The following is a 57,671-nucleotide window of genomic DNA, read 5'->3' as shown; positions in this document are numbered from 1 at the left end:
ATTGCTGCCTGGCTTTTTTAACGGCTTTATACGCGCACTATTACAATTAAAGCGCACGGTGACTTGCTCGTTTGGCAGTGGGGCACGTAGGCCTTTACCTTGTTGCTTTATTAATACGCGCCCATCATTAAGCGCAAGCTCATTGCTCGTTAGCGCTTCATCGGCTAATAGCGCGTGTGGTGTAACAAAATACAAATACTCTTGATGGCGTCGTATTTGTCCCTCGCTTAAATCAACTTGCATTTGCGCATCAGCCTGCGCATTTATGGCTTGGTTAATTATTTGCAAAAGTTGCTTTTGTGAGGGCATTACTTGGGTAAATAAGCTAAGCCACGCACGAACCACATTGGTTATGCGCACGTCGCTGTAGGTGGTTAGTTGGCTAACGCTCAGTGCTTGATGGGCGTTTATGCTTTGTTTTAAATCAAGTTCAGTGTACTCATCAAGTAGCGTTTGTTGTTGCTGTAGTAACTCAATGCTGCGCCCAGCACAGTGCTCAAAACCTTTAAAACGTTTTGCCAGTAAAGGCACTACACGTGCACGTAAAAAGTTACGATCAAAACGCTCATCGGTATTTGAGTCATCAGTTATGTGCGTAATATTAAATTCTGTGGCAAAGTGCTCTATATCACTGCGCGTTATGTTTAAAAGCGGCCTGTAGCATATTCGCCCGCTTTGTAGTTCACGCATTTTTTGCATTGCGCCTAACCCTTTTAAGCCAGAGCCGCGCTTTAACCGCAGTAAAAACGTTTCTATTTGATCGTTTAAATGCTGACCCAACAAAATAACACTGCCCGCGGGGCTTAACTCATCAAGTGCTTTGTAACGCGCCTCACGTGCCTGCGCTTCAAGGCTTGTTCGTGTTTTTGAGTTTATTGTTACCTGCGCGGCATTAAACGATATATTTAGCTCAGCGCACAAGTTTTGGCAAAAGCGCTGCCAGTCATTCGCGTATTGGCTTAAACCATGATTAACATAAATCGCGTTTACGTTTAGCTTTGGTTGCGCTTGTTTTAATAAGTGCATTATATGAAGCAATACCACCGAATCCACGCCACCCGAAAGCGCCACCGTAAAGTTATACTGCTGGTGCTTAAAAAAGTGCTCAAGGGTGTGTTTAACGTGCTGATAAATAGGTGATGCTTGCATGGATACGCTATAAATTTAATGTTTGCAGTATTTTAAAACAAAAAAGCCGCATAAGCGGCCTTTTTTAACAATAAATGCGTTGGTTAGCTAATTAGCAGTAACCAAACGACATTAAACGTTTGTAGCGTTGATCAAGCATGTCTTCAAGCGATAGCGCTTGTAAGTCAGCAAGGTCACGTTTTAAACGTGTTTTTAAGTTACGTGCCATTGCATCGTAATTGCGGTGTGCACCGCCTAAAGGCTCTTCAACTAAGTTATTAATTAAATCGAGCTCTTTAACGCGCTCTGCAGTTACACCCATTGCCTCTGCGGCAAGTGGTGCTTTATCGGCGCTTTTCCATAAAATTGAAGCACAGCCTTCTGGCGAAATTACTGAGTACGTGCTGTATTGCAACATGTTAACTCTGTCGCCAACACCAATGGCTAATGCACCACCAGAGCCGCCTTCGCCAATAACCGTACAAATTGTGGGTACTTTAAGTGCCGCCATTACTTTTAGGTTACGTGCAATTGCCTCAGACTGACCGCGCTCTTCAGCGCCCACACCTGGGTATGCCCCTGGGGTGTCGATAAAGGTCATAATTGGCATTTTAAAACGCTCGGCCATTTCCATTAAACGTAGCGCTTTGCGGTAGCCTTCTGGTTTTGGCATACCAAAGTTACGTTTAATTTTTTCAGCTGTATCACGCCCTTTTTGCTGGCCAATCACCATTACTGGTTCGCCATCTAAACGTGCAACACCGCCTAAAATAGCCGGATCGTTAGCAAAAGTACGATCGCCTGCAAACTCGTCAAATTCCGTGAAAATGCGCTCGATATAATCTCGAGTGTAAGGACGCAACGGATGACGCGCTAACTGCGATACTTGCCAAGCGCCTAAATTTGAGAATATTTCCTCTTTTTGCTTAGCGCTTTTTTCTTTTAATTTGCTGACTTCCTCTTCTAACTCAAGGTCTAATTCGCCAGCGCGGCTTATGCTTTGTAATTCTTCAATTTTTGCTTCTAATTCTGCAATCGGAAGCTCAAAATCAAGATAATTGAGGCTCATGCTCTAAACTACCTAATCAGTTAAATTCTAGTTCTACATCTTGTGCCGCCATGAGTGATAACTTATGAATTAAGTCGTCGCTCGGCGTAACACACCATTCGATCCCTAGGGTTAATTGAGCCAACGCATCGGGGCGCTGGTAATAAACCTTGATCGGACACGTTCCCATTTTATAAGGTTCGAGTACTTTTTGTAATTTATCGAAGAAACCTGCCTCGATTTGCACCATGTTCAGCGTCATTTTAATCGCTTTAATGCGTTTTTCACGCGCTTGAGCAATGGTGTTTATTTCTCTGGCGGTCATTGTAATGCCACCGGAGAAGTTATCAAAGCTGACCTGTCCAGATATTACCAAGATATTGTTTACTTGAAGCATTTCTTGGTACATTTCGAACTGTTCAGGAAACAAGCGTACATCAATACGGGCGCTCTTGTCATCTAAAGTTATTAAGCCCCAACGATTTCCTTTTTTATTAATTAATGTCCGCGCTGAAATAACTAAACCCGCCGCCGTAGAGAGTACATCACGATTTGTTGGCTGTAAATCCACCAGCTTGCCGCTGGTGTAATGTCTAAGTTCACGACGATACTGATTTATCGGATGCCCTGTTAAATAAAGGCCTAGCGTGTCTTTTTCGCCATCAAGCCATTGGTTATCGGTAAGCGGTGTGGCTTTAATAAAGGCTTGCTCAACTTCATCAGGCTCAGTGGCCAGTAAGCCAAATAAATCGCTTTGCCCAAGTTGCTCAGCTTTGTTGTGCTGATCGGCAGCGCGCATGGCATCTTTTAAACTTGCCAGTAATGTTGCACGCCCTGCTTGGGTTTTCTCTGGCCCAAGCTTATCAAGTGCACCGGCGTAAATTAATTTTTCGGTTACACGTTTATTTAAGCGTTTTAAATCTACACGGGCACAAAAATCAAATAAATCTTTAAATGGGCCGCCTTTTGCGCGTGCTTCTAAAATGGCCTCTACCGGCGCTTCACCTACGCCTTTAATAGCACCAATACCGTAAACAATTTCACCTTGCAGGTTTACCGTAAATTTAAATTCTCCGGCATTTACATCAGGCGGTAATAAGGTGAGCTTCATGTTTTCACATTCATCCACCAAAATTACTATTTTGTCGGTGTTATCCATATCGGCCGACATTACCGCAGCCATAAATTCTGCCGGATGGTGCGTTTTCATCCACAGCGTTTGGTACGAAACCAGTGCATACGCTGCCGAGTGAGATTTATTAAAACCATAACCTGCGAATTTTTCTACTAGGTCGAAAATTTTAATCGCCAGTTCGCCGTCTATACCATTATTGCGTGCGCCTTCTTCAAAGGTTGAACGCTGTTTGGCCATCTCTTCGGGTTTTTTCTTACCCATTGCACGACGTAGCATGTCGGCGCCACCAAGCGTATAGCCTGCTAGTACCTGGGCAATTTGCATTACTTGTTCTTGATACAAAATAATGCCGTAAGTAGGCTCAAGTATGGGCTTTAAGCTTTCGTGTTGGTATTGGGCATCTGGGTATGAAATTTCTTCTCGGCCAAGCTTACGGTCGATGAAGTTATCTACCATGCCTGATTGCAGTGGGCCTGGGCGGAACAAGGCTACCAATGCAATCATATCTTCAAAGCAATCGGGCTTTAATCGACGTACGAGGTCTTTCATGCCGCGCGATTCTAGCTGGAATACCGCGGTTGTTTCGGCGCGCAGTAATAGCTCTATACTTTTTTTATCATCCAGTGGAATGGTATTTATATCAACGGGCGCTTTGCCTTCGCGCTTCATGCGCTCGTTGGTCATATCCACAGCCCACTGCAAAATGGTCAAGGTACGTAAGCCCAAGAAATCGAACTTAACAAGGCCTGCGGTTTCTACGTCGTTTTTATCAAACTGTGTTACCGGAAACTTACCTTCGTCATCGCAATAAAGTGCAGCAAAGTCGGTAATGGTCGTCGGCGATATTACAACACCACCGGCGTGTTTACCGGCATTACGTGTACACCCTTCTAGGATGCGACACATATCGATTAAATCTTTTACCTCTGAGTCGCCATCGTAGGCTTCTTGTAAACGCGGCTCTACCTCAAACGCTTTGGCAAGCGTCATGCCGGGATCCCCTGGGATCAGCTTAGAAATACGATCAACAAAACCATAAGGGTGGCCAAGTACACGCCCTACATCGCGTATTACCGCTTTTGCAGCCATGGTACCAAAGGTAATAATTTGTGATACCGCGTCCCGCCCATACAATGCCGATACATGGTCAATTACCTCATCACGCCTGTCCATACAAAAATCGACATCGAAATCGGGCATTGATACACGTTCAGGGTTTAGGAATCGCTCAAAGAGTAAATCAAATTCAAGCGGATCAAGGTCGGTAATTTTTAGGGCATACGCCACTAATGAACCCGCACCCGAACCACGCCCTGGCCCCACTGGAATATTGTTATCTTTACTCCACTGAATAAACTCCATTACGATTAAGAAGTAGCCTGGGAAACCCATTTGGTTAATTACACCAAGCTCTACTTTTAAGCGCTCGTCGTATTCGCCTCGTTTTTCTTGTCGCTCTTGTTCATCGGGGAATAAAAACTGCAGGCGCTCTTCAAGGCCATCTTCTGAAACCTTAACTAAAAAGTCTTCAATTTTTAACGAGCCGGTTGGGTAATCAGGCAAAAAGTAAGTGCCTAGTTGCACCGTTACGTTACAGCGTTTGGCTATTTCTACCGTATTTTGCAGCGCTTCAGGAATATCGCTAAATAGCTCGGCCATTTGCTCAGGCGTTTTTAGGTATTGCTCTTGTGAAAATCGTTTAGGGCGGCGTTTATCATCAAGGGTGTAACCGTCAAAAATAGCCACACGAATTTCGTGCGCTTCAAAGTTTTCGGGCTTTAAAAAAACCACTTCGTTTGTGGCAACAACGGGCAGCTGCTCTTTTGCTGCAAGCTCTACTGCCATATGCAGGTAGTCTTCTTCAAGCGGGCGGTCGGTGCGAATAAGCTCTAAATAGTAATGATCGCTAAAATGCTGCTTATAAAAGCTCACTACAGATTCAATAACGCCTGGGTTATTTTTTAATAAGGCTTTACCTAAGTCACCATCTTTTGCGCCTGAGAGAATAATAAGCCCTTCTTTGTGCTTAACTAGCCATTCTCGGTCAATCACTGGGCGATGAAATATATGCCCGCGTTGGTAAGCTTCAGATATTAATAAGGTAATGTTTTTATAACCGTCGTTGTTTTTAGCTAGCAACGTAATACGGCTTGGCTCATCTGGAAACTCTGGGCTGCGCAACCAAAAATCGGCTCCCACTATGGGTTTAATACCGGCACTGTGGGTTGCGCCATAAAAACGCACTAAACCACAAAAGTTCATTTGATCGGTAATTGCCAGCGCGGGCATTTCAAGCTCTTGCGCTTTAGCAACAATAGGCTTGGTTTTAGCTAAGCCATCGACCATTGAAAAGTCTGAGTGAACCCGTAAATGTACAAAATCTGGAGCAGCCATTATTTATGCCTCGCCCTTTGCTTGCATTAGCACACGTTGTACCGGCTTAAAGCTTTTACGGTGCTCATCAATAGCGCCGTATTGCTCAAGCGCTGCAAAATGTGCTTTAGTTGGGTACCCTTTGTGCCCTGCAAACCCGTATTGCGGGTAGCGAGTATCAAGCTCAAGCATTTCGTCATCACGCGCTACTTTGGCTAAAATAGAGGCTGCTGAAATTTCAGCCACTAAACTATCGCCTTTAACAACTGCTTGAGCCGGCATAGCTAATTTAGGTAAGCGGTTACCATCTACAAATACAAACTCTGGTTGCGTACTTAACCCCTCAACTGCACGTGTCATTGCAAGCATAGTTGCATGCAAAATGTTTAACTCGTCAATTTCTGTTGGGCTACAACGACCAATGGCATAACACAGCGCTTTTTGTTTTATTTCTATAGCCAGTGCTTGGCGCTTTTTGTCGGTTAGCTTTTTAGAGTCAGCTAAACCTGCAATAGGATTCGCTGGGTCAAGTATCACCGCAGCGGTAACAACATCGCCGACAAGCGGGCCACGCCCTACTTCATCTACACCGGCAATTAAGGTTACGTTGGGTCGTTCAATTTGCATTTATTAACTCCGCCACAGCATTAGCTGCTTGTTTGCTGGCACTTAATCTAATTTTTTCGTGGATGGCTAAAAAGCGTGCTTTTAGTTCTTTATTATCGGTATTTAGCATAGGCGTAAGTGCACCTGTTAAATTGGCTACGTTACATTCACTTTGTAAAAACTCCGGCACGAGTTCTTCATCGGCTAATAAGTTTGGCAGTGAAAAATATTTAATGTTAAAGGTAAACAAGGTTTTAAAAATCCAATAGCTCATTGGCTTAATTTTATAACCCACCACCATAGGCTTTTTATACAGCATGCCTTCGAGCGTTGCTGTGCCTGATGCCAGTAAAATAGCATCGGCTGCTTGCATGGCTAGTTTTGACTGACCATCGAGTAGGTTTACATTTAAATTTGGTGCAGTGGCATTTAAAATTTCACTAAATTGCGCTTTGCGTTTTTCGTTAACCAGCGGCACCACTATTTTAAGGTCTGGGTTTTGCGCTTGTAACTGTGCAGCTGTTTTTATATAGGTTTCGCTGAGTAAGCCTACTTCTGAGCCACGGCTACCTGGCAGTAAAGCCAGTACTTTGTCGTCGGTATTTAGGCCAAGTTCTTGGCGAGCTTGGCTATCGTCGTGCTCAAGCGCTATATCGTCAGCTAAGGTGTGCCCTACAAATGTGCACGGTACTTGGTGCTTATCGTAAAATTCTTTTTCAAACGGCAGCAAAGCAAGCACTAAATTTGTGGCAGCACTAATGGTATGAATGCGTTTTTCGCGCCATGCCCAAACCGACGGGCTTACGTATTGAATGGTTTTAATACCGGCATCTTTTAAAGGCTTTTCTACCCGTAGGTTAAAATCGGGCGCATCAATACCAATAAATACATCGGGTGGGTTATCTTTAAAGTGCTGTACCAGCTGCTTACGTATTTTAAGTAAACGCGGCAAACGCCCTAATACTTCAACCAGCCCCATTACCGAGAGCTCGTCCATGTCGTAAAGCGTTTTACAGCCTTGCGCCTGCATTTTTGGCCCTGCAATGCCTTCAAAAATAGCATCTGGAAAGTGCGTTTTAAGTGCTTTAATTAAGCCTTCGCCTAAAATATCGCCCGACAGCTCACCTGCCACAATACCAATACGTAGTTGTTTTTTCTCTTTATTCATTCGACTTTATTTATCAGGCGTTCATAGCGGTTAGTTTACCGTGTTTTAATGTTTGGTTAAACGCTTTAAATTAACGATTATTTGTAACTAATTTAGTACCAAACGATTGTTTGTATTTCATACTGATGTAGCATGGTGAATATATATTAACTTTTTCTAATATGTTTATTGACAAAAATTGTGCAAACGTAAATAATATTCCAAACTTTCAGTAATTACTGAAAGTTCATTAATTTTAACTTTGCCAATTATCAATTGCCTTGTTAACCCGTCACCCTCAAGGAGCCAAAAATGATAGATGAAACCTTTGTGGATCTATCGCGATTGCAGTTTGCTGTTACCGCACTCTTCCATTTCTTATTCGTGCCTTTAACCATAGGTATGACCTGGATTTTAGTTATTATGGAATCGGTTTATGTTATGACCGGTCGCGAAATTTATCGTGATATGACTAAGTTTTGGGGAAAATTGTTTGGTATTAACTTTGCTATTGGGGTGGCAACGGGCCTGACCATGGAGTTTGAGTTTGGTACTAACTGGTCTTATTACTCGCATTACGTAGGCGATGTATTTGGCGCCCCGCTCGCTATTGAAGGCTTAATGGCATTCTTTTTAGAGTCGACCTTTGTGGGTATGTTCTTTTTAGGCTGGGATAGGTTAACTAAACGCCAACATTTGGGCGCTACATTTTTAATGGCGCTAGGTACTAATATGTCGGCGCTGTGGATATTAATTGCTAACGGGTGGATGCAAAACCCTGTAGGGGCAGAGTTTAACTATCAAACCATGCGCATGGAAATGACCAGCTTTGCAGAGCTTGTATTTAACCCTGTGGCGCAGGTTAAGTTTATTCATACGGTATCGGCAGGTTACGTAGCCGCTTCTATGTTTGTACTGGGCATTAGTAGTTGGTACATATTAAAAGGTCGCGATTTAGCCTTTGCTAAGCGCTCGTTCTCGGTGGCATCGGGCTTTGGTTTAGCATCCATATTGTGTGTCATTTTATTAGGTGACGAATCAGGCTACGAAGTAGGCGAAGTTCAAAAAGTAAAACTTGCCACCATAGAAGCTGAATGGCACACCGAAGAAGCACCCGCAGCGTTTACCGCGCTTGGTTTTCCTGATTCGGATGAGCAGGTAACTCATGCAGCAGTAAAAATACCTTACGCACTGGGTATTATTGCTACCCGCTCTTTAGATGAGCAAGTTATTGGTATTTCTGATTTAGAGAAAAAACACGAGGTACGCATTCGTAACGGCATGATAGCGTACGAATACCTCCAAAAGCTAAGAAATGGCGATGACAGCGAAGAAAACATAGCTAAATTTGATTCTCTTAAAGCCGATTTAGGTTATGGCTTGCTGCTTAAGCGCTATACCCCCAATGTGGTAGATGCCACAGAAGAGCACATTCAAATGGCAGTTAAAGACTCCTTCCCTAAAGTGGGGCCTATGTTTTGGTCATTTAGGATTATGGTGGCCTGTGGTGTAGCTATGCTGGCCGTGTTTGTATTGGCATTTTATTACAACGCACACCGTATTATTGAGCAAAAACGTTGGCTACTGTGGGCTGCAGTATTAAGTATTCCACTACCATGGATTGCAATAGAATTTGGTTGGATCGTTGCCGAATATGGTCGCCAGCCTTGGGCTATATCAGAAATATTACCGACCTTTTTAGCCACCTCGTCACTGACGGTAAACGATATTTTAATTAGCTTAACTGGGTTTATTATTTTTTACACTGGCCTTGCCATTGTAGAAGGTTGGTTAATGGTGCGCTTTATTAAACAAGGCCCAAGCTCGTTACATACAGGTAAGTATCACTTTGAGTTACCAAACAAAGCAGATAAAGACGCAGGAGAGCAATTATGATTTTTGATTATGAAACATTAAAAATGCTGTGGTGGTTGCTCATAGGCGTACTGCTAATAGGCTTTGCAATTACCGATGGCATGGATATGGGCGTAGCGATGCTGCTTCGCCTAGTTGGTAAAACAGACTCAGAGCGCCGCACGGTAATTAACACCATTGGCGCCCACTGGGACGGTAATCAAGTATGGTTTATTACCGCAGGCGGCGCTTTATTTGCAGCGTGGCCTATGGTGTATGCCGCCGCATTTTCGGGCTTTTACTTTGCCATGATGCTGGTATTGTTTGCGTTATTTTTTAGACCTTTAGGTTTTGATTACCGCTCAAAAATAGACTCTAAACGCTGGCGTAATAACTGGGATTGGGGTTTGTTTGCAGGCAGCGCCATTCCGGCTTTAGTATTTGGTGTGGCATTTGGTAACTTATTTTTAGGTGTACCGTTTAATATTGATAACTTACTGCGTGTAAGTTACCAAGGCTCGTTTTTTGGCTTACTCAACCCATTTGGCCTACTGGCAGGTTTAATTAGTATCACTATGTTAATTGCCCATGCAGGCATGTGGTTACAACTGCGCACAGCAGATGCCGTTGCAGAGCGCTCAGCGCAATATGGCCGCTACGCATTAGTGGTATTTATTGTACTGTTTGCGGCTGCGGGTTTTTGGGTGGCAAACATAAATGGCTACCAAATTGTTTCTATGCCTGATACGCAAAGCCATGCAGATCCGTTGGCAAAAGTTGTAAGCACAGCGCAAGGTGCGTGGCTTAATAATTACAGCGAGCGCCCATGGGCAATGACCTTCCCTATTTTAGGCTTTGTTATGGCACTCAGTGCTTTACTGTTCTCTAAACTAAACAAGCCAGCACTTGGGCTTATTTCAACCAGCATTATGTTAATTGGCGTTATTATGACGGCGGGTGTATCGCTGTTCCCATTTATTATGCCATCTGTTAATAACCCAGATATTAGCTTAACTATTTGGGATGCGGTGTCGAGCCACAGAACGCTTAATATTATGTTTGTTGCTGTTGTTATATTTATTCCGTTAATTTTGGCCTACACCACCTGGTGTTACGTAAAAATGTGGCGCAGAGTAACGGTAGACGAAATTGAAAACAACACGCACGGTAGCTACTAAGGAGACTAAATTATGTGGTATTTCGCTTGGATTTTAGGTGTACTTTTAGCCTGTACCTTAGGTGTTATAAATGTAATGTGGTACGAGTTTCATCAAAATAAAAACAGCATAGCTGATGATGAACAACCGATGCACGATTTACTAAACGAAGCTAACAACACAAAAGATGACGACTAATCCCCGACCAAATCGCGCGCAGCAGCAATCTCTGCGCGCTTTTTTAAAACGGCAAAGTAAGCCTGCGGGTGCATGGTTAAAGTTAAGTATTGCACTGGGCACATTTAACGCTATTTTAATGATTGCAGGCGCCTATTTACTGGCACAAACTATTCATAACGTAATGTTTGAAGGCGCAAGCCTTAACCAAGTAACCCATTTACTTTGGCCACTTGCGGGTATTATTTTACTCAGAGCCCTGTTTTTAGCTATCAGTGAAAGGCTCAGTGCTTATGCGACACTTAAAATAAAGTCGGCTATGCGCCAAACCTTACTAACCAAATTAACGCAACTTGGCCCAAGTTATATTGAACAACACGGCCATGGTGCCACGCTCAACACCGTGCACGATGGCGTTGAAGCACTGCACGACTACTACGCTAAATACTTGCCCGGCGTTGCTTATAGCGCACTTATTCCGCTGGCAATCTTGGTGGTTATTTTTCCAACCGACTATAAAGCAGGCTTAATATTTTTATTAACCGCCCCGCTTATTCCGTTTTTTATGATTTTGGTGGGCTCAAAGGCCGAGGCGTTAAATCAAAAAAGATGGCAGCAACTGGCCGTACTAGGTAATTACTTTTTTGACCGCGTACAAGGTTTAACACAACTTAAATTATTTAACGCAACGCAAAAAGAGCTTAAACAAATAGCCAAAATTTCTGATGACTTTAGGCACGCTACACTCGGTGTTTTAAAAATTGCCTTTTTATCATCATTTGCGCTGGAATTTTTAGCCACAATTAGTGTGGCACTGGTAGCGGTAATCATTGGTTTTAGACTGTTTTTTGGCACGCTTGATTTTGCAACCGGCTTTGTTGTTTTACTACTTGCCCCAGAATTTTACTTACCACTGCGCCAATTAGGCAGCCACTACCATGCCCGTTTGCAAGGTATAAGCGCTGCGGCCGATATGGTCACTATTTTAAATGCCCCACTTCCTGAGCAATCACAGCAACATGAAACAAAGTTTGAGGAGCATATAAGCTCAATAAACATAAACAACTTAAACTTTACCTACCCAAACAGTAACGAAGGCATAAAAAATATAAACCTTACGCTACCCGCTAAAGGGCTAGTGGCAGTAGTGGGTGCTAGTGGCTCTGGTAAAAGTACTTTATTTGATTGTTTATTAGGATTTCATCCGCAGGTGATTGAACAAATAAGCATTAATAATAAACCACTTGATGCTACAAACATGAGTACATTACAAAACGCAATTGCGTGGATCCCACAAACCCCAACGCTTTTTTATCAAAGCATTAGCGATAACATAAAAATAGCCAAACCAGCCGCTACGCAACTAGAGCTTGAGCAAGCCGCACACCAAGCGGGCGCCTTAGATTTTATAAACACGTTAGAGAATGGGTTCGACACCCTGATAGGTGAGCAGGGAGAAGGGCTCTCTGGCGGTCAAAAGCAGCGTATAGCCCTCGCGCGGGCGTTTTTAAAACAAGCGCCTATTTTAGTGCTTGACGAACCGACGGCCCACCTTGATAGCCAAACCGAGCAGCTTATTCAGCAGGCTATAAATAATTACGCTAAAAACCACTTAGTGTTAGTCATTGCCCACCGGCTAAATACAGTGAAAAACGCAAGCAATATCCTTGTTATGCAAAATGGCGAAATAGCACAGCAAGGTACTTACAGCCAACTTGAGCAGCAACAAGGCGCATTTAAATCACTCCTTAATTCACAAGCGCAAGGAGCAAACAATGACTAATTTTATTAGGCTATTAAAGCTTTGCCGACCGCATTATAAAGCCATGCTACTGGGTACTTTTTTAGCGACGTTAACGGTACTTGCAAACGTGGGCTTACTCGCTATATCGGGGTGGTTTTTAGCCTCAATGGCGGCAGCGGGTATTGCAGGCGTACAAATGAATTACTTTACACCTGCAGGAACCATTCGATTTTTAGCGATTGTACGAACTGCATCACGCTATGGTGAGCGCTTAGTAACACATAACGCGACATTTTTATTGCTTAGTGAAATACGTGTTAATATGTTTGCCACGCTAAGTAAGCTAAACAATGTAGATTTAGCAATGAGCCGCAGCGCCGATTTAGTTAACCGCTTACAAAATGATGTGGATGCGCTTGATAAGTTTTACTTAAACATATTACTACCTATGCTGGTAGCGCTGTTGAGTGTGCCCATAATTATGGTGTTTATGGCGGCCTATAACGCCAATGTTGCGCTTATTTGCTTTATAGGCATTTTATTAATTGGTGTTGTTTTACCTGCGCTGTTAAGTGCTAAATTAAATAAAAATAGCCATAAAGAAACACAGCTCAGTGCACAACTTAGAGCAGAGCTTTCTGACACCCTAACCGGCCTTAGAGAGCTGAGTATTTATCAGGCACGTGCTGGGCAAATTTCAAAATGTAATGAACTAAACGAGCAGTATAATCAACAACTTTATAGTCGCCATAAAGCACTCGCAAATAGCGACGGTTTAAGTTTGCTGGTTGTGCAGCTAGCTATGCTTGGCGCCATAGTCACTATTGTGCCTTTGGTTTACAGCGGCGCTATGGTAAATGTTGAGCTTGCTATGTTAAGCCTATTTGTATTAGCAAGCTTTGAAACTGTATTGCTGTTGCCTAATGCATTTATAGAGCTGCCCACTGTACTCAAAGCCGCTGAGCGACTATTTACACTGGAAGATAAAGTCACAGCGCAAGAAGCTAATAGCGCTGAGTTAATTGCGATGCAGTTTGATAAAAACAATACAACTTTGGCGCTTAATAACATTGGCTATAAATACCAGGAGCACAGTGCTTTAACTAATATCAGCTTTACCCTTAAGGCACAGCAAAAAGTGGCGATTGTAGGCAGAAGCGGCAGTGGTAAAAGCACCTTGGTTAATTTACTTACCGGTTTATGGCCAGTGCAGCAAGGCAGTATTAGGCTAAGCGATGAAAATAACGCAGAAGAACTCCACGCACTAAGCAGCAACACCCGCGCAAGCGTTATTAATATACTCGCGCAGCAGCATCATATTTTTGATGGCACATTAAGTGAAAACTTACGCTATGCAAAGCCAAGCGCCACAAAAGAAGAAATGCTTGAAGCCATTCACCTTGCACAGCTAAAACCTTGGTTTAATGAGCTACAAGATGGATTAAAAACCCGTTTAGGCACAGGTGGGAGAAGTGTTTCTCAAGGCCAGTCAAGGCGCATCGCCATTGCGCAAGCTTTATTACAAAACCCTGCCATTTTAGTACTTGATGAGCCTACTGAAGGACTTGATAACCAATCTAAGCAAACGGTAATGAACGCTATTATGCAGGTAATGAGTAAGGCAAGCGTACTTACCATTACCCACGACCCTGCTCTTTTAGCACAAATGGATAACATTATCTGGCTAGAAAATGGCAGCCTTGTAGCGCAAGGCACTCATAAAGAGCTTAGCGAAACATATTCCGATTATGTTGCCTTAACTACTCGATTTTAAATAACTTGAACTCTGGTTAAGATATTTACTAATCAACCGAATATTAATGAAACTTAATTCTGTTTTTCTCTAGCTAGAAGTTTTAAGTGGAAACAAGGTGAATTTACGCGTCAATAGCTAGCCTATTGCAAGAAAATTCAACGCAGTTAGTGCTAAAAATAGCTGCTTGAGATAGATATATTATCCAGAGATCAAGTTAATCATTTAAAACGCTGATGGATACATCTATAACGCCGACTTTAGGGTCGGCAATTTTTTTAAACATACCTAACGATAAATCAATAACCCGCCCTCTAACGTACGGGCCTCTATCGTTTATTCTCACGATCACCGATTTGTTATTTGCCAAGTTTGTAACCTTCACTTTTGTACCAAAGGGTAATTCTAAATGCGCAGCAGTGGATGCGTTTTGGCTAAATGTTTCGCCGTTTGCTGTTGTGCGACCATGGTATTTATTTGCGTAATAAGAGGCTTTACCTAACTGAGTACGCTCGCCATTAGCAGAGGTAACTATAGGTTGGCTGCTACACGCAGCTAAAATTGATAAAAAGCTGAGGGTAAAAATTAACTTAGTAAAAGACATAGATGCGCTTTAATTATAAAAATTCGCGCAAAGGTTAACCTTACGTGGCTGAGTGTGTACTGAATTAAAATATTTTATAGGCAATAAAAAACCACCATCGATTACTCTTAGGTGGTTTTTTTAAAAGCATAAAGCGCTTATCTTACGATACCGCGCTCAGAGCTTTTCACAAAATCAATCATGGTTTGTACTGCAGGATACTTAGCGGCATCTTCACTTAGTGAGGCAATTGCTTCGTCCACACTTAAGCTCTTACGATAAAACGCTTTATAAGCACGGCGTACGGCCATAATTTCGTCGCTTTCAAAGCCACGACGCTTCATACCTTCTTTATTGGTCGCAGCAGGGCCTGCTGGCATACCAATGGTGGTTACAAATGGCGGCACGTCTTTATTAACGCCTGAGTACATGCCAATAAATGCGTGATCACCAATTTTACAAAATTGATGCACACCTGAGTTACCACCTAAAATAACCCAATCGCCTACATGCACGTGGCCTGCAACGCTTGCGTTATTAGCAAATATAACGTTATTACCAATTACGGCATCGTGAGCAACGTGGGTATACGCCATAAATAAGTTATTACTACCAATTTTAGTAACACCTTGGTCTTGAATAGTACCACGGTGAATGGTTGCACACTCACGTATAACGTTGTTATCGCCCATAATAAGAGTGGTTGGTTCGTTGTTATATTTTTTGTCTTGGCAGGCTTCGCCTACTGACGCAAATTGAAAAATATGATTGCCAGAGCCAATAGTAGATGGCCCTTTAATAACAACGTGAGACTCAATAATACAGTCATCACCGATCACAACATCATTGCCAATATAGCTATATGGACCAACTGAGACATTGTTGCCTAGTTTAGCGCCAGGTTCGATTATTGCTGTAGAATGGATCACTATTAAAACTCTCTTCTCGCACACATAATTTCGGCACTACATACAACCTTGCCGTCGACTCTTGCTTCAGCGGCAAATTTCCATATATTGCGACGCTCTTTTAAAAACTCTACATGCAAATGCATTGTATCGCCCGGTATAACTGGCTGTTTAAAACGTGCGTTATCTACTGCAGCAAATAAGTAAAGCTCGTTATCGCTACGGTTTTCTACTGTTTTAAATCCTAATAAACCGGTGGCTTGCGCCATGGCTTCTAATATTAGCACACCAGGGAAAATTGGCTGATTTGGAAAGTGGCCAGTAAAAATAGGCTCGTTAACCGATACATTTTTAATCGCATGCAGTGACTCGCCAGGCGTAAAGTCAATTACACGATCAATTAAAAGCATCGGGTAGCGGTGTGGTAATAAACTTAAAATTTCTTGAATATCAAGGCTATTTAATTCGTTTGCCAAAATAGCATCCTTATTAGTGTTCAACGTTATGACTTAGCCAATGCTTCAAGCGCTTTAAGACGTGATTTCATGTCTGAAAGATTACGCAAGTGGGCAATTGATTTACGCCATTCTTTATTAGTTGTATGGGGCATACCAGATGAGTAAATACCCGGCTCGGTGATCGATTTAGTCACCATACTCATGCCGGTAATTATAACACCATCACATACTGACATGTGACCATTAATTGCGGTCATGCCACCTATTTGGCAGTTTTTACCAATGGTTACACTACCTGCTAGTACAGTACAGCCTGCAATTGCAGTACCCGAGTTAACTTCAACGTTGTGTGCTATTTGACATTGGTTATCGATGATCACATTACTATGAATAATCGTGTTATCGAGTGCGCCACGGTCAATTGTTGTGCTTGCGCCCACTTCAACCTTGTCGCCGATAATCACAGAGCCTAGCTGAGGAATTTTAACCCACTGCCCGCGCTCGTTTGCATAGCCAAATCCGTCACTGCCAACCACACTGTTTGCTTGAAATAAACAATCAGCGCCAATTTCAACATCGTGATAAATAGTCACACTCGGCCAAAGCTTTGTGCCAGAACCTATTTTAACACGTTCACCGATGAAACTGTTCGGACCAATTTGTGCGTTATCACCAATCACAGCACCGGCTTCTATAACTACATTTGCGCCAATAGCAGCACTTGTGCTAACCGTTGCACTTGGGTGAATAGTCGCACTAGCGTGTATACCTTGCTGCGCCGCTTGCGGGGTTGTATCCATAAATTGTGCAAGCTTTGCGTAGCTCACATACGGATTTCCAACAATGATTTTTGCGCCACTAAAATACGGTGCATCGGCTTTGCTAAGAATAACAGCGCTGGCTTGTGTGGTTTCAAGCTGCGTACGATATTTTGAGTTCGCTAAAAATGCAATATGCCCAGAACGGGCATTTGCAAGTGTAGCTATTTTTGTAATTTCTAAAGCGCCATCACCTTGAAGTTCGGCGCCTAGAAGTTCCGCAATGTGCGAAAGCGTATAATTTTGCATAGAGTGATTATTTCTTACTAACTGCTGATACAACTTTGCTTGAAAGATCAGTTACTTCTTTAGGGTTAAAGTAAATAGTAGTGTCTTTAACTTTAACTTCATCGAAGTCGCCATCTTTAGCAATTTCTTCAATTGTTTTAATAATTAAACCCTGAACTTTAGCAAGCTCTTGGTTTTGACGTGCTTTGATTTCTTGCTCTAAAGGACGACCTTTTTCAGCAAGGTTTTGTTGCATGCCTTGGATTTTATCACGTAGTGCATCTTTTTGAGCTTGGCTCATTGTAGTGCTTTCACGCTTAAATTTTTCTGCTTCAAAGCGAATGTCGCCTTGTAGTTTTTCAAGCTCTTGACGACGCTCAGCAAACTCAGTTTGTAAAGACTGCTCAATTTTAGCCATTTGAGGAATTTGCTTGTAGATCTCTTGCATATCAACAATGCCTACTTTGTGGGCAAATGCACTTGCAGAGGTGCCCATCATCAATGTTGCTAACACGGCTACTGCTGTTGATTTAAATAATTTTTTCACAAAAAACTCCTTTAGAAAGTGTTACTAATATTAAAGCTGATGGTCTTTGTATCGTCATCTTCTTCTTTTTGCAATGGATACGCAAAACTAATCAGCATTGGACCCATTGGAGAGATCCATTGTAAAGATAAACCGGTTGATACCCTAAAGCGCATTGGATCAGAGTAATCATCTAACTTAGCACGCTCATCTGGCGCTAAGTTTTGGAAACGGTCAACGTTAAATTCAGTATCCCATACGTTGGCAGCATCTACAAAGAAACTGGTACGTACAGAGCTGGTGTTTTCTTCATCTAAGAACGGCGTAGGTACAATTAGCTCCATACCTGCAACCGCTTTTGCATTACCACCAATACGCCCTTGTGGTACTAAAATATCAAACTCATCAGAGCCACCAATGCTACCTGTTGTAGTACCATCAGCACCTGGCGTACCAGGGATTGATAAAGGAACACGTGATACCGCACGCGGTAATATTGTATTACGGTCAAAGCCACGTAGTTCCATTTCTGTTATACGGAAGTACTCTTGGAATGGCAGTGTTTGCTCATAACCGTTTGTTGAGCCATAACCATTACCGTAACCTAGCGCTGCACGTGTTGAGAACACCCAACGGTGGTCATTCGATATTGGCCAGTAAAAACGCGAATCGTAGTTCAGTTTAAAATACTGAAGATCAGAGTTAGGCGTTGTGGCTGTTAAATTTAATGTTTGGCGCGAACCCGCTGTTGGGAATAAACCACGGTTAACTGTGATACGCGACCAACCAACACTTAGCTCATATTTAGTAAAGTCAAAGCCAGCATCTGGGTTTTCTTCATCTAAGAAGGTTTCGCGTAGTACACGTGTTTGTTCGTACTCGGCAATTTCTGAAAGTTCTTCTTGAATCCAACGTACGCCAAAGTTAACACGGTTTACCGCATCAATTGGGAAACCAATATTAGTGCCAATGCCGTAACTTGTTGATTTATAATCTACTAAGCTAAACTTACTGGCATCGTAGTTGTTGTAAAAAATACTGCTGCCTTGCGATACACCATCTGGCGTAAAGTAAGGGTCGGTGTACGACAAGCTAATGCTTTCAGAACCAGTAGAGGTATTTAAGTTTAAGCCAATTTGATTACCCGTACCTAAAAAGTTAGATTCGGTCACACCAATATTAAACTGAAGCCCTGCGTATGATCCATACGCTAAGCCCGCGTTAAAGCTACCGGCCGATTGCTCTTTTACTGTAAAATCTACGTCTACTTGGTCATCTACACCTGGTACTGGTACTACGTTAAAATCAACAGTTTCCATGTACGGTAAACGTTGAATTTGCAGCTTTGAGCGCTCAAGGTTTTGATTAGATAACCATGCACCTTCAAGTTGTGTCATTTCGCGGCGAAGTACTTCATCAGCTGTATTTTGGTTACCACCAACGATGATACGACGTACGTACACACGCTTGCCCGGATTTACCGACAGCGTAAGTTGCACTTCTTGTTTTTCATCATCAATTTCTGGAATTGTGCGTACTTCGGCATTGGCATAACCAAAGCGCGCTAAGTAGCTTTTGATAAATTCTTCAGATGAGGTCACCACTGAGCCATTGTAAAGCTCGCCGGCGCGAAGTGGGATAACGCTTTTGATTAGCTCTTCTCGGCCAAGTAAATCACCGATAAAGTCAAAACCTTTAACTGTGTACTTAACACCTTCTGTTAAGTTAGCAGTTACATACACAGATTCGCGCTCAGGACTTACTGATACTTGCGTAGAGTCAATATTAAAACGTAAGTAACCGCGGTCTAAGTAAAAGCTGCGAATTTTTTCTAAATCGCCTTCAATGGTTTGTTTTTGGTAACGGTCGCTACCCATAAACTGCCACCACGGTAAATCTTGTTGCGATTCAGCAAGCTTTAAAAGCTCTTCGTTAGAGAATAATTCGTTACCCACTAAGTTGATTTGACGAATAGAGGCGGCTTCGCCTTCGTCAAATTCTAGCTTAAGCTTTACACGGTTACGTGGCAGCTTAGTTACGCTAATATCAACGGTGGCATTGTATTTACCAATACTGTGGAAAAACTCAACCAACCCTTTTTCGATATTATCGATAACGGTTTTATCAAGCGGTTCACCTTGGCGAATATCTTGCTGATCGAGTGATTCGTTAAGCTGCTCGTCTTTTATATCTTTATTGCCTTCAAACTCAATAAAGCTAATAGTAGGACGCTCAGTCACTTTAAAAATAACGTTATTACCATCGCGTAACGCTTTGATGTTGTCAAAGTGACCTGAACGATAAAGTGACTTTATTGTTTTTGAAATCGTATAGTCATCAACGTTATCGCCCACATTGATAGGAACATGCGTTAGTGCTGCACCAAGTGCTACACGTTGCAAACCTTCAATTTTTAAATCTTCAACAATAAAGGAGTTTTGGCCCAGGGCTGCAAAACTTGCACCCAATAAACTTGAAACTGCCAAATGTTTTTTTATAGCCATTTTATTATCTTTATCCTTTACAACTGTATTACCGCTTAACATCAAAACTAATAATTAGTGATGCTTACAATCGTGTTCTAATTAGTAATTGTCACGCTGTAACTACAAACGCGATACATCATTGAACAAAGCGAAACATGTTAAAAATATGAGCAGCAAGGCGCCCACTTTAAAACCAAATTCTTGTGTCTTTTCAGAGACCGGCTTTTTACGGAAAAGTTCAATTATGTAATACATTAAGTGTCCACCATCAAGCACTGGCAGAGGTAATAAATTAAATACACCCAAGTTAACGCTTATTAGCGCTAAAAAGCTTAAAAAGGAGACTAGCCCGTAGCTTACGCTAGTTCCTGCACCAACTGCAATGCCCACAGGGCCACTTAAATTTTTAACCGAAACCTGACCTGTAATTAAATTACCAATCATGTCAAAGCTAAGCGTTATAAGGCGCCAGGTCTCTTGGGTACCACGAGCAATACTATCAAGCGGACCAAAGCTTCGGGTTTCAACATAGCCCTCAGGCCAAGGTTGAACAACCGGCGCAACACCTAAAAACCCTTGTTCAATACCGTGCTCATTAATGCGCGATTTAGGCGTTACTGTTACGCTATTTATACTATCTTGTCTTTTTACACTAAATTGTAAAGATTTGTTAGCCGATTGCGTAATAAGATTAACTAATTGCTGCCAATCGCTTATTGTTTCACCATTTACAGCGATAATCGTATCGTTAATCTGCAAATTAGCCAGTTCGGCTGCTGAATTTTTAGTAATAGCCGCAATGGTTAATGTGGCTTGCGGTCTAAACGGTACAATACCCAACGAACTCAGTGGCGGCACGTCTTGCTGATCGAGCTTCCAACCCTCTACGTTAAGCATTTTTGTTTGCTCTTGGTAGTTTTCGTTACGCACTACTACGGGCACGCTTTGCTCACCTAAGCTCGACATAAGTGCAAAAGTTGCATCTTGCCAGGTGGCAATCGTGTCATCACCAATTTTAATAATTTGTTCAGAGGGCATAATGCCCGCCTGCTCTGCTCTGCTACCTTCGGTAATGCTACCCACTACAGGTTTTACCGATTGCACGCCCACCATGTACATAGCCGCCAGCGCTACAATAGCAAATAAAAAATTAGCTAGCGGGCCGGCTGCCACTATGGCTATACGGGCCTGAACCGATTTAGCGTTAAATGACAAATGGCGCTCATTTTCTGGCACTTCATCCACGCGTTCATCAAGCATTTTAACGTAGCCACCCAGCGGAATAGCGGCAATTACGTATTCTGTATTGTATTTATCGTGCCACTTTAAAAGCGGTTTACCAAAACCAATCGAAAAGCGCAGCACTTTAACACCCATTTTACGGGCCACCCAAAAGTGCCCATATTCATGAATAGCAACTAAAATGCCGAGCGCTAAAATAAACGAGCCAAGATTCCAAAAAAAATCTAACATATTAATGAGTCACTTTTGTTATTAGGTCCGCTGCACGTTGGCGGGCTTGTTGGTCACACGCTAATATTTCATCTAGGCTTTGTACGTTAGTGAATGTGGCCGCATCAAGCGTTTGTGCATTAATTTTATAAATGTCAGTAAAGCCAATTTGGCCTTTTAAAAATGCCGCAACCGCTATTTCGTTTGCTGCATTTACCGTTGTGGTTGCGCCTTGCCCTGCGCTGCACGCATCAATAGCGAGTTGTAAATTTGGATAACGCGCAAAATCAGGCTTTGTGAACGAAAAATCACAAATATCCGAAAAGTTGAGTGGTTTTACACCGGCGTTAATTCGATCTGGGTAAGCGAGTGCATGTGCAATAGGCGTGCGCATATCGGGGTTACCCATTTGCGCTAAAATGGAGCCATCGTGGTATTGCACCATAGAATGAATAATACTTTGCGGGTGGATCACCACATCAATATCGCTGGTGTCACAATTAAACAGCCATTTAGCTTCGATAAATTCAAGCCCTTTGTTCATCATGGTGGCTGAATCTACCGATATTTTTTGCCCCATAGACCAATTAGGGTGAGCGACGGCTTCACTAACCGTAACCTCTTTTAAGGTATTTATATCGCGCGTTAAAAATGGCCCACCAGAGCCGGTAAGCAATATTTTACTTACGCCATGCTCTTGTAAATTTTGATCAGCGTTTGCGTTTTGAAGTGAATGAGGTAAGCACTGAAAAATAGCGTTATGCTCGCTATCAATAGGCAACAACGTGGCTTTATGCTGTTTTACTTTATCAATAAACAACTGCCCTGACATAACCAACGATTCTTTATTGGCAAGCAGTACTTTTTTACCTGCTTCAACGGCGCTTAGTGTAGGCAGTAAACCGGCAGCGCCAACAATAGCTGACATGACGGTATCGACATCGGGATGCGCACATAAATCGCTCATAGCCTGCTGTGAATGCATTACTAAGGTTTGGCATGGCGTATTATTTAAATACGATGATAATTGCTCTGCAGCGCTTTGTGTGGCCATAACCGCATATAACGGTTCGTGCTCAATACATAGCTCAGCCATTTTTTTTGCATTGTGGCCTGCAGTGAGGGCAAACACGTTAAATAGCGCTTTATTTCGCGCTATAATATCCAATGTACTTAACCCAATTGAACCTGTAGCGCCTAAAATAACAAGTTGTTGCTGTTGGCTCATAAACTCAAGGTCCATGCATAGCACATTACAAACATTGGGGCTGCTGCGGTTAAGCTGTCAATTCTATCTAAAATACCGCCGTGGCCGGGTAAACAGCGACCACTGTCTTTAAGGCCGGCTTCACGCTTAAACATGCTTTCGAGTAAATCACCGACAGCCGAAAACAAGGCTATAAAGGCGGTCATTACGGCATAAATAGGCCATACAGCAAAATCCACACCGGTAAAGTGACAAAAAGCTAAAACAAATACAATCGATGCAACCACACCGCCAGCTAGGCCTTCGATGGTTTTATTTGGGCTCACCTTTGGCATGAGCTTGTGTTTACCAAAACTTTTGCCTGTAAAGTAAGCCCCTACATCGGCGCTCCACACAATACCAAGTACCACTAAAATCAGTACCGAGCCAAAGTGCGTAGATTCAGCGTATTGCGCGCTACGTAAGGTATTGAGTGCAAGCCAAAGTGGGATTAAAGTAAGCAACCCGGCAATGCCGCGCATTACCAAGCCTTCGTTCCATGCTTTGGCCATGGCTGGGTAGCGCCAAATTAAATAACTGGCCACAATCCACCAAGCAAACGAGAGCGTAAATAAGTAATTTGCATCCCCGACCAGCTGGCCGTTTTGCCACAGTGATTCAATCGGCCAATGTAAATTTAGCAGCGCCAATAACGCGCCAATTAACACCACAAACGCACCACGTTTTAATTTTGTGCATAGGCCCATAAAAGCAGACCACTCCCACGCGCCAAGTAAAACAATAATACCGGCAAAATAACTAAACAATGTTAGTGGAGTATAAAAAACCAAGGCTAGCGCTAACGGCGCTAATACAACCGAGGTTAAAATTCGTTGTTTTAACAAAATAGTGACCCTTATTCTATTTTAGGTATGCGCGAGTAATTGTTTTATTTGTTCACCCGTACAACCAAAACGTCGCTCTCTGGCAACGTAACACGCAATGGCCTCAGCAAATGCTGCTTCGTTAAAATCAGGCCAAAGAGTTTCGGTAAAGTAAAGTTCCGCATAAGCAGCTTGCCATAGTAAAAAATTACTAATACGAACATCACCACCCGTGCGAATTAGTAAATCCGGCTCCGCTTGGTCTGCCATGCTCATATGCTGTGCTAAGCGCTCTTCTGTAACATCCTCTGCCTTGAGTCGTCCGCTAGCAACTTGTAGTGCAAGTTGCTTAGCGGCATTTGCCATATCCCATCTACCGCCATAATTAGCGGCCACGTTTAAATGCAAGCCAGTGTTATCTGCTGTTAGCTCATGCGCAGCATATACTTTGCTACGTAAACTTTCAGAGAATCGTGATAAATCTCCAATAATGGTCAGTTTTACATTATTTTTATGAAGCTTTTTAACTTCCTTTGTTAAAACAAACAAAAAAAGCTCCATTAAAGTGTTTACTTCGTCCTCGGGGCGGCGCCAGTTTTCACTACTAAAAGCAAATAAGGTTAACGATTGTATCCCTAATTTAGTACAAAACTGAACAGATTGACGAACTGCGTCCACGCCTTTTTTATGCCCGAACACACGAGGTCTATTTCTAGCTTGCGCCCAACGCCCGTTACCATCCATGATGATGGCAACATGTTTAGGTAAACATTGCTGTGAAATTGTATCAGCGTCTAGAACCATAAATATTGAGTATTCCATAAAAAAACGCCGCCTAGTATACCCTAGACGGCGTTTCAAAACTAATATATTTCATAACCTGCATTGAGGTTATTTAGCTGTTTAGATTTCCATCAACTCAGCTTCTTTCGCTGTTAGTTGTGCATCCATTTCTTTGATAAATTTATCTGTAAGCTTTTGAATTGTATCTTCTGCTTGACGCGCTTCATCTTCAGAAATATCTTTATCTTTTAATAAAGATTTTACATCGCCATTAGCGTCACGACGAATGTTACGCACAGCAACACGGCCGCTTTCTACTTCGCCACGTACAATTTTAATTAAATCTTTACGACGCTCTTCTGTAAGCGGAGGAAGTGGTACGCGAATTACTGTACCAGCAGACATAGGGTTTAAACCTAAGTCAGACGCCATAATTGCTTTTTCTACAGCTTGCGCTAAAGACTTATCGAATACGCCGATAGCCAGCGTACGAGAGTCTTCAATCGTTACATTAGCCACTTGGTTAAGCGGTGTATCAGCACCGTAGTACGATACCATAATGCCGTCTAAAATTGCTGGGTGAGCACGACCTGTACGAATTTTTGATAGTTGACTACCTAGTGCTGCTACACTTTTTTGCATGCGCTCTTGCGCATCTTTTTGAATATCGTTAATCACGGTTTAATCCTAATTATTTGATTACTTCATCTGAGGCTTGTGAAGAGATAAGTGTGCCTTCTTCTTCACCCATAATTACGCGTTTTAAGGCGCCTGATTTATTCATGTTAAATACGCTCAATGGCATATTATGATCGCGAGCGAGTGTAAACGCCGCTAAATCCATTACTTTTAGTTCTTTATCAATAATTTCATTGTAGCTTAAGTGACGGTAAAGCGTGGCTTCTGGGTTTTTAACCGGATCATCACTAAATACGCCATCAACCTTAGTCGCTTTAATTACAGTGTCGGCTTCAATTTCAATACCGCGTAAACACGCAGCAGAATCGGTAGTGAAGAACGGGTTACCCGTACCTGCTGCAAAAATAACAACGCGGCCAGATTTTAATAAGCTAATTGCCTCAGCCCAGTTGTATGCATCACATACACCGTTTAGAGGGATTGCCGACATTAAACGACAATTAACAAATGCACGGTGTAGTGCATCACGCATTGCAAGGCCGTTCATTACGGTTGCAAGCATACCCATGTGGTCACCAACTACGCGGTTCATGCCAGCTTCTGCTAGTGATCCGCCACGTAAAAAGTTACCACCGCCGATAACCAAACCCACTTCTACGTCGAGTTCTACCAGCTCTTTAATTTCTTGGGCCATACGATCTAGCACTTTTGGGTCGATGCCGAAGCCTTCGTCTCCCATTAAAGCTTCACCACTTAATTTGAGAAGAACACGTCTAAAAATAGGTTTACGATTGATAGTCATAGTATTGGGGCCAACTTTTTATTAAATTATGGGTAAAAAATAACCGCGCTTATGATAAACATAAAAGCGCGGTTATTTTAAAGAATTTCTAAGCGTGACGCAAAAGCAAATAGTACTTTAATGGCATCTAATTTCCTTATGCATCACAAATAGTTAATCTTACTCGCCTTTTGCAGCTGCAATTTGAGCAGCAACTTCAGCAGCAAAATCTTCTTCTTTCTTCTCGATACCTTCACCAACTTCTACACGTGCGAAGCTAGTAACTGTTGCGTTTTTCTCTTTAAGAATTTCGCCAACAGATTTTTTAGGCTCCATGATGAAAGCTTGACCAGTAAGAGAAACCTCACCAGTAAATTTCTTCATGCGGCCAACAACCATTTTTTCAGCGATTTCAGCAGGCTTGCCTTCGTTCATCGCGATGTCGATTTGAACTTGCTTTTCTTTTTCTACAACGTCAGCAGGTACATCTTCAGGCGTTAAGTACTCTGGGTTTGAAGCAGCAACGTGCATTGCAATGTGCTTAAGTGTTTCTTCATCAGCAACACCTGCAACAACAACACCAATACGCTCACCGTGACGGTATTCAACAAGTGTTTCACCAGTGATGTACTGAAGACGACGTACGTTAATGTTTTCACCAATTTTAGTTACTAGCTCAACACGGTCTTCTTCAAACTTAGCTTGTAAGTCTTCGATAGTGATTGTTTCAGCGATAGCAGCGTCAGCAACTTTGTTAGCAAACGCTAAGAAGCTTTCGTCTTTTGCTACGAAGTCAGTTTGACAGTTAACTTCTACTAGGACTGCAACACCATCGTTTTGCTTGATGATGATAGTACCTTCAGCAGCAATGTTACCTGCTTTCTTAGCAGCCTTTGCAGCACCGCTCTTACGCATGTTTTCAATCGCTAACTCGATGTCGCCATCAGTTTCAGTTAACGCTTTTTTACAATCCATCATGCCAGCGCCAGTACGCTCGCGTAATTCTTTAACTAGGGCAGTAGTTACAGCCATTAGTAAATCCTCAAATCTGAAATCAGGTATTAGATAAGCGGGTAAACCGCTCTACAAGAATAGCAAGTCTTCACCTTAAAAAGATGAAGACTTGATGACAGCTAATTACTCAGCTTCTACAAAGTCGTCTTTCTCAGCTTGAGCAACGATGTTGTTCTCACGACCTTCAGTGATAGCAGCTGCAACAGAGCTAGTGTAAAGGTTGATTGCACGGATAGCATCATCGTTACCAGGTACGATGTAATCAACACCGTCTGGGTTAGAGTTAGTATCAACGATTGCAACAACTGGAATACCTAGGTTGTTTGCTTCACGGATAGCAATGTGCTCGTGATCAGCATCGATAACGAAGATAGCGTCTGGAAGGCCACCCATGTTTTTGATACCGCCAAGGCTCTTTTCAAGCTTTTCCATTTCGCGAGTAAGCATTAACGCTTCTTTCTTAGTTAACTTCTCGAAAGTACCGTCTTGGCTTTGAGCTTCAAGGTCTTTAAGACGCTTGATTGACTGACGAACTGTTTTCCAGTTAGTTAACATACCACCTAACCAGCGGTGGTTAACGAAGAACTGGTCGCTTTGTAAAGCAGCTTCTTTAACTGCTTCGCTTGCTGCGCGCTTAGTACCAACGAAAAGAACTTTACCTTTGTTTGCAGCAGCACTTGATAAAAACTTAAGTGCGTCGTTGAACATTGGTACTGTTTGCTCAAGGTTGATGATATGTACACGGTTACGTGCGCCGAAGATGAAAGGCTTCATCTTAGGGTTCCAGTAACGTGCTTGGTGACCAAAGTGAACACCAGCTTGAAGCATATCGCGCATTGAAACGTTTGCCATTTTGTAAATCCTCTATGTAGTTTAGGGTTAGGCCTCCACATATCCCATAGCACCAACACCGAAGTATTTAAACTTCAAATGCACCCAAGTGTATGTGACGATACGTGTGTGTGTTAAAATAAAATTGTGTTTGCCTTAAATACAAAAAATCATTTAAGAATTTATTTGTAAAAAGACGGCGCGCTTTATACCATATTAAAATTAAATACTCAACGTCGCGTGCAAAATTTGTGCGACGATAAATGTTAAAAAACGCAACTTTGGAGCCTCAATGAGCGCTGTGATCAAGACCCCTGAAGAAATTGAAAAAATGCGTGTAGCCGGGCGTTTAGCGGCAGACGTACTTGAAATGATTGAACCACATGTAGTGCCAGGTGTGACTACTGATGAGCTAAATACAATTTGTCATGATTATATTGTAAATGTGCAAGATGCCATACCTGCGCCACTAAATTACCACGGTTTTCCTAAGTCGGTTTGTACCTCTGTAAATCATGTAATTTGCCACGGTATTCCAAATGACAAACCGCTAAAAGATGGCGATAGCGTCAACATTGATGTAACCGTAATTAAAGACGGTTACCACGGCGACACCTCAAAGATGTTTCATGTAGGTACGCCTAACATTCAAGGTAAACGCCTTGCACAAGTAACGCAAGAAAGCTTATACCTTGCCATTAAAATGGTAAAACCAGGTGTGCGTTTAGGCGATATTGGTGAAGCAATTCAAAAATACGCAGAGAGCTTTAACTACTCAATTGTACGTGAATACTGCGGCCACGGTATTGGTAGCGAATTTCATGAAGAGCCTCAAGTAATGCACTACGGTAAAGCAGGTACTGGCGAAACACTTAAAGCCGGTATGTGTTTAACAATAGAGCCAATGGTTAACGCAGGTAAGCGCCAGTGTAAACTTTTAAAAGACGAGTGGACTGTAGTTACACGCGACCGTAGTTTGTCTGCACAGTGGGAACACACCCTATTAGTGACTGAAAATGGTGTTGAAATTTTAACGCTGCGATCAGATGATACTATCGACAGGATTATCGAACACTAATAAAAACCGAGCCACTTGATAAAAGTATTTAACCTCTAATCTGGTTAATATATCTAATAACATACTGAATTATATGTAATATTTAATTTATTTCCCCCAAGTTGGAGATTTTCAGTGAAAACAAATCGAATTGACGCACCAAATAGCGAGCCTATTTGCAAGTAGATTCAACACTGTTAACACTAAAAATAGCCGCTTGGGATAGACTTATTACTTAACGTTCAGGTTATTTATCAATGCTAACGGTTCAATAAGGAGCCAGCCCACGTGGCATTACCCAACAAAGTAAAAAAGTTGCTTAGCGATGCTGAGCAACTGAGCGATTATCGCGGTTGTTCTAGCTATTTTTATAAGTGGTTACATAACGAATTTTCTAAGCAACCAGTTGGTAATTTAATTAATGCCCGGGCTGAGTTTATAGACCGCCTGCTAATTAAACTGTTTCATGTTTACGATTTAGCTCACGAGCCTGATCTTGCCCTTATTGCCGTGGGCGGGTACGGCCGTGGCGAGCTACACCCCTACTCCGACATTGACTTTTTATTGCTTGTTACGCAGCCGCCTAGCGAGCAAATATGCGAAAAAATAGGCCAGTTTGTTACCATGCTATGGGATCTCAATTTAGAGATAGGCCACAGTGTGCGTACCATTGAACAAGCCATAGAGCAAAAACGTGAAGACGTTACCTTTGCCACCAGCTTGCTCGAAAGTAGGCTCATTTTTGGTAATCACATTGAGTTTGAAAAACTCAAAACGCATATTATAGAAACCCCTGTTTGGCGCTCAGGCGAGTTTTTTGTAGCCAAAGTGCAAGAGCAAAACCTACGCCATAAAAAGTGCCACGGTACTGCTTACAACCTAGAGCCAAACATAAAAGAAAACCCCGGTGGTCTTCGCGATTTACAAACCATTATTTGGGTTGCTAAAAAGCACTTTAGAGCCGAAACCCTACAAGAGCTAATTAGCCACGGCTACTTAACGCATGAAGAGTTTCAGGAGCTTTCGGAGTGCCTAGAAAACCTTTGGAATATTCGCTTTGCACTGCATTTAGCCGCTGGGCGCTCAGAAAACCGTTTGTTGTTTGACCATCAACCACACACAGCTGAAATACTTGGCTTTGGTAGCGATGGTAAAGCTTCGGTTGAGCGTATGATGAAACGCTTATTTAGAATAATGAGCCGCGTACGCGAGCTTAATCAAATGCTGCTATCGTACTTTGAAGAAAGTATTATGCCAGAGAGCAGCGAAGCGCCAGTGATTGAGTTAGACAAAGACTTTGAACGCGTTGGGCACCAAATTAGGGTAAAAAACCCATCGGTATTTTTTAGACGCGATCAACTTTTTGTTTTGTTTGAGCATATTGCCGACAACCCCGAAATTACCCATATTTACCCAAGTACTATTCGTACCATTAGGCAAGTACGCAGGCGCCTATTAGGTGACTTACAAGATTACGCAGCGTGTCGCGAGGCATTTATGCGTATTGTAAAACACCCTAACGGCATGGGCCGCGCATTCACGCTCATGCACAAACACGGCATGTTGGCCGCGTATTTACCGCAGTGGCGTAATATATTTGGGCAAATGCAATTTGACTTATTTCATGCCTACACAGTAGATGAGCACACCCATAAATTAATCAATAATATTTACCAATATTTTGATAAATCTAAAGTGAGCGAGTTTCCTATTTGTAGCGAAATAGTAACCCGTATGGATAAGCCAGAGCTGCTTTATTTAGCGGGTATTTTTCATGATATTGCTAAAGGGCGTGGCGGCGATCACTCAGAGCTAGGCTCAGTGGATGCCATTGCTTTTTCTAAATTACATGGCTTCCCATCATCTGATGGCAAGCTTATATCGTGGCTAGTTGGTAACCATTTACTTATGTCGGTCACTGCGCAGCGTAAAGACATAAATGACCCAGGTGTTATTAAAGACTTTGCCTCACGTGTAAAAACAGAGCGCCAACTCGATTACCTCTATTGTTTAACCGTTGCCGATATACGCGCAACCAACGACAACTTATGGAATGATTGGAAAAACACCCTACTACGCGAGTTATACTTGCATACTCAGCGTGCATTACGCCTAGGGCTTGAAAACCCAATGGATCAACGCGACCAAATACGCGATAAAAAACACCAAGCTAAACAGCGCTTACTTAATTTGGGCTACCTAGAAAACCAAATTGATTTAATTTGGAGCCGCTTTAAAGCCAATTACTTTACTGCCTTTAGCGAGCAGCAAATATCATGGCAAACCGAGCACCTATTAAAATGCGCAGACTTAAGCCTACCCAGTGTCATTGTTTCTGATAAAGCAATGCATGGTGGCACGCAAGTGTTTGCTTATAGCCCATATTCTGGGCCGTTATTCGCTCGTTTAGTTAGCGTAATTGGTTCTAAAAAGGCGCAAATACAACACGCTCAAGTGCTTACTACCAAAGATGGCTACGCCCTATTTAACTTTGTAATACTTGAAGTGAGCGGCGACCCTATTGCAAGTAGCCGTGCTCAGTCAATTAAACGTGGACTTGAGCAAGCACTTAGCGAACCACGTAAAAAAATACGCTTTAAAAAGAATCGCTCGCAACGATTTAAAGACTTTAATATTAAACCTAAAATAGTGCTGCGCCCTCATGCCCGTAAAGATCGCAGCCTAATAGAAATTCAAGCTGTTGATATACCTGGTTTACTTACTAAAATTGCCGAAGTTTTCCAAGCGCATTTATTACACATTCACGCAGCCCGTATTACAACGGTAGGTGAACGTGCAGAGGATTTCTTTGTCGTATCAAATAACGAATACCAAGCGCTGACTGATGAAGAGCAAGCCAAAATTCATCAGGCATTACGTAAAAAATTCAACGCCGAAACAGAATAAGGACACACCATGTCAGATTTAAAAACTATGATAGAAAACGCCTGGGACAACCGCGATAGCATTAGCCCAAGCAGTGTATCTAGCGATGTAAAACAAGCGATTATTGACGCACTAGAGCTTCTTGATAGCGGTGCAGCCCGTGTTGCTGAAAAAATATCAGGCGAATGGGTCGTACACCAATGGCTTAAAAAAGCCGTTTTACTATCATTTCGTATTCGCGACAACCAACCAATGAACGACGGCGTAAATCAGTTTTACGATAAAGTACCGCTTAAATTTAGCGACTACACACCGGAGCAGTTTCAGCAAGGTGGCATGCGCGTAGTTCCTAACGCGGTAGCACGTAAAGGCAGCTTTGTAGGTAAAAACGTCGTACTTATGCCATCGTATGTGAACATTGGCGCCTACGTTGATGAAGGCACCATGGTTGATACATGGGCAACTGTTGGCTCGTGTGCACAAATTGGTAAGAACGTACACTTATCGGGCGGCGTGGGCATAGGCGGCGTTTTAGAGCCACTTCAAGCTAACCCTACCATCATTGAAGACAACTGCTTTATTGGCGCACGCTCTGAAATTGTTGAAGGTGTAGTAGTAGAGGAAGGCGCTGTTATTTCAATGGGCGTTTACATTAGCCAAAGCACCCGTATTTACGACCGTGAAACCGGCGAAATTCATTACGGCCGCGTACCAGCAGGCGCAGTAGTAGTACCAGGCGCACTACCATCAAAAGATGGCACTCACAGCCTATACGCTGCAATCATCGTGAAAAAGGTAGATCAACAAACACGCGAAAAAGTAGGCATCAACGCCCTACTACGCTCAATTGATGATTAAAAGAAGCGATAAGCTTTTAGATGTAAGCCCTAAGCTGATTGGTGTTAAACGTAGGTTGGGTTGAGTGAAACGAAACCCAACAACACATTAAAGTTTAGTGTTTTAGCTAAATTTAGAAAGCTCTAAGCCCTTTGGGTTTAGAGCTTTTTTGTTTAGATTAGAGTTTATCTCTTAAATAGCTAAACCGTTGGGTTTCTCTGTGCTCAACTCAACCTTAATTCAAAGCAATATACGTATACAAAACATACGACTGAATTAGCCAACACACCCAAGATATAATAAGGTAGTAAAGCATACTTGAAAGTTAGCAATTAATATTAAGGATTAATATGACAAAAACTGCTTTACGCTCAACTATTTTGCTACCGGTATTTTTGCCCGCGGTATTTATTATTCTGCTTTTGGTCATTGGTACAAGTAGCAACCCTGAACTGGCAGGGCAAGCATTCAGTGTCGCCCTCAAGTGGATAACAGAAACCTTTGGCTGGTTTTATATGTTATCAGTTGCCATCTTCTTAGTTTTCATCGTTTGTGTTGCCGCCTCCAGCTGGGGAAATATCAAGCTGGGTCCTGATCATGCGCAACCCCAATATAGCTTTGGTGAATGGTTTGCCATGCTATTTTCGGCCGGTTACGGAGTCGCATTACTTTATTTTGGTGTAGCAGAACCCGTGCTCCATTATGCATCTCCGCCCGCGGGCGCCGCAGAAACCGTTGATGCCGCTAAGCAGGCTATGCAAATTGCATTTTTTCATTGGGGTTTTCATATATGGGCAATTTATGGGATTGTTGGTTTAGTGCTTGCTTACTTTGCATTTCGCCACGGCCTTCCGCTGTCTATTCGCTCAGCCTTGTATCCACTTATTGGTGATAAAATATATGGCCCTATTGGACACACTGTTGATGTGTTTGCCATATTAGGCACGCTATTTGGTATTGCCACAACGTTAGGGCTTTCGGTTACTCAAATTAATGCCGGGTTGCACTACTTATGGCCAAGCATTCCTATTAATACCACGGTACAAATTACCGCTATTGTTATTATTACCGCAGCGGCAACGCTTTCTGTGGTGGCAGGTATGGATAAAGGAGTGAAGCGTTTATCTATAATAAACATGACACTCGCCGTATCATTAATGGCCTTTGTGTTTTTTATTGGCCCGACTATTCATATTCTTGAATCGTTTTTACAAAATACCGGCAGCTACCTCAGTGGTATTGTTGAGCGTACTTTTAATTTACAAGCCTATAGCCGTAGTGATTGGATTGGTAACTGGACCCTATTTATATTTGGCTGGACTATAGCGTGGGCACCCTTTGTTGGTATGTTTATCGCTAAAATTAGCCGCGGCAGAACCATTAGGCAATTTGTTGTGGGCGTGATGCTAGTTCCGACTATTTTTACCTTTTTATGGTTTTCTGTATTTGGCGATACCGCGCTAAATTTAATAATGAATGAAGGGTTTAATACTTTAATAACCGATGTTCAAGCAAACCATGCCGTTGCGCTATTTCAATTATTTGAAGTGCTACCGTTATCGTTTATTATTTCGCTACTAACGGTTATCTTAATTATTACCTTTTTTGTAACCTCATCTGACTCGGGCTCGTTAGTTATTGACTCCCTCGCCTCTGGCGGGAGTATTGATACGCCTGCATGGCAACGGGTGTTTTGGGCTGTGCTTGAAGGCGCTGTGGCTGCTGTTTTATTAGTAGCAGGTGGGCTAAGTGCACTACAAACTATGACAATAGCCAGTGCCCTACCCTTTGCTATTATTATGCTTATTGCAACCGCGGGACTTTGGCGCGCACTTACCATTGAAGGCCATCGCGATACGAGCTTACAAGCACATGCGCTCAATAGCCGTAATGTTAACCTATCTCATTGGAAGCGCCGGTTAGCCGCTATGGTTAATTATCCCAATAAGGAAAAAGTGCATACCTTCATTAGTAGTGTGGTGGTAAAAGCAATGCAAGCTGTTCAAGCAGAATTAAAAGCGCGCCAGTGGCATGCCGAGGTAGATTTTGATACTGACTTAGGCCGCGCCCATTTAACCGTACTACGCCATGAACATGTTGATTTTGTGTATGATATTCGTCTTACTGAGCACCCAATGCCAAGCTTTGCCTATACAGAGCTAAAACCGGATGCTGATAACTCCGAGATGTATTACAAGGCAGATGTTTTCTTACGCCGCGGTGGGTTATCTTACGATGTATATGGCTACAGTGAAGATGATATTGTGAAGGACATTCTTGATCAATTTGAGAATTACTTGCACTTCTTAGGTAACAGCCCAGGGGAACTTCCGTGGGATATGGCCGAACACGATGACATGTTAAATAGCGACAAACCTTAAATAAAGGTATTAATTAACAGCGCAATTTTGATGCAATAAAAAAGGCACTTAAAAGTGCCTTTTTAATCTGCTCAATTAATTTTTTAATTACAGCGCGTTAAATACGTCGTCTGTTTTAGCTGCGCAAATAAAATCGTTTTTGTGCAGGCCTTTAATTGAATGGCTCCACCACGTTACGGTTACTTTGCCCCATTCGGTTAATAAACCTGGGTGATGGCCTTCATCTTCTGCCATATCACCTACTTTATTGGTAAACGCCATAGCTTGCTTAAAGTTTTTAAACTTATAAACACGCTCAAGTTGCATAATGCCGTCGCGTACCTCTGGTACCCAGTCTGGAATTTTTGTAATAAGTTGGGCAAGCTCTTCCTCAGATACTTTTGGCGCATCTACGTGACAGGCTTCGCATTTTTGTTCACTTAATGAAGACATTTTAAATCCTTACTTTAGCGTTTCTTTTTAAATTAAAGTTAACCGGCTAATTTTTCTTTAGGTGGAAATTTTGGGTCGTGCAAACCAAGTGCTTTAGCTTGCTCAACCAAAGTCATAATATCCATTTGTGATATATCAAACAGATCATGAATCGAATTTATGGTGTAGTACTGTGGTTGCATAATATCAATGCGGTACGGCGTACGCAGCACATCAATTACGCTCATAGGCGTTATCTCTGGTGTATCTGAATACACGTACTGGGTTTCACCTGGGCTTGATAATATACCACCGCCGTATATACGCAGGCCGTTTTCGGTTTGCATTAAACCAAACTCAACCGTAAACCAATACATACGTGCAAGGTATACACGATCTTTTTTCTGCGCTGCATACCCTAATTGGCCGTATTTGTGTGTGAATTCGGCAAAGTCAGGGTTTGTTAGCATAGCGCAGTGGCCAAATATTTCATGGAAAATGTCAGGCTCTTGCAGGTAGTCAAACTCTTCTCGGCTACGAATAAACGTCGCTACCGGAAATTGTTTGTTTGCCAATAACCTAAAAAATTCATCAAAATCGATAAGCGCAGGTACAGGCGCTACTTGCCAACCGGTGGTGGCAAGAAGCACTTCGTTAAGCTCGCTTAATTGCGGGATACGATCGTGTGGTAGGTTTATTTTTTTAAGCCCATCCATGTACTCATCACAAGCTTTGCCTTCTATGCACGCAAGTTGGCGCGTAACAAGCTCAGACCAAATTTTGTTTTCTTCTTCGCTCCAATGAATAACACCGTTTTCATCAGGTGTTTTAGAGGTGTATTTACTTGCTTTAGCCATAATAACCTTCTTGGGGTTAAGCCCAAATGTGTGTCAGTGTGATACTCAAGATTAGTGAATATCTAATGCAGCCATACTATGCAAAAGTGAAGAAAAGTTTAATAGTTAGACGGATATCTACATTTAGCACGATCCCCTAAAATGTATAGTTAAAATTACACCACCGGCATTAATATTATACAACCACTAAATTAAAGGCGTTAAGAGCAAATTAAACTGTACACAAATAAATACATCTAACAAATTAATGTAAAAGCTTGGTTTAAGTCGTCAATAATATCGTTAACATCTTCAAGCCCTACAGAGAGTCTTATTAAGCCATCACTTATGCCTGCGGCTGCTCGCTCCTCGGGTGTGTAAGGGGAATGCGTCATTGATGCGGGGTGCTGAATAAGCGTTTCGGCATCACCTAAACTTACAGCAAGTGTGCAAAGCTTCATGCTATCTATAAACTGCGCTCCTTGAGCAAGGCTGCCTTTAATTTCAAATGCAATAACGCCGCCTGCGGCTTTCATTTGCTTGCCTATATATTTGTTGCCAGGGTGCGATTTAAGCCCAGGGTAATAAACAATATTAACCTGTGGGTGCGCCTCTAAATATTCGGCAACCGTTTGCGCGCTTTGGCAATGGCGCTCCATGCGTATGGCTAAAGTTTTTATTCCGCGATTAATAAGCCATGCATCGTGCGGGCTTATGGTGGCACCAATATCTTTAAGTACCGTCATTTTTATTAAGGTAATGTGCTCATGCGTTCCACACACAAGCCCAGCTACTACATCGCCATGGCCGTTTAAGTACTTAGTGGCACTGTGCACAATAATATCTATGCCGTACTGCTTAGGTGATTGCAGCAGTGGCGTTAAAAAGGTGTTGTCGACCACACTAATTAAATTATGTTGCTTAGCGAGCGCGCCAATTAAGGCTAAATCAATGACTGCCATTGTGGGGTTGATTGGCGTTTCTACAAATATCATTTTTGAATTAGGTTTTATAGCAGCGCGAAGCTCGCCCTCGTTGGTCATATCAACAAAAGTAACTTCTATTCCCCAGCGCGGTAACATGTGAGCAAAAAACGCAAAAGTACATCCATACAATGTACTTGATGCAATTAAATGATCGCCCTGCGATAAAAAGCTTAATACCGACGCCGATACAGCGCCCATACCTGTGGCGGTAGCAGCAGCAGCTTCGCAGCCCTCTAACTGTGCTACTTTTTGCTCAAGTTCGGTGGTGGTTGGGTTACCTAGGCGGGTGTAAATATAACCGGGCTCATCGTCTGCAAAACGCGCGGCACCTTGTGCTGCATTTTCAAAATGAAAGGTAGAGGTTTGATACAAAGGCGACGTGAGTGCGCCATGCGGATCGTTTGCTTTTTGCGGGCCATGAATACATTGGGTATTAATATGCTGCTTGCTCATTGTGTGCTCTCGTTTTTTATTATGTGTGTCAATTACATAAATAAAACGCACCGCAGTTTAAATCACAAGCATGCCGGATGCTCAGATGGCTATTTGTGCAAAAACCGCTCAGCGCGGTTTTGTACACAAATATTGCCACTGCTACTTTAGGACGTTGGCTCGGCCTTTTTACGGCTCATAATTTTGCTGGCAATACTTTGCACTGTGCCTTTTAACAAGCTGCGTTTGTTTTCAAGCCGTGGTAATGGGCGGCTAAGCTCCATTGCTTTGTAACCAATACGTGCTGTAAATATACCGGCGCTTACACCTTGCGCTGCACGCCCCGAAAGCTTACCTAAAAGCTCAGCACTGAGTGCTGTGGCTGCTAAATCAGATACAAGCTCAGCACTGCCTACAAACATAACTTGCTTTATTAGCATACGGTAGAGCTTAATGCGGCTTGCGTAACCAAAACCAATGCCATAAATTTTACCAATTTGCTCTATTAACTTAGTACCGCGCCAAAGCACCGCCATCATGTCCACCAGCGCAAGGGGGCTTAAGGCAACAAGCAACGCTGACTCTGTCGCAAAGCGGTTTATAAGCTTTTTAGCTTGCGTGTCTTGCGTTATAAGCAAGCTATTTGCGTAAAGGGTCATTATTTCCTTATCGCTATGATGGGTAGCCACTTGGTTTTTAAACGCATCGAAGTTGTCGAGCTGTTGGTGCTTATTTAGTTTTTCAAGCCAGGGTAATGCGCCGCCTACTTGCTCACTATTTAAGAGTCTGTCGGCTTCTTGGCGGTGTAACTGATTACGCTTTAAACTGCGCAGCATTCTGTATTCGCGCCATAGCATGCGCCCAATTAGCAACACACCGCTTACCACCGCAGTTAAATAAACACCGCCTAAAATGACCGACTGCTGAAACGCAAACACTAACGAATACGCAAATTCTAAAAGCACTAACACTAAAAAGCTTACAGCAAACACCCCTTTAAGCGTTTGCCATTTAGACTTTTTATATACCGGCTCTAGGTCTATTTCTTCATCAAGAAGTTCATCTTCAGGCTCTTCAATGTATTCACTTTGACCCTGGGTAATTATTTTTGCAGGAGCAAGCGTCGCCTCAACCTGTTCATCAGCTTGGCTATCAATTCGCCTACCTGCTTGAAAAGTTTGCTGTGTGTCGTTCATGATAATTTGTCTCCTAACAAGTACTGCATCACATGATCAAGGCGAATATGCTTAAGTTGCTTATCGGGGTTTGGCATAGGCGCAAACGATAAAAACTCAAAGCCCTGCGCTGGCCACTCATTTTTATTAAGCATGCGCTTTGGTGGCTGTGGGGGTAAATAAGTAAGCCAATCTTGCTCGTTAAGTGGTTTGCCATAAATGCAATCAAGCGTTTGGCCTTTATCGGCCACTTGGCGCGGCTGCGTTGCTGCAATTGACGACATTGCCATGGTTTCTATTTGTACGCCATCAAACTTTAAGTGATTACTTTGCTCATGCACTAATGAGTCAAGTAGTAGTGCTAAATCTTTATGGTGCTTTGCACTTATATGATCTGACTTATTTGCAGCAAACAGTATTTTATCTATGTTGGGTTTAAATAAACGCTTAAAAAATCCCGACTCGCCGTAATTAAAGTGTGCGAGTAATTGGTTTATTACACTACTTTGCTCTTGGAGTGTTTCGTGGCCTTCATTTAAAGCGCTGAGTACGTCTACCAACACAATTTGGCGGTCAAAGTGTTTAAAGTGCTCATTATAAAATGGCTTAACCACCTCTTTTACATAGGCGTTAAAGCGCTTAATTAAATGCGCTAAGTTAGAGCCTGCCACTACCTCATCACTTTTTATATGCTGCGCATTTACCGGAAAAAACAACAAAAGCGGCGCACCTTGTAAGTCACCAGGCATAAGCATGCGCCCAGGTTGTAACATGGCAAGCTTAGTATCTTTTTTAAGGCCTACCAGCATACTTTGATAAAGCGCCGCAATGTGTGCAAGCAAGCCTTCATCTACAGGCGCATTTAAATCAAGCTGTTCAAGCGCGTTTAAAAATTCAGTAGAGGTATTCACACGCGGGTGCTGTAGTAACAGCGGGTATTGTTGCTCGCACCACTGACTATAGCTTTGCTCAAGCATAGGTAAATCAAGTAGCCATTCACCTGGGTAGTCAATAATATCTAAATACAGCGTAGATTGCGGCGAAAAATGCCCACGTAACCCTGATGCGCTTTGGTATTTAATCGCTAAACGCAGGGTATTAATACGCTCGGTTGATGCAGGCCATGTAGGCATCCCATCAGTTGGGAGCAAGGCATTAAGTGCACGCGGATAGTCAAACGTAGGGACTTTTAACGCCTCTTGCGGCACCACTTTGGTGGCTATATGGCGGTGCTCTCGCATTACATCAAAAAACGGTAAGTTTTTATCATCGCTTTGTGTTGTAAGGTGCTTAACAAGTGCGGTAATAAACGCGGTTTTACCACTGCCACTTAGACCGGTTACGGCCAATTTTACGTGTTGATCTAAACTGCGATGAAGGGCTTTTTGGGCTGAACCTTTAATACTTTTAAAGGTTTTTTTGGCAAATGAAGTGCTACTCATAATGGGCTAGCACTTCATTGATGCTGTTAATCACCGAACAAAGTGCTATTAAATCCTTTAAAGTTTGTTGATTTCACGGCTAACCGTAAACTCGCTTGAAGTAACATGGCGCTCCATATCTTGAAGACGCGTGTCTATTCGCGTTAAACGCTCTTTTAAGTCTTGCAATGCGCGGCGCGGTGGCTCGCCTTTTTGCCATACTTTAAATTTAACTTCTAGCGGATCGTCAGTTTTAGTTGAGCTACTAGTATGTATAGTTGTGGGGTCTTTTTTATCTAAAATAAACCACGCTGCAATATACGCTACCACAAATAATGGGCCACCCGTTAGCAGTACCGCACTAACAAAAATAATGCGAACTAACCATAACTCCATATTAAAGTAGTCACTTAATCCCGCACATACACCGGCGATTTTACCGCGCTGTGGGTCTCTTAATAATTCGCGTTTGGCACTCATACTTTGCGTCTCCATTGTGGTGACTCTTGATCGAGTAATGCTTCAAGGGTTTCTACTCTATCAGCCATTTTTTCGGCCTTGTGGGCAAGTTCCAATAACTGGCGATGTTCATGCTCACTTAACCCTTGGCTCACTTGCTTTTTGCTACGGTAGTGCAAAATTAACCACAGTGGCGCAACAAAAATCATGAACAAGATAAATGGTGCAATTAGTATCTCTGGATCAAACATAATCCTCTCCTGACAATCCGTAATCGATGTTTTAAGCAGTGGGGCACTTTAAGTACCCCTTTATAAGTTATTTATCAGCTAGCTTCTTTTTAAGTTCGGCAAGCTCATCATCTATCTTTTCATTTTTTTGTAGGTCGGCAATTTCATCTGCAAGCGACTTTTTACCTAAATCGTAAGACTCTATTTGAGATTCTAGTCCATCAATTTTAGTTTCGTAGCGCTCAAAGCGATTAAGTGCATCTTCTACTTTAGAGCTATCAAGGGCTTTTTTCACTTCAAGGCGCGACTCAGCCGAACGTTGACGTAAAATAATTGCCTTTTGACGTGCTTTAGCATCGGCTAGCTTTTCTTGTAGAGTAGTGACTTCTTGCTGAAGTTTCTCAATATGAGACTCTACATGCTCAAGCTCAGACTCTACTGCTGCGACTGCTTCTGCCGATTTTTGCTTTTCAAGTAACGCTGAGCGCGCTAAATCGTCGCGGTCTTTACTTAATGCAAGCTCTGCTTTGTCTTGCCAATCGCTTACTTGTGCTTTTAGTGTGTCTACACGACGTACTAATTCTTTTTTCTCAGCCAGTGTTTTCGCTGACGTAGAGCGCACCTCTACCAATGTGTCTTCCATCTCTTGGATAATAAGACGAACCATTTTTTCTGGGTCTTCTGCTTTATCTAAAATGGCATTGATATTAGAATTAACAATGTCTGCAAAACGCGAAAAAATTCCCATAACATTTACCTCTGTAATATAAACTTAGTTGGTCTGCTGTAACTAGTATCAATATGCTTGCCAACTTTTTAAAATCTAAAATACACTTTATTTTCATTAAGTTAAACTAAATATACAAATTCCTTTAGTTATCCCTGATTATGAAATACACTAACTGTTAGCAAAAATGACCAAGAGTTAGGAAAAATGAGCCAATATCGCCAACAGGATAATTTACTCGGCCAATCTGATAGCTTTTTAGCTGTACTTGATCAGGTATCGCAGTTAGCTAATTTAGATAAGCCAGTGCTTATTATTGGCGAGCGAGGAACCGGTAAAGAGCTTATAGCCGCCCGTTTACACTTTTTATCAAAGCGTTGGGATCAAAACTACGTAAAGCTTAACTGTGCAGCCCTTAACGAAAACCTCCTCGAAAGCGAATTATTTGGTCATGAAAGTGGGGCTTTTACCGGAGCAAGTAAACGTCACGAAGGTCGCTTTGAGCGCGCTAACAGCGGTACCTTATTTTTAGATGAGCTGGCTAATACATCGGCCATGGTACAAGAAAAGCTTCTGCGCGTTATAGAATACGGTGAATTTGAGCGGGTTGGTGGTAAACACACCGTAAAGGTAGATACTCGTTTAGTGTGTGCCACCAACGAAGATTTACCCCACCTTGCTGAACAGGGCGAATTTAGAAGTGACTTACTTGACCGCTTAGCCTTTGATGTAATTACCCTGCCACCACTGCGCGAACGTCAAGACGATATTATGCTACTCGCTGAGCAATTTGCCATGAATATGGCACGCGATTTAGAGTGGGAGTTATTTAGTGGCTTTACCCGCAGCGCCACCGAAACCCTGCTAAATTACGATTGGCCGGGTAATATACGCGAGCTTAAAAATGTAGTTGAGCGAAGTTTGTATCGTCATGGTAATGAACATATTCCCGTTCACCAGATTATTTTAGACCCATTTGAAAGCCGTTTTAGACCCAAAGCACGCATTAAAGCTCCTATTGCAACACCGCTTGCCCCAGCGGAGCCTACAACACTAGCCACACCTATTAGCGAGCTTAGTAACGAGCTTAGCGCTCCAATTGAATTTCCGTGTAGCTTAAAAGAGCGCTCTAACGAATTTGAAATAAATATGATTAATAAAGCCCTTGAGCATAGCCAATTTAATCAAAAGAAAACTGCAGAAGTACTCGGTTTAACGTATCATCAATTACGTGGTTATCTTAAAAAATACAATTTATTAGAAGATAAATAGTTAGAGGTTATGCGAGTGCATAAAATACTACTTGTTTTACTAGCCAGCACCTTAACAGGCTGCTTTGATAGTAAAGAAGAAATTATAGAAGAGAAAAACCAAGGCCTCGTTTATTGCGCCGAAGCGAACCCTGTGTCGTTTAATCCGCAAGTAACAACCACTGGCTCAACTATTGATATTATTGCTAATCAGTTATTTGACCGTTTAATTAGTATTGACCCCGTTACTGCAGATTTTAAAAGTGAGCTGGCAACCGATTGGAAAATTAGCAACGATGGAAAGTCGGTTACCTTTACGCTGCGTAAAGGCGTAAAATTTCATTCTACCTCGTACTTTACCCCTACTCGCGACTTTAATGCTGATGATGTTATTTTTACCTTTAGCCGATTATTTGACGTGTACAACCCGTACCATTTTGTAGGCGATGCAAACTACCCGTATTTTCAAAGTGTGGGGCTCGATCAGCTTATTCGTAAAATTGTACGCGTGTCTGACTATCAAGTGCGCTTTGAGCTATTTCACCCAGAAAGCAGTTTTTTAACGAACATGGCCACCGACTTTGCCGTGGTGCTGTCGCAAGAATACGCAATGCAATTAAAAGCGCGAGATCAAACTAATTTATTCGATCAGTACCCTATTGGCACAGGCCCCTACATATACAAAGAGTACCGACGCGATCACTTAGTGCGCTTTTACCGCAACCCTCTTTATTGGAAGCACGATGTTGCCCTTGAACAGCTGGTTTACGACATTACGACAAACGGCACTACGCGCATAGCAAAAATGCTCACTAAAGAGTGCGATGTAACCGCCCACCCAAGTAGCGCACAACTGAGTATTTTAGCGCAACGAGACGATATAAACGTTGAAAAAGAAACCAATTTAAATATTGGTTATTGGGCCTTTAATACTGAGCGCGCCCCTTTTGATGACATTAGAGTACGCAGAGCCCTTGCGCATGCAATTGATATAGACAAAATAATGCAAGCCGTTTATTACGGTAATGGTATACGCGCGCAATCTATTTTACCGCCGACTTCGTGGGGCTTTGAACCACAAGAAAACATGCCTATGTTTGACCCAGAGCTAGCTAAAAAACTACTCATAGAAGCGGGGTTACCGAATGGCTTTGATATGACCATTTGGGCAATGCCGGTGAGTCGAATATACAATCCTAATGCCCGTAAAATGGCTGAGCTGATGCAAAGCGATTTACGCAAAATAGGTGTTAACGTAAGTATTGTTGAATACGAGTGGAATACTTTTATTCAGCGTATAGGTGAGCACCGCCACGATAGCGTATTACTCGGCTGGGCTGCCGATACCCCCGATCCAGATAACTTTTTTAGCCCATTACTAAGTTGCACCGCCACTTTTAGCGGTAAAAACCCAGCCAATTGGTGTAACCCACAGTTTGACTTATTGCTTACCCAAGCGCTCGACACCACCGATTTAAGTTTGCGCAAACAATATTACGATCAGGTTCAAGCGCTGATTATTGATCAGCTCCCGTTGGTGCCTATTGCTCATGGTATGCGTTTTCAAGCAAATAGTGCCGATGTAGAAGGGATAACCCTTGGCCCATTTGGGGCTATTTCACTCGCAAATGCGAGGAAAAAATAATGATACTAGATTATATATTACGCCGCCTTGGCTTGTTTTTATTCATGATTTTAATGCTAAGCATATTTACCTTTTCGCTTAGCTACTTGTTCCCAGGGGATCCGCTTAGCAACCTAAGTGGCATTCCTAGCGGTAATTTTTCTCAGCACAGTGAGCTTGAAGATAAATACATGTATGACAGCAACTACGTTATGCAGTATTTAGCGTTTTTAGGGCGTATATTTCAAGGTGACTGGGGCGTGTCGTTTGCCTCGGGAGATAACGTTTTTCAGCACATTTTAGATTTAATTCCAGCAACTTTAGAGCTGTGTGTTTATGCGCTTATTGTATCGGTTGTGGTAGGCGTACCAGCGGGCATTTTGGCCTCAGCATATACACGCCGTTGGCCAGATAAATTAATTAGCTCTACCACCATGATTGGTTACTCTATTCCGGTTTTTTGGTTAGCGCTGTTACTTATTATGATTTTTTCGCTCAAACTGGGCTGGTTTCCTATGTCGGGTAGAATGGGATTACTATTTGAAATACCGCCTAATACCGGGTTTATATTAATCGATATTATGCTCGCAGGCTTCCCCTACAAAGGTGAAGCATTTATAGATGCACTGCATCACTTAACACTGCCAACCATAGTACTGGCCATGTTTCCTACCACTGTTTTAGTGCGCTTTACCCGCGACTCTATGCTTAAAGTAATGGATCAAAGCTTTATAAAAACGGCCAGGGCAAAAGGCCTTAATCGCCGCCAATTAATCATGCATCATGCGCTACGCAATGCGCTATTGCCGGTAATAAAACAAATAGGACTGCAATTTAGTACGCTTATTACGCTTGCCATGATAACCGAAGTTATTTTTTCTTGGCCGGGTATTGGCCGTTGGCTAATCGATAGTATTTACCAACGAGACTACCCTGCTATTCAAGGCGGTTTAATGGCGGTGTCTATGTTTGTTATTATTGCCACTATTGTTGCCGAGCTTACATATACTCTGTTCGACCCAATTTCGCGGAATCAGGCACATGGTAAAGTTTAAATTATTTTCTGAAGAGTCGAATAAATCGCCGCTGGCGCGTTTTTGGCGCAAATTTAAAAACAATCACCCCGCCTTGGTGGGGTTATGGATTTTTATGGCGTTTGCGTTATTGGCCGCCAGTGCGCCCTTTTTAGCGCCGTATGGAGTTAACCAGCAACATAGCGATGCTTTACTTATACCGCCATCATGGCGAGAAATGGGCGATGTGCGCTTTATTTTAGGCACCGATGATTTAGGACGCGATGTACTCTCGCGCTTGATGAATGGCGCAACCTACACGTTTGGCTTATCGGTGGTGGCTGCATTTATTACCACCATTATTGGTGTGCTTGTTGGCACCTTTGCCGGCATTAGCCGCGGCCTTCGCTCAAGCTTTTTAAATCACTTGCTTGATATCACGCTCTCTATTCCGTCTTTGCTATTGGCGATTATTATTATTGCAGTGCTTGGGCCGGGCTTAATGAATACAGTGTGGGCCATTATACTGGCGTTATTACCGCAATTTATTCACTCTATTCGTAATTTAATTGTTGATGAGCTAAGCAAAGACTACATTACCGCTTTTAGGCTTGATGGTGCCTCTAACTGGCATATTTTGTCGCGGGGTATTTTTCCTAATATTTATGAGCACATTGTGGTTATTTTTACCACCGCGCTTTCTACTGCTATTTTAGATATTGCCGCCTTAGGCTTTTTAAAACTTGGTGCACAGCCCCCAACTACCGAATGGGGCGCCATACTGGCTGAGAATTTAGGCCTTATATATTTAGCACCTTGGACCGTTGCGCTACCGGGTGTATTATTATTTTTAGCGGTTTTGTCTACCAATTTAGTAGGTGATGGCCTACGAAAAGTGCTTAAAGCACGTAAGGCTGATTAAATGCAATTACTCGACGTTAGAAATTTAACCATAGAGCTGCGTACCTCTGAAACGGTAATTCGCGCTGTAGATAGAGTCAGCTTTAGCCTAAAAGAAGGCGAAGTACATGGCTTGGTGGGTGAGTCGGGCTCTGGTAAAAGCTTAATAGCCAAAGCCATTGTTGGGGTACTTAACGAACGCTGGCATATAACAGCCGATAGAATGCATTGGCGCGGTGTTGATTTAATGCGCTTAACCCCAGAGCAACGCAGAAAAACAGTCAGCCAAGACATTGCGATGATTTACCAAGATCCTAGCCGCTGCCTTGACCCAACCGCTAAAATATTTGACCAAATAGCCGAAACACTGCCTGAAACATCCACTAAAGGCTTTTTTTTAAAGCGCAATAGGGAACGTAAAGACCGCGTGAAAGCACTTATTCATAAAGTGGGTATTAAAAACCACGACGCTGTGCTTGATAGTTACCCGCACGAGCTCTCAGAAGGCGTGTGCCAAAAGGTCATGATTGCCATGGCCATAGCGCGCACTCCTAAGCTACTAATTGCTGATGAGCCTACTACAGCGCTTGAAAGCACCACCCGTGCACAGGTATTTAGGCTGCTAAAAAGCTTAAATCAATTAAAAAATATGTCTATTTTGATGATTTCTCATGAGCTTGAAGAAATAGCCGACTGGTCGCACGGTATTCATGTTTTATATTGTGGGCAAATGGTTGAAGCCGGCCCAACGCAACGTATTTTTCGCCAGCCTCGCCACCCTTACACGCAAGCGTTATTAAAAAGCTTACCCAATTATGAGCAAGGCTTGGCACACAAAGAACCCTTTTATGCACTTAAAGGCACTATCCCTACTTTGCAACATTTACCTATCGGTTGCCGATTAGGCCCACGCTGCCCTCAAGCACAAAAAGAATGTGTAATTACCCCTGCACTTACTAAGCACCATGGGCACAGCTATGCGTGTCATTTTCCGCTGATTAAGGAGATGAAGTAATGCAACCGGTATTAAAAGTACAAGCGCTTTGTAAAACCTTTAACATACGTGCCGGTTTATTTAGCCGCAAAAAATTTGAGGTACTAAAAAATATCTCTTTTTGTGTGGGCAAAGGCGAAACAATCGCAGTAATCGGTGAAACCGGTGCGGGTAAAAGTACACTCGCTAAATTACTCGCAGGGGCCGATAGCGCCGACAGTGGGCAAATTTTATTAGAAAGTAATATTATTGAAGATGACGGCGTGCGCGATGATCAATGTCGACATATCCGCATGATATTCCAAGACTCCGCTGCCTCGCTCAATCCGGGTCTCACCATAGGTGATATGCTAGATGATTGCTTGCAGTATAATACCGATTCAGACCAACTGGCTCGCCAAGAAAAAATAGATGCCACGCTTTCTAAAGTGGGACTGCTAATCGATCATCAACATTATTACCCTCACATGTTTAGTGTAGGCCAATTGCAGCGTGTAGCGTTGGCGCGGGCGCTCATTTTAGACCCTATAGTGGTGGTGCTTGATGAAGCGCTGTCGGCTTTAGATCCCTCCGTTCGTGCGCAAACAGTTAACTTATTACTTAAGCTGCAAAAAGAAACCGGTCTAACTTATGTACTCATTACGCACCATTTAAGTTTAGTGCGCCATATCAGCGATCAGCTAGTGGTGCTTGAAAAAGGTGAGGTAGTAGAATATGGGCGTACCGAAGAGGTGTTTCAAAATCCGCAATCAAAAGTAACACAGCGCCTAATTTGCTGTTAATTCAAAGCTTATATTTATAAGCAGTATTGCCTAATCATTTTCTAAGCACACATTGAAGTTATAAAAAAGGCGCGTTACTTATAAAGTAACGCGCCTTTTTTAATGTGTCGCGATTATTCTGCTGCTTGCTCTACCACAGGTAGATTTAGCTCAGCTTTAGCCTTTAAAGACTCAATAAACGCTAAGTAGTTTTTGTTAGCTTGCGCCATAGTAATGTTTTGCTGTACTTGCGGGTCGATATTTGCGGTTATTTGCGCATCGCTTACCGATTTAAGTGCAACAATTGCCGCATCACCGTTGTTTAAATCAACCACGTCTGTGCTTGGTGCATCATTAGGACGAGGCATTTTAAACGCTTGCGTTACAATAGCAGGCGAAACCGTGTAGCTTTGACGCGTTAAGCTCGCTTCTTCACGTACCGTTAGGTTTTGCTCACTGGCCACATCGCTTAGCGTTTTACCCGCTTGAACTTGTGCAAATAACTCACGTGCTTTTTCTTTAGCAAGTGTTGATGCTTTTTCATTAACTAAACGTGTTTTGATTTGCTCACTCACTTGCGCAAGTGGTTTAGTTGCAGATGGCTCGTATTTATTTACACGTACTACAATAACGTGCTCATCACCTAGCTCAATCACTTCTGAGTTTACTTTATCTTCAAGTAATTCTACTGAGAACAACTGAGAAATTACCGCAGGTGTATTAAGTGGCTCTGGCAATGCATTACGTGCAACAAGTGGCGTGGTTTTAACTTCAACGTCTGCCACTTCTGCTGCATCGTCTAAACGGTCAGAAATCTCAAATGCTAAGGCACCCATTTCTGTTTGCTTTTCGTAAAACGCATCTACTTTTTCAGTTTGCTCAAGCTCTGCACGTAAGTCGGCTTTTACGTCGTCATATGCTTTTACTTGCTCTGGCTGTAAGTCAGTAAGTTTAATGATGTGATAACCAAACTCTGATGCTACAACCTCTGAAATATCACCTTTGTTTTGAAGCGCAAATGCAGCATCTTCAAAAGCAGGGTCCATTACATCGCGCTCAATCCACTCTAGGTCGCCGCCCATTTCGCCACTCACAACATCATCAGATGATGACTCTGCAAGCTGTGCAAAATCAGCACCTTGTTCTAACTGCTCATGTAATGCGTTGGCTTTTTCAAGCGCGGCATCATCATCTTCGCTGTTATCAATTAAAATGTGCGATACACGGCGTTTTTCAGGCTCGATGTATTGTGCTTTATTTTGCTCATAATACGCTTTTACGTCGTCTTCTGTTACCGACTCTACGGTGATATCTTGTGCTTTAAGCTCAATGTAATCAACCGATACACGCTCTGGCGATAAAAATTGTGATGCGTTTAGCTCGTAGTAATCAGCAATTTCTTGCTCAGATACGTCTACGTTTGCTTGTAACTCTTCTTTGCTTAAAACAAGGTAGTCTATGCTACGCGTTTGCTGCTGCAGGGCTGCAGCGCGTTTAAGCTCGTTTTCAAGTGCAAACTCAGTACCAGCAACCGCAGACACTAATTGGCTGCGTGTCATGTCTTTACGTAAGTACTCACGAAAAGCATCTGGTTGAAAGTTCATTTGACGAATTACTTGTAGGTAACGGTCGTTATTAAATTTTTCACCAATTTGAAAGTACGGTAGTTCTAAAATTGTTTTACGTACGCTGTCGTCGCTTACGCGAAGGCCTAAATCTGCCGCTAATTGTGATTGCAATTCTTGTTGTACTAAGCGGTCAATTACACCTTGACGAATTTGCGCCATGTAATTCGGATCTGCACTGATTTGTGCAAAGTATTCGCCAAATTGTTGCTCTAAACGGCTACGTTCGTTTTGATAAGCACGATTAAATTCGGTTTGGCTAATTTTAATTCCATTTACTTCAGCAACGGGTTGTTCTGGGGTTTGACCTAAGTAACTACCGATCCCTGCTAAGGCAAAAGATAAAATCACCGCGCCTAAAATTATTTTGGCTACAGGACCCTGTGAGCCCTCTCTGATTTTCTCAAGCATTTGTTTATCTCTTATTGATCAAGGTATTTTACCTTGTCATATGTAAAAAAAGCGTATCTTACCAGATACGCTTTTTCACTTGAAGTAACTGGCGGTGAAGTTACTTAATTCATCGATTAGGATAATTAAGTTTATATACACTCGCCATAACTAATCTGTATTTAAACAGTGATTAGTTTACTGCGTCTTTCAGCGCTTTACCGGCTTTGAAAGAAGGAATATTTGCCGCAGCGATTTGGATAGTTTCACCAGTTTGTGGGTTACGGCCTGAACGAGCAGCACGCTCGCGTACTGAGAAAGTACCAAAACCTACAAGTGCAACTGAATCGCCATCTTTAAGCGCTCCAGATACAGACTCGATGAATGAATCTAGTGCACGACCTGCAGCCGCTTTAGAAATGTCAGCGTCAGCTGCGATTTGATCGATTAATTGAGATTTATTCACAATATCATCCTCTTTCATTGTTATTATCAAGAGCGATTGTTTTTTAAACTAACATCACTTTTTTGAAAATTTTAGAGCAAACTTTTAATGCTCACATGATTATATTTTTCTTAAGCCTAGGCCCCATAAGGGCTAGGCTCGAAAACCAGTGCTTAACTTATCATACCGATTAGATTTGAAAAGCCCTTTAAAGCACTTTTTTTGGGTTTTTTATTGGTTTTTCGGTGTTTCGACTGAAAAACTCTCAACAGGATGCACTAAAGCTAACTTTAATACTTCATCAATCCACGTAACTGGGTGAACATCTAAGCCTGCCAGTACGTTATCTGGGATCTCTTTTAAGTCACGTTCGTTAATTTTAGGAATGATGACTGTTTTAATTCCACCACGGTGTGCAGCAAGTAGTTTCTCTTTTAAACCACCAATAGGCAGTACTTCACCGCGCAGTGTTATTTCACCTGTCATTGCTACATCGGCTTTAACGGGGTTACCTGTTAAGCTCGATACTAAACCCGTTACCATTGCTGCACCGGCGCTTGGACCATCTTTAGGGGTCGCGCCCTCTGGTACATGCACATGAATGTCGCGTTTTTCGTAAAAATCGTTATTAATACGGAACGTATCAGCACGATTACGAACCACCGTCATGGCCGCTTGTATCGACTCTTGCATTACATCGCCCAGTGAGCCTGTGTAGCTTAGCTTGCCTTTACCTGGCACAGCCGCACATTCAATGGTCAGTAAATCGCCGCCTACTTCGGTCCACGCTAAGCCTGTTACCTGACCAATGCGATCGCCGTCTTCGGCTTTACCGTAGTCGTAGCGCTGTACACCTAAAAACTCTTCTAGGTTATCTTGATTGATAGTGACTGTTTTAGTCTCTTTATCAAGTAAGATATTTTTAACGGCTTTACGACAGAGTTTAGATACTTCGCGCTCTAAATTACGTACGCCCGCTTCACGCGTGTAGTAACGAATAATGCCAATAATTGCACTGTCTTCTATTACTAGCTCAGAAGGTTTTAAACCATTGCGTTTAACTTGCTTAGTAATTAAGTGCTCTTTTGCAATGTTTAGCTTTTCATCTTCGGTGTAACCCGATAAGCGAATAACTTCCATTCTGTCCAATAATGGACCAGGAATATTAAAGCTGTTTGATGTTGCTACAAACATTACATCCGATAAATCGTAGTCTACTTCTAAGTAGTGATCAGCAAAGTGGCTGTTTTGCTCCGGATCTAGCACCTCTAATAGTGCTGATGCTGGGTCGCCGCGCATATCAGATGACATTTTGTCGATTTCATCTAACAAGAATAATGGGTTTTTAACGCCCACTTTTGTCATGTTTTGAATCAGCTTGCCTGGCATAGAGCCAATGTAAGTACGACGATGACCACGAATTTCAGCTTCGTCACGTACGCCACCTAATGCCATACGAACATATTTACGACCCGTAGAGCGTGCAATAGACTGCCCTAGTGATGTTTTACCTACACCCGGTGGTCCCACTAAACATAAAATAGGCCCTTTGAGCTTATTGGTACGTTGTTGCACCGCGAGGTATTCAATTATGCGTTCTTTAACTTTATCTAAGCCGTGGTGATCGCTATCAAGAATTTTTTGCGCGCCTGCTAAGTCTTTTTTCACTTTCGAGCGTTTTTTCCATGGTACGTTAATTAACGTATCAATGTATGAACGCACTACAGTGGCCTCTGCAGACATTGGCGACATCATTTTAAGCTTATTAAGCTCAGCTGATGCTTTTTCTTTCGCTTCTTCTGGCATACCTGATTCTTCAATACGCTTTTTAAGCGCTTCAAATTCGTCAGGTACATCATCAAGCTCACCAAGTTCTTTTTGAATGGCTTTCATTTGCTCGTTGAGGTAGTACTCGCGCTGAGATTTTTCCATCTGCTTTTTCACGCGGGTACGAATTTTTTTCTCAACTTGCAATAAGTCTATTTCACCTTCCATCAGTGCCATTAAGTATTCTAAGCGCTCTGTAACGCTTGAAATCTCTAACACTTTTTGTTTTTCAGGCACTTTTAAGGGCATATGCGCTGCCATTGTATCGGCAAGGCGTGCTGGCTCATCAATGCCTGAAACAGAGGTTAATACCTCAGGTGGAATTTTTTTATTAAGTTTTACATAGCCTTCAAACTGGCTAACAGCGCTGCGGATGAAAATATCTTGCTCTTGCTCATCCACTGAATCAGATTCGATGAACTGAGCATTCGCTACAAAAAACTCATCGTTATCTACAAATTCTTCAATTTGTGCGCGCTGCGTACCTTCAACTAAAACTTTAACTGTACCGTCTGGTAACTTTAATAACTGAAGTACAGTAGCAATAGTACCGATACGGTAAATATCGTCTTGCTCAGGTTCGTCTACAGTTGCATCTTTTTGTGCAACCAAGAAAATTTGTTTGTCTTTATCCATTGCCGCTTCGAGGCATTTTATTGATTTTTCACGGCCTACAAAAAGCGGGATCACCATGTGCGGATATACCACAACATCGCGCAGTGCTAACACTGGGATTTCGACTCGATCGGTTCTCTCAAGCGTCATTATAGTTTCTCTTCGCACTTCATTTATTTAAAAGATTACTCAAGTATATGGGGATAATCTAATTAAAGTTCAACAATTTTCCCCAACTCGTTCAAATTAATTATAAAAAAAGGAGCCTAAGGCTCCTTTTTTATACAAATAGCTTAAAAACTACTCTGATGCAGCTTTATCTTGATTATTGTTTTCATAAATCAAGATTGGGTCAGATTCACCTTTAATCACGGTTTCATCTATAACCACTTTGCTTACATCATCCATTGATGGCAGCTCATACATAGTATCAAGCAGTACGCCTTCAACAATTGAGCGAAGTCCGCGAGCACCTGTTTTACGCTCCATTGCTTTGTGAGCAATAGCGCTTAGTGCATCATCACGGAACTCTAATTCAACGTCTTCCATACCAAACAATACAGAGAACTGTTTAGTAATGGCGTTTTTAGGTTCACTTAATATTTGTACAAGTGCCGCTTCATCAAGCTCAGTTAATGTAGCAACAACAGGTAAACGACCAATAAACTCAGGAATTAAGCCGTACTTAACTAAATCTTCTGGCTCTACGTCTTTGAATGTTTCGCTTAAAGAGCGGCTCGACGCTGACTCTTTAACGTTAACACCAAAGCCAATTCCGGTATTTTTATGGCTACGCTGTTCAATTACTTTATCTAGGCCTGCAAAGGCACCACCACAGATAAATAAAATCTTAGAGGTATCAACCTGTAAAAACTCTTGCTGCGGGTGCTTACGACCACCTTGTGGTGGTACTGAGGCAACCGTGCCTTCAATTAGTTTAAGCAGCGCTTGTTGTACGCCCTCACCCGACACGTCGCGTGTAATAGATGGGTTATCTGATTTACGCGAAATTTTGTCAATTTCATCAATGTAAACAATACCACGTTGCGCTTTTTCTACGTCGTAGTCACATTTTTGTAGCAGTTTTTGAATGATGTTTTCTACATCTTCACCTACATAACCGGCTTCGGTTAGTGTAGTTGCATCTGCCATAGTAAACGGTACATCAAGTAAACGCGCAAGTGTTTCTGCCAGTAATGTTTTACCACTACCTGTAGGGCCAATAAGCAAAATGTTACTTTTACCTAGTTCTACTTCTTGCTTTGTAGATTGGTTGCGTAGGCGCTTGTAGTGATTGTATACCGCTACAGACAATACTTTTTTAGCATGGTCTTGACCAATTACGTAGTCATCTAAGTGATTACGAATTTCTTTTGGCACAGGTAGTTTATCAGACGAATTATGCTTAGGAGCAATGTCTTTGATTTCTTCCCTGATAATATCGTTACACAGCTCTACACATTCATCACAAATGTATACTGAAGGACCTGCAATTAATTTACGCACTTCGTGTTGGCTTTTGCCACAAAAAGAGCAGTATAACAATTTATTACTTTTGTCGCCGTCTGTAGGAGTGTCAGACATTCAGCTACCTCTTTTATACGTTGGCTGCCAAATAAGGTTGGCAACTATTTCAAATTCGCTTTTAACTATACCAAAATTTACTGGTTTTCGCATAGTAACTCAAAGTGGCAAGCAATTATTTGCTTGCCTACACGCTTACTTGCTTTCGCGATTTGTAAACACTGAGTCAACCAGGCCGTAATCTACAGCTTGTGATGCACTCATAAAGTTATCACGGTCAGTATCGCGTGAAATAACATCTAATGGCTGGCCTGTATGCTCTGCCATTAAGCGGTTAAGTTTGTCTTTAATAGACAGAATTTCTTTTGCGTGTATTTCAAAGTCAGATGCTTGACCTTGGAAACCACCTAGCGGTTGGTGAATCATTACACGTGAGTTTGGTAAACAAAAACGCTTACCTTTAGCGCCAGCAGTAAGCAAAAATGCGCCCATGCTTGCCGCTTGGCCAACACAAATAGTACTTACATCTGGTTTGATGAAGTTCATTGTATCGTAAATTGCCATACCAGCGGTTACAGAACCACCTGGAGAATTAATATATAAAAAGATATCTTTTTCAGGGTTCTCTGATTCTAAAAATAGCATTTGCGCTAAAATTAGGTTTGCCATGTTGTCTTCAACTTGGCCCGTTAAAAAGATAATTCGCTCTTTTAATAGACGCGAATAAATGTCATACGAGCGCTCACCTTTAGCTGTTTGTTCAACAACCATAGGGACTAATGCATTTAGGGGATCTGTCATACCAGTGTTCATACTTTTTTAATTCCTTATGCGCTTATGCTTTTTCTTACTAAAGGAAGCATAGTTATCATTTTTCGCAAATTATGGGGCACAAACTAAAATGGCCCGGGCACACTGCATAAACAGAGTAACACGAGCCATTTAATCGTTAGCGAGCGCTTAAGTCAATGACTTATTAAGCACCTTGCTGAGGATTCATGATGTCATCAAATGCTTTTTCAACGTCAGACACGTTTGCTTTAGCTAAAATAGCTTCAACAGCTTGCTCTTCCATTGCAACATTACGCATTTGCTGCATAAGTTGATCATTTGCTTTGTAGTATTCTACTACTTCAGTTGGATCTTCGTAAGCAGATGCAACTGTAGCAATTAATGCTTCAACTTTTTCATCATCAACTTTGATATCGTTTGCTTTGATCACTTCACCTAGTAATAGGCCAGTTTTAACGCGAGTTACAGCTTGCTCGTGGAACAATTCAGCTGGAAGCTCAGGCATGTTTTTAGCGTCACCACCAAAACGTTGAGCTGCTTGCTGACGTAGTGCGTCAACTTCTTGATCAATAAGTGCTTTAGGCACTTCGATTTCGTTGTTTTCTAAAAGACCTTTAATCGCTTGGTCTTTCACGTTAGCTTTAACCGCTTGGTCTAGCTCACGTGTCATGTTCTTTTTAACTTCTTCTTTAAGCGCGTCTACGCCGCCTTCGGTAACACCGAACTTAGTTGCAAACTCTTCGCTTAATTCAGGTAGCTCTTGTGCTTCAACTTTTTTCACTGTGATAGTGAATTGAGCCGCTTTACCTTTCAGGTTTTCAGCGTGGTAATCTTCAGGGAAAGTTACATCAGCAACTACTTCTTCGCCTGCTTTTTTACCAACGATGTTGTCTTCAAAACCTGGGATCATACGACCTTGGCCAAGCTCAAGTGGGAAGTCTTCAGCTTTGCCGCCTTCAAACTCTTCACCGTCGATAGTACCTACGAAATCAACTGTTACACGGTCGTTTTCGCCAGCAGCTGCGTCAACATCAGCCCAAGAAGCGTGTTGCTTACGAAGTGTTTCTAGCATGTTTGCTAAGTCTTCGTCAGTTACTGTTACTGCTGGTTTTTCTACTGCAATTTTGTCTAAACCTTGAACTTCAACTTCAGGGTATACTTCAAACGTTGCTGTAAACTCTAAATCTTTACCTGCTTCAAGTGATTTAGGTGCAAATGATGGTGCGCCAGCAGGGTTAATTTTTTCAGCAACAATTGCTTCAATGTAGTTACGCTGCATTACTTCGCCAGCTACTTCTTGACGAACCGCAGGTCCAAAACGCTTGTTAATTACTGAAACTGGTACTTTACCAGCACGGAAGCCATCGATACGCTGCGTTTTTGACAGTTGTTGTAAGCGTTTTTTTACTTCGGTCTCAACGTTCTCTGCAGGAACGGTGATGGTCAGACGGCGCTCAAGGCCTTGAGTCGTCTCAACAGAAACTTGCATGATTTACCTCAATATTCAATTTTGGCGACTGTTCGCCTTCCTTACAAACAAAGTAATCTTCATGAGTCTTGATAAATTTTAAAGCGATTTTTCACTAAAAAGCATCCGTCACTACCATGAGATCCCATTGCTGCTCTGCCCTTCGGGCACTATGTTAAACAATAGACGCGGCATTATAACCTAATAATTATGATAGTCGAGTGTAGGGGGCAATTATTTGGACTAGTTTAGCTACGATCGAGACCAACTGCGTAAAAAAAAGACTAACTGGTTCGTTAAAGCGATATTTTAGTAGGAAGTAAATAGAAGTTATTGCTGAGTGATTACTCGTTTACTTTCTTTAAGGTTAAGAAAGTGGTCGGCGATGCAGGATTTGAACCTGCGACCCCTTGGACCCAAACCAAGTGCGCTACCAAACTGCGCTAATCGCCGATAATCGTGTTGAATACTTAAATGTTGAATTTAAGACCACTTATGAGAAAGTGGTCGGCGATGCAGGATTTGAACCTGCGACCCCTTGGACCCAAACCAAGTGCGCTACCAAACTGCGCTAATCGCCGATACTCGAAGTAAATTGGGGTGACTGATGGGGCTCGAACCCACGACAACCGGAATCACAATCCGGGGCTCTACCAACTGAGCTACAATCACCACGGTATTTACTTTGTTTTCAAATGGCGCACCCGGAAGGATTCGAACCTTCGACCAACGCCTTAGAAGGGCGTTGCTCTATCCAGCTGAGCTACGGGCGCATCGAAAACTTCATAGTTTGCCTGTAAGCTATTCTATTATAAAAATAAAAGAAGTGGTCGGCGATGCAGGATTTGAACCTGCGACCCCTTGGACCCAAACCAAGTGCGCTACCAAACTGCGCTAATCGCCGAT

General features: G+C 42.4%; 48 protein-coding genes and 5 tRNA genes (1 of these 53 only partly in view). 15 read left to right on the top strand and 38 right to left on the bottom strand.

Going from position 1 to position 57,671, the window contains the following annotated elements:
• From tilS to lpxB, 5 genes are all read right to left on the bottom strand, one after another.
• Positions 1–1,149 carry the 5' portion of a tRNA lysidine(34) synthetase TilS gene (tilS, locus tag MTF64_RS04035; RefSeq protein WP_248450659.1) on the bottom strand. 156 nt of this gene lie to the left of the window's left edge, so only the first 1,149 of its 1,305 coding nucleotides appear in the window; the start codon lies at positions 1,147–1,149; its stop codon lies beyond the left edge, outside the window.
• A 91-nt stretch (positions 1,150–1,240) separates the two neighbouring features.
• Positions 1,241–2,197, bottom strand: a complete 957-nt coding sequence (accA, locus tag MTF64_RS04030) for an acetyl-CoA carboxylase carboxyl transferase subunit alpha (RefSeq protein WP_004586940.1) — start codon at positions 2,195–2,197, stop codon at positions 1,241–1,243.
• Between the two features lie 16 nt (positions 2,198–2,213).
• Positions 2,214–5,705, bottom strand: a complete 3,492-nt coding sequence (dnaE, locus tag MTF64_RS04025; RefSeq protein WP_096739324.1) for a DNA polymerase III subunit alpha — start codon at positions 5,703–5,705, stop codon at positions 2,214–2,216.
• A gap of 3 nt (positions 5,706–5,708) precedes the next feature.
• Positions 5,709–6,311, bottom strand: coding sequence for a ribonuclease HII (gene rnhB / locus MTF64_RS04020; protein ID WP_024033823.1), 603 nt, complete (start codon positions 6,309–6,311; stop codon positions 5,709–5,711).
• Positions 6,301–7,458, bottom strand: a complete 1,158-nt coding sequence (gene lpxB / locus MTF64_RS04015; protein ID WP_248450657.1) for a lipid-A-disaccharide synthase — start codon at positions 7,456–7,458, stop codon at positions 6,301–6,303. The genes rnhB and lpxB overlap by 11 nt, the downstream gene beginning before the upstream one ends.
• Positions 7,459–7,749: 291 nt before the next feature.
• Here lpxB and MTF64_RS04010 point away from each other — a divergent pair, with 291 nt between their 5' ends.
• From MTF64_RS04010 to cydC, 5 genes are read left to right on the top strand one after another with little or no spacing between them, the layout of a single operon-like run.
• On the top strand, positions 7,750–9,333 hold the full coding sequence (locus MTF64_RS04010) for a cytochrome ubiquinol oxidase subunit I (protein WP_004586936.1): 1,584 nt from the start codon (positions 7,750–7,752) through the stop codon (positions 9,331–9,333).
• The gene (gene cydB / locus MTF64_RS04005) at positions 9,330–10,469 is read left to right on the top strand and encodes a cytochrome d ubiquinol oxidase subunit II (protein ID WP_282446963.1); all 1,140 of its coding nucleotides are present in this window, start codon (positions 9,330–9,332) and stop codon (positions 10,467–10,469) included. The genes MTF64_RS04010 and cydB overlap by 4 nt, the downstream gene beginning before the upstream one ends.
• 12 nt (positions 10,470–10,481) lie before the next feature.
• Positions 10,482–10,646 carry a cytochrome bd-I oxidase subunit CydX gene (gene cydX, locus MTF64_RS04000; protein WP_004586934.1) on the top strand — a complete coding sequence of 55 codons (165 nt, stop codon included), beginning with the start codon at positions 10,482–10,484 and terminating at the stop codon, positions 10,644–10,646.
• On the top strand, positions 10,636–12,408 hold the full coding sequence (cydD, locus tag MTF64_RS03995) for a thiol reductant ABC exporter subunit CydD (RefSeq protein ID WP_248450656.1): 1,773 nt from the start codon (positions 10,636–10,638) through the stop codon (positions 12,406–12,408). The genes cydX and cydD overlap by 11 nt, the downstream gene beginning before the upstream one ends.
• Entirely contained in the window at positions 12,401–14,143 is a 1,743-nt protein-coding gene (cydC, locus tag MTF64_RS03990; RefSeq protein ID WP_248450654.1) for a thiol reductant ABC exporter subunit CydC, read from the top strand. Before cydD ends, cydC begins: the two co-directional genes overlap by 8 nt.
• Positions 14,144–14,339: 196 nt before the next feature.
• On the opposite strand, the gene MTF64_RS03985 is transcribed toward cydC, so the two are convergent.
• The 14 genes from MTF64_RS03985 to rpsB form a co-directional block, all read right to left on the bottom strand.
• The gene (locus tag MTF64_RS03985) at positions 14,340–14,726 is read right to left on the bottom strand and encodes a septal ring lytic transglycosylase RlpA family protein (RefSeq protein ID WP_024033818.1); all 387 of its coding nucleotides are present in this window, start codon (positions 14,724–14,726) and stop codon (positions 14,340–14,342) included.
• Positions 14,727–14,863: 137 nt separating this feature from the next.
• On the bottom strand, positions 14,864–15,634 hold the full coding sequence (gene lpxA / locus MTF64_RS03980) for an acyl-ACP--UDP-N-acetylglucosamine O-acyltransferase (RefSeq protein WP_029773689.1): 771 nt from the start codon (positions 15,632–15,634) through the stop codon (positions 14,864–14,866).
• Between the two features lie 2 nt (positions 15,635–15,636).
• Complete coding sequence (gene fabZ / locus MTF64_RS03975) at positions 15,637–16,089, bottom strand: 3-hydroxyacyl-ACP dehydratase FabZ (RefSeq protein ID WP_004586929.1); 453 nt, start codon at positions 16,087–16,089, stop codon at positions 15,637–15,639.
• A 26-nt stretch (positions 16,090–16,115) separates the two neighbouring features.
• A complete protein-coding gene (gene lpxD / locus MTF64_RS03970; protein WP_248450652.1) occupies positions 16,116–17,138 on the bottom strand; it encodes a UDP-3-O-(3-hydroxymyristoyl)glucosamine N-acyltransferase in 1,023 nt (340 codons plus the stop codon).
• Between the two features lie 7 nt (positions 17,139–17,145).
• On the bottom strand, positions 17,146–17,664 hold the full coding sequence (locus tag MTF64_RS03965; protein WP_004586927.1) for an OmpH family outer membrane protein: 519 nt from the start codon (positions 17,662–17,664) through the stop codon (positions 17,146–17,148).
• A gap of 11 nt (positions 17,665–17,675) precedes the next feature.
• Complete coding sequence (gene bamA, locus MTF64_RS03960) at positions 17,676–20,147, bottom strand: outer membrane protein assembly factor BamA (RefSeq protein WP_054983479.1); 2,472 nt, start codon at positions 20,145–20,147, stop codon at positions 17,676–17,678.
• 102 nt (positions 20,148–20,249) lie between these two features.
• On the bottom strand, positions 20,250–21,602 hold the full coding sequence (rseP, locus tag MTF64_RS03955; protein ID WP_248450650.1) for a sigma E protease regulator RseP: 1,353 nt from the start codon (positions 21,600–21,602) through the stop codon (positions 20,250–20,252).
• A gap of 1 nt (position 21,603) precedes the next feature.
• Complete coding sequence (gene ispC / locus MTF64_RS03950; RefSeq protein ID WP_248450785.1) at positions 21,604–22,809, bottom strand: 1-deoxy-D-xylulose-5-phosphate reductoisomerase; 1,206 nt, start codon at positions 22,807–22,809, stop codon at positions 21,604–21,606.
• Positions 22,806–23,672: a phosphatidate cytidylyltransferase gene (locus tag MTF64_RS03945; protein WP_248450648.1), complete on the bottom strand. Its 867-nt coding sequence runs from the start codon at positions 23,670–23,672 to the stop codon at positions 22,806–22,808. Before MTF64_RS03945 ends, ispC begins: the two co-directional genes overlap by 4 nt.
• A 21-nt stretch (positions 23,673–23,693) precedes the next feature.
• On the bottom strand, positions 23,694–24,473 hold the full coding sequence (locus tag MTF64_RS03940; RefSeq protein WP_096041411.1) for an isoprenyl transferase: 780 nt from the start codon (positions 24,471–24,473) through the stop codon (positions 23,694–23,696).
• Positions 24,474–24,554: 81 nt separating this feature from the next.
• Positions 24,555–25,112 (bottom strand): ribosome recycling factor, encoded by a 558-nt coding sequence (gene frr, locus MTF64_RS03935; protein ID WP_096041410.1) that lies wholly within the window; start codon positions 25,110–25,112, stop codon positions 24,555–24,557.
• 13 nt (positions 25,113–25,125) lie between these two features.
• Complete coding sequence (gene pyrH / locus MTF64_RS03930; RefSeq protein WP_039972186.1) at positions 25,126–25,875, bottom strand: UMP kinase; 750 nt, start codon at positions 25,873–25,875, stop codon at positions 25,126–25,128.
• Between the two features lie 159 nt (positions 25,876–26,034).
• On the bottom strand, positions 26,035–26,886 hold the full coding sequence (tsf, locus tag MTF64_RS03925; protein ID WP_004586919.1) for a translation elongation factor Ts: 852 nt from the start codon (positions 26,884–26,886) through the stop codon (positions 26,035–26,037).
• Positions 26,887–26,991: 105 nt separating this feature from the next.
• Complete coding sequence (rpsB, locus tag MTF64_RS03920) at positions 26,992–27,720, bottom strand: 30S ribosomal protein S2 (RefSeq protein ID WP_004586918.1); 729 nt, start codon at positions 27,718–27,720, stop codon at positions 26,992–26,994.
• Between the two features lie 238 nt (positions 27,721–27,958).
• Here rpsB and map point away from each other — a divergent pair, with 238 nt between their 5' ends.
• From map to MTF64_RS03900, 4 genes are all read left to right on the top strand, one after another.
• Positions 27,959–28,777 (top strand): type I methionyl aminopeptidase, encoded by an 819-nt coding sequence (gene map / locus MTF64_RS03915; protein WP_223230592.1) that lies wholly within the window; start codon positions 27,959–27,961, stop codon positions 28,775–28,777.
• 267 nt (positions 28,778–29,044) lie between these two features.
• Positions 29,045–31,663 carry a [protein-PII] uridylyltransferase gene (glnD, locus tag MTF64_RS03910; RefSeq protein WP_248450647.1) on the top strand — a complete coding sequence of 873 codons (2,619 nt, stop codon included), beginning with the start codon at positions 29,045–29,047 and terminating at the stop codon, positions 31,661–31,663.
• A 9-nt stretch (positions 31,664–31,672) separates the two neighbouring features.
• Positions 31,673–32,500, top strand: a complete 828-nt coding sequence (dapD, locus tag MTF64_RS03905; RefSeq protein WP_024033809.1) for a 2,3,4,5-tetrahydropyridine-2,6-dicarboxylate N-succinyltransferase — start codon at positions 31,673–31,675, stop codon at positions 32,498–32,500.
• Positions 32,501–32,829: 329 nt separating this feature from the next.
• Positions 32,830–34,860: a BCCT family transporter gene (locus MTF64_RS03900; protein WP_248450646.1), complete on the top strand. Its 2,031-nt coding sequence runs from the start codon at positions 32,830–32,832 to the stop codon at positions 34,858–34,860.
• Positions 34,861–34,947: 87 nt separating this feature from the next.
• Here MTF64_RS03900 and MTF64_RS03895 read toward each other — a convergent pair whose 3' ends face one another.
• From MTF64_RS03895 to pspA, 8 genes are all read right to left on the bottom strand, one after another.
• A complete protein-coding gene (locus MTF64_RS03895) occupies positions 34,948–35,292 on the bottom strand; it encodes a 4a-hydroxytetrahydrobiopterin dehydratase (protein WP_004586913.1) in 345 nt (114 codons plus the stop codon).
• A 38-nt stretch (positions 35,293–35,330) separates the two neighbouring features.
• Positions 35,331–36,128: a phenylalanine 4-monooxygenase gene (phhA, locus tag MTF64_RS03890; protein WP_029774298.1), complete on the bottom strand. Its 798-nt coding sequence runs from the start codon at positions 36,126–36,128 to the stop codon at positions 35,331–35,333.
• A 236-nt stretch (positions 36,129–36,364) separates the two neighbouring features.
• Positions 36,365–37,546, bottom strand: a complete 1,182-nt coding sequence (gene megL, locus MTF64_RS03885) for a methionine gamma-lyase (RefSeq protein WP_248450644.1) — start codon at positions 37,544–37,546, stop codon at positions 36,365–36,367.
• 146 nt (positions 37,547–37,692) lie between these two features.
• On the bottom strand, positions 37,693–38,721 hold the full coding sequence (locus tag MTF64_RS03880) for a TIGR01620 family protein (RefSeq protein WP_096739313.1): 1,029 nt from the start codon (positions 38,719–38,721) through the stop codon (positions 37,693–37,695).
• On the bottom strand, positions 38,718–40,142 hold the full coding sequence (locus MTF64_RS03875; protein ID WP_248450642.1) for a YcjX family protein: 1,425 nt from the start codon (positions 40,140–40,142) through the stop codon (positions 38,718–38,720). The genes MTF64_RS03880 and MTF64_RS03875 overlap by 4 nt, the downstream gene beginning before the upstream one ends.
• 57 nt (positions 40,143–40,199) lie before the next feature.
• A complete protein-coding gene (gene pspC, locus MTF64_RS03870) occupies positions 40,200–40,601 on the bottom strand; it encodes an envelope stress response membrane protein PspC (RefSeq protein ID WP_004586908.1) in 402 nt (133 codons plus the stop codon).
• Entirely contained in the window at positions 40,598–40,831 is a 234-nt protein-coding gene (gene pspB / locus MTF64_RS03865; protein ID WP_004586907.1) for an envelope stress response membrane protein PspB, read from the bottom strand. Before pspB ends, pspC begins: the two co-directional genes overlap by 4 nt.
• 67 nt (positions 40,832–40,898) lie before the next feature.
• Positions 40,899–41,558: a phage shock protein PspA gene (pspA, locus tag MTF64_RS03860; protein WP_004586906.1), complete on the bottom strand. Its 660-nt coding sequence runs from the start codon at positions 41,556–41,558 to the stop codon at positions 40,899–40,901.
• Between the two features lie 186 nt (positions 41,559–41,744).
• On the opposite strand from pspA, the gene pspF reads away from it, so the two are divergent.
• From pspF to MTF64_RS03830, 6 genes are read left to right on the top strand one after another with little or no spacing between them, the layout of a single operon-like run.
• Positions 41,745–42,809, top strand: coding sequence for a phage shock protein operon transcriptional activator (gene pspF / locus MTF64_RS03855; RefSeq protein ID WP_054983061.1), 1,065 nt, complete (start codon positions 41,745–41,747; stop codon positions 42,807–42,809).
• A 15-nt stretch (positions 42,810–42,824) separates the two neighbouring features.
• Positions 42,825–44,432, top strand: coding sequence for an ABC transporter substrate-binding protein (locus MTF64_RS03850; RefSeq protein WP_096739311.1), 1,608 nt, complete (start codon positions 42,825–42,827; stop codon positions 44,430–44,432).
• A complete protein-coding gene (locus tag MTF64_RS03845; RefSeq protein ID WP_004586903.1) occupies positions 44,432–45,466 on the top strand; it encodes an ABC transporter permease subunit in 1,035 nt (344 codons plus the stop codon). The genes MTF64_RS03850 and MTF64_RS03845 overlap by 1 nt, the downstream gene beginning before the upstream one ends.
• Positions 45,453–46,346 carry an ABC transporter permease subunit gene (locus MTF64_RS03840; protein ID WP_024033801.1) on the top strand — a complete coding sequence of 298 codons (894 nt, stop codon included), beginning with the start codon at positions 45,453–45,455 and terminating at the stop codon, positions 46,344–46,346. The genes MTF64_RS03845 and MTF64_RS03840 overlap by 14 nt, the downstream gene beginning before the upstream one ends.
• Positions 46,347–47,339, top strand: coding sequence for an oligopeptide/dipeptide ABC transporter ATP-binding protein (locus MTF64_RS03835; protein WP_004586901.1), 993 nt, complete (start codon positions 46,347–46,349; stop codon positions 47,337–47,339).
• The gene (locus MTF64_RS03830) at positions 47,339–48,100 is read left to right on the top strand and encodes an ATP-binding cassette domain-containing protein (protein ID WP_096739310.1); all 762 of its coding nucleotides are present in this window, start codon (positions 47,339–47,341) and stop codon (positions 48,098–48,100) included. The genes MTF64_RS03835 and MTF64_RS03830 overlap by 1 nt, the downstream gene beginning before the upstream one ends.
• A 113-nt stretch (positions 48,101–48,213) precedes the next feature.
• Here the strand turns inward: MTF64_RS03830 and MTF64_RS03825 are convergent, their stop codons facing one another.
• The 11 genes from MTF64_RS03825 to MTF64_RS03775 all read right to left on the bottom strand — a co-directional run bounded on the left by MTF64_RS03825 (position 48,214) and on the right by MTF64_RS03775 (position 57,669).
• On the bottom strand, positions 48,214–50,115 hold the full coding sequence (locus MTF64_RS03825; protein WP_248450640.1) for a SurA N-terminal domain-containing protein: 1,902 nt from the start codon (positions 50,113–50,115) through the stop codon (positions 48,214–48,216).
• A gap of 172 nt (positions 50,116–50,287) precedes the next feature.
• Entirely contained in the window at positions 50,288–50,587 is a 300-nt protein-coding gene (locus MTF64_RS03820; RefSeq protein WP_286247754.1) for an HU family DNA-binding protein, read from the bottom strand.
• A gap of 183 nt (positions 50,588–50,770) precedes the next feature.
• Positions 50,771–53,131, bottom strand: coding sequence for an endopeptidase La (gene lon, locus MTF64_RS03815; RefSeq protein ID WP_004586897.1), 2,361 nt, complete (start codon positions 53,129–53,131; stop codon positions 50,771–50,773).
• Between the two features lie 150 nt (positions 53,132–53,281).
• Positions 53,282–54,565, bottom strand: coding sequence for an ATP-dependent protease ATP-binding subunit ClpX (gene clpX / locus MTF64_RS03810; protein ID WP_004586896.1), 1,284 nt, complete (start codon positions 54,563–54,565; stop codon positions 53,282–53,284).
• A 135-nt stretch (positions 54,566–54,700) separates the two neighbouring features.
• Complete coding sequence (gene clpP, locus MTF64_RS03805; protein ID WP_024033798.1) at positions 54,701–55,318, bottom strand: ATP-dependent Clp endopeptidase proteolytic subunit ClpP; 618 nt, start codon at positions 55,316–55,318, stop codon at positions 54,701–54,703.
• A 163-nt stretch (positions 55,319–55,481) separates the two neighbouring features.
• Positions 55,482–56,786 (bottom strand): trigger factor, encoded by a 1,305-nt coding sequence (gene tig, locus MTF64_RS03800; RefSeq protein WP_004586894.1) that lies wholly within the window; start codon positions 56,784–56,786, stop codon positions 55,482–55,484.
• A 355-nt stretch (positions 56,787–57,141) separates the two neighbouring features.
• Positions 57,142–57,218, bottom strand: a tRNA-Pro gene (locus MTF64_RS03795).
• 51 nt (positions 57,219–57,269) lie between these two features.
• Positions 57,270–57,346: transfer RNA gene (locus MTF64_RS03790), tRNA-Pro, on the bottom strand.
• 15 nt (positions 57,347–57,361) lie between these two features.
• A tRNA-His gene (locus MTF64_RS03785) sits at positions 57,362–57,437 on the bottom strand.
• A 24-nt stretch (positions 57,438–57,461) separates the two neighbouring features.
• Positions 57,462–57,538: transfer RNA gene (locus tag MTF64_RS03780), tRNA-Arg, on the bottom strand.
• Positions 57,539–57,592: 54 nt separating this feature from the next.
• Positions 57,593–57,669: transfer RNA gene (locus MTF64_RS03775), tRNA-Pro, on the bottom strand.
• Between the last annotated feature and the right edge of the window lie 2 nt (positions 57,670–57,671).

The sequence above is a fragment of the Pseudoalteromonas sp. 2CM41L genome, assembly GCF_023161905.1.
GTDB classification, from domain to species: domain Bacteria; phylum Pseudomonadota; class Gammaproteobacteria; order Enterobacterales; family Alteromonadaceae; genus Pseudoalteromonas; species Pseudoalteromonas atlantica.
The sequence above is the reverse complement of the archived record's forward strand: the minus strand, read 5'-3'. Positions and strand labels throughout refer to the sequence as shown.

Bases quoted from the DNA above. Each gene is read 5' to 3' on its own strand.
- lpxD (WP_248450652.1), bottom strand. From the start codon at position 17,138: ATGCAAAATTATACGCTTTCGCACATTGCGGAACTTCTAGGCGCCGAA.
- megL (WP_248450644.1), bottom strand. From the start codon at position 37,546: ATGAGCAAGCAGCATATTAATACCCAATGTATTCATGGCCCGCAAAAA.
- ispC (WP_248450785.1), bottom strand. From the start codon at position 22,809: ATGAGCCAACAGCAACAACTTGTTATTTTAGGCGCTACAGGTTCAATT.
- clpX (WP_004586896.1), bottom strand. From the start codon at position 54,565: ATGTCTGACACTCCTACAGACGGCGACAAAAGTAATAAATTGTTATAC.
- accA (WP_004586940.1), bottom strand. From the start codon at position 2,197: ATGAGCCTCAATTATCTTGATTTTGAGCTTCCGATTGCAGAATTAGAA.
- MTF64_RS03940 (WP_096041411.1), bottom strand. From the start codon at position 24,473: ATGGAATACTCAATATTTATGGTTCTAGACGCTGATACAATTTCACAG.
- MTF64_RS03875 (WP_248450642.1), bottom strand. From the start codon at position 40,142: ATGAGTAGCACTTCATTTGCCAAAAAAACCTTTAAAAGTATTAAAGGT.
- cydB (WP_282446963.1), top strand. From the start codon at position 9,330: ATGATTTTTGATTATGAAACATTAAAAATGCTGTGGTGGTTGCTCATA.
- rseP (WP_248450650.1), bottom strand. From the start codon at position 21,602: ATGTTAGATTTTTTTTGGAATCTTGGCTCGTTTATTTTAGCGCTCGGC.
- dapD (WP_024033809.1), top strand. From the start codon at position 31,673: ATGTCAGATTTAAAAACTATGATAGAAAACGCCTGGGACAACCGCGAT.
- cydC (WP_248450654.1), top strand. From the start codon at position 12,401: ATGACTAATTTTATTAGGCTATTAAAGCTTTGCCGACCGCATTATAAA.
- MTF64_RS03845 (WP_004586903.1), top strand. From the start codon at position 44,432: ATGATACTAGATTATATATTACGCCGCCTTGGCTTGTTTTTATTCATG.
- pspC (WP_004586908.1), bottom strand. From the start codon at position 40,601: ATGAGTGCCAAACGCGAATTATTAAGAGACCCACAGCGCGGTAAAATC.
- MTF64_RS03840 (WP_024033801.1), top strand. From the start codon at position 45,453: ATGGTAAAGTTTAAATTATTTTCTGAAGAGTCGAATAAATCGCCGCTG.
- phhA (WP_029774298.1), bottom strand. From the start codon at position 36,128: ATGGCTAAAGCAAGTAAATACACCTCTAAAACACCTGATGAAAACGGT.
- tig (WP_004586894.1), bottom strand. From the start codon at position 56,786: ATGCAAGTTTCTGTTGAGACGACTCAAGGCCTTGAGCGCCGTCTGACC.
- pspA (WP_004586906.1), bottom strand. From the start codon at position 41,558: ATGGGAATTTTTTCGCGTTTTGCAGACATTGTTAATTCTAATATCAAT.
- lon (WP_004586897.1), bottom strand. From the start codon at position 53,131: ATGACGCTTGAGAGAACCGATCGAGTCGAAATCCCAGTGTTAGCACTG.
- cydD (WP_248450656.1), top strand. From the start codon at position 10,636: ATGACGACTAATCCCCGACCAAATCGCGCGCAGCAGCAATCTCTGCGC.
- MTF64_RS04010 (WP_004586936.1), top strand. From the start codon at position 7,750: ATGATAGATGAAACCTTTGTGGATCTATCGCGATTGCAGTTTGCTGTT.
- MTF64_RS03825 (WP_248450640.1), bottom strand. From the start codon at position 50,115: ATGCTTGAGAAAATCAGAGAGGGCTCACAGGGTCCTGTAGCCAAAATA.
- MTF64_RS03880 (WP_096739313.1), bottom strand. From the start codon at position 38,721: ATGAACGACACACAGCAAACTTTTCAAGCAGGTAGGCGAATTGATAGC.
- pyrH (WP_039972186.1), bottom strand. From the start codon at position 25,875: ATGACTATCAATCGTAAACCTATTTTTAGACGTGTTCTTCTCAAATTA.
- dnaE (WP_096739324.1), bottom strand. From the start codon at position 5,705: ATGGCTGCTCCAGATTTTGTACATTTACGGGTTCACTCAGACTTTTCA.
- rpsB (WP_004586918.1), bottom strand. From the start codon at position 27,720: ATGGCAAACGTTTCAATGCGCGATATGCTTCAAGCTGGTGTTCACTTT.
- MTF64_RS03985 (WP_024033818.1), bottom strand. From the start codon at position 14,726: ATGTCTTTTACTAAGTTAATTTTTACCCTCAGCTTTTTATCAATTTTA.
- MTF64_RS03835 (WP_004586901.1), top strand. From the start codon at position 46,347: ATGCAATTACTCGACGTTAGAAATTTAACCATAGAGCTGCGTACCTCT.
- lpxB (WP_248450657.1), bottom strand. From the start codon at position 7,458: ATGAATAAAGAGAAAAAACAACTACGTATTGGTATTGTGGCAGGTGAG.
- MTF64_RS03900 (WP_248450646.1), top strand. From the start codon at position 32,830: ATGACAAAAACTGCTTTACGCTCAACTATTTTGCTACCGGTATTTTTG.
- clpP (WP_024033798.1), bottom strand. From the start codon at position 55,318: ATGAACACTGGTATGACAGATCCCCTAAATGCATTAGTCCCTATGGTT.
- tsf (WP_004586919.1), bottom strand. From the start codon at position 26,886: ATGGCTGTAACTACTGCCCTAGTTAAAGAATTACGCGAGCGTACTGGC.
- MTF64_RS03895 (WP_004586913.1), bottom strand. From the start codon at position 35,292: ATGTCTTCATTAAGTGAACAAAAATGCGAAGCCTGTCACGTAGATGCG.
- cydX (WP_004586934.1), top strand. From the start codon at position 10,482: ATGTGGTATTTCGCTTGGATTTTAGGTGTACTTTTAGCCTGTACCTTA.
- rnhB (WP_024033823.1), bottom strand. From the start codon at position 6,311: ATGCAAATTGAACGACCCAACGTAACCTTAATTGCCGGTGTAGATGAA.
- MTF64_RS03830 (WP_096739310.1), top strand. From the start codon at position 47,339: ATGCAACCGGTATTAAAAGTACAAGCGCTTTGTAAAACCTTTAACATA.
- pspF (WP_054983061.1), top strand. From the start codon at position 41,745: ATGAGCCAATATCGCCAACAGGATAATTTACTCGGCCAATCTGATAGC.
- bamA (WP_054983479.1), bottom strand. From the start codon at position 20,147: ATGGCTATAAAAAAACATTTGGCAGTTTCAAGTTTATTGGGTGCAAGT.
- pspB (WP_004586907.1), bottom strand. From the start codon at position 40,831: ATGTTTGATCCAGAGATACTAATTGCACCATTTATCTTGTTCATGATT.